The organism is Streptomyces sp. A01 (genome assembly GCF_059026195.1).
Genome location: NZ_JBWLKN010000011.1, coordinates 1 through 57,671 on the forward strand (window position 1 = coordinate 1; position 57,671 = coordinate 57,671).

43 protein-coding genes, 1 tRNA gene and 1 pseudogene (1 of these 45 running past the window's edge) are annotated in these 57,671 nt (G+C 71.5%); 31 read left to right on the forward strand and 14 right to left on the reverse strand.

The window, feature by feature from the left end; genetic code table 11:
- Positions 1-263 precede the first annotated feature (263 nt).
- Positions 264-1,232, reverse strand: coding sequence for a helix-turn-helix transcriptional regulator (locus tag AC5P1B_RS16610; RefSeq protein ID WP_493887950.1), 969 nt, complete (start codon positions 1,230-1,232; stop codon positions 264-266).
- Positions 1,233-1,420: 188 nt separating this feature from the next.
- Between AC5P1B_RS16610 and AC5P1B_RS16615 the strand changes: the two genes are divergently transcribed.
- From AC5P1B_RS16615 to AC5P1B_RS16630, 4 genes are all read left to right on the forward strand, one after another.
- Complete coding sequence (locus AC5P1B_RS16615; protein ID WP_493887951.1) at positions 1,421-2,911, forward strand: MFS transporter; 1,491 nt, start codon at positions 1,421-1,423, stop codon at positions 2,909-2,911.
- A gap of 69 nt (positions 2,912-2,980) precedes the next feature.
- A complete protein-coding gene (locus AC5P1B_RS16620) occupies positions 2,981-3,241 on the forward strand; it encodes a hypothetical protein (protein ID WP_493887952.1) in 261 nt (86 codons plus the stop codon).
- Between the two features lie 3 nt (positions 3,242-3,244).
- Positions 3,245-3,478: a hypothetical protein gene (locus tag AC5P1B_RS16625; RefSeq protein WP_493887953.1), complete on the forward strand. Its 234-nt coding sequence runs from the start codon at positions 3,245-3,247 to the stop codon at positions 3,476-3,478.
- Positions 3,479-3,712: 234 nt separating this feature from the next.
- Positions 3,713-3,785, forward strand: a tRNA-Ala gene (locus AC5P1B_RS16630).
- 305 nt (positions 3,786-4,090) lie between these two features.
- Here AC5P1B_RS16630 and AC5P1B_RS16635 read toward each other — a convergent pair.
- Positions 4,091-5,608, reverse strand: a complete 1,518-nt coding sequence (locus AC5P1B_RS16635; RefSeq protein WP_493887954.1) for an NADH-ubiquinone oxidoreductase-F iron-sulfur binding region domain-containing protein — start codon at positions 5,606-5,608, stop codon at positions 4,091-4,093.
- A gap of 8 nt (positions 5,609-5,616) precedes the next feature.
- Positions 5,617-6,834 (reverse strand): hypothetical protein, encoded by a 1,218-nt coding sequence (locus AC5P1B_RS16640; protein ID WP_493887955.1) that lies wholly within the window; start codon positions 6,832-6,834, stop codon positions 5,617-5,619.
- A gap of 548 nt (positions 6,835-7,382) precedes the next feature.
- Between AC5P1B_RS16640 and leuS the strand changes: the two genes are divergently transcribed.
- The 5 genes from leuS (at position 7,383) to AC5P1B_RS16665 (ending at position 16,972) form a co-directional block, all read left to right on the forward strand.
- Positions 7,383-10,286, forward strand: a complete 2,904-nt coding sequence (gene leuS / locus AC5P1B_RS16645; RefSeq protein WP_493887957.1) for a leucine--tRNA ligase — start codon at positions 7,383-7,385, stop codon at positions 10,284-10,286.
- A gap of 204 nt (positions 10,287-10,490) precedes the next feature.
- Positions 10,491-11,414: a hypothetical protein gene (locus tag AC5P1B_RS16650; RefSeq protein ID WP_493887958.1), complete on the forward strand. Its 924-nt coding sequence runs from the start codon at positions 10,491-10,493 to the stop codon at positions 11,412-11,414.
- A gap of 72 nt (positions 11,415-11,486) precedes the next feature.
- A complete protein-coding gene (locus AC5P1B_RS16655; RefSeq protein WP_493887959.1) occupies positions 11,487-12,332 on the forward strand; it encodes a DegV family protein in 846 nt (281 codons plus the stop codon).
- Positions 12,333-13,124: 792 nt separating this feature from the next.
- The gene (locus tag AC5P1B_RS16660) at positions 13,125-13,898 is read left to right on the forward strand and encodes a ComEA family DNA-binding protein (protein WP_493887960.1); all 774 of its coding nucleotides are present in this window, start codon (positions 13,125-13,127) and stop codon (positions 13,896-13,898) included.
- Positions 13,899-14,077: 179 nt separating this feature from the next.
- The gene (locus AC5P1B_RS16665) at positions 14,078-16,972 is read left to right on the forward strand and encodes a ComEC/Rec2 family competence protein (protein ID WP_493887961.1); all 2,895 of its coding nucleotides are present in this window, start codon (positions 14,078-14,080) and stop codon (positions 16,970-16,972) included.
- Between the two features lie 19 nt (positions 16,973-16,991).
- Here AC5P1B_RS16665 and AC5P1B_RS16670 read toward each other — a convergent pair whose 3' ends face one another.
- The gene (locus AC5P1B_RS16670) at positions 16,992-17,276 is read right to left on the reverse strand and encodes a hypothetical protein (RefSeq protein ID WP_493887962.1); all 285 of its coding nucleotides are present in this window, start codon (positions 17,274-17,276) and stop codon (positions 16,992-16,994) included.
- Between the two features lie 136 nt (positions 17,277-17,412).
- On the opposite strand from AC5P1B_RS16670, the gene holA reads away from it, so the two are divergent.
- Positions 17,413-18,402, forward strand: a complete 990-nt coding sequence (holA, locus tag AC5P1B_RS16675; protein ID WP_493887963.1) for a DNA polymerase III subunit delta — start codon at positions 17,413-17,415, stop codon at positions 18,400-18,402.
- Positions 18,403-18,658: 256 nt separating this feature from the next.
- Here the strand turns inward: holA and AC5P1B_RS16680 are convergent, their stop codons facing one another.
- On the reverse strand, positions 18,659-19,678 hold the full coding sequence (locus tag AC5P1B_RS16680) for a hypothetical protein (protein WP_493887964.1): 1,020 nt from the start codon (positions 19,676-19,678) through the stop codon (positions 18,659-18,661).
- A 593-nt stretch (positions 19,679-20,271) separates the two neighbouring features.
- Positions 20,272-20,538 carry a 30S ribosomal protein S20 gene (gene rpsT, locus AC5P1B_RS16685; RefSeq protein ID WP_493887965.1) on the reverse strand — a complete coding sequence of 89 codons (267 nt, stop codon included), beginning with the start codon at positions 20,536-20,538 and terminating at the stop codon, positions 20,272-20,274.
- Between the two features lie 191 nt (positions 20,539-20,729).
- Between rpsT and lepA the strand changes: the two genes are divergently transcribed.
- A complete protein-coding gene (gene lepA, locus AC5P1B_RS16690) occupies positions 20,730-22,601 on the forward strand; it encodes a translation elongation factor 4 (protein WP_493887966.1) in 1,872 nt (623 codons plus the stop codon).
- A 338-nt stretch (positions 22,602-22,939) separates the two neighbouring features.
- Entirely contained in the window at positions 22,940-24,826 is a 1,887-nt protein-coding gene (locus AC5P1B_RS16695; protein WP_493887967.1) for an AMP-dependent synthetase/ligase, read from the forward strand.
- A 185-nt stretch (positions 24,827-25,011) separates the two neighbouring features.
- Here AC5P1B_RS16695 and AC5P1B_RS16700 read toward each other — a convergent pair whose 3' ends face one another.
- Positions 25,012-25,596 (reverse strand): response regulator, encoded by a 585-nt coding sequence (locus tag AC5P1B_RS16700; RefSeq protein ID WP_493888208.1) that lies wholly within the window; start codon positions 25,594-25,596, stop codon positions 25,012-25,014.
- Positions 25,596-28,808, reverse strand: coding sequence for an ATP-binding protein (locus tag AC5P1B_RS16705; RefSeq protein WP_493887968.1), 3,213 nt, complete (start codon positions 28,806-28,808; stop codon positions 25,596-25,598). Before AC5P1B_RS16705 ends, AC5P1B_RS16700 begins: the two co-directional genes overlap by 1 nt.
- A 523-nt stretch (positions 28,809-29,331) precedes the next feature.
- On the opposite strand from AC5P1B_RS16705, the gene AC5P1B_RS16710 reads away from it, so the two are divergent.
- From AC5P1B_RS16710 to AC5P1B_RS16720, 3 genes and pseudogenes are all read left to right on the forward strand, one after another.
- Positions 29,332-31,473, forward strand: a complete 2,142-nt coding sequence (locus AC5P1B_RS16710) for a SpoIIE family protein phosphatase (RefSeq protein ID WP_493887969.1) — start codon at positions 29,332-29,334, stop codon at positions 31,471-31,473.
- A gap of 171 nt (positions 31,474-31,644) precedes the next feature.
- Positions 31,645-32,877: a radical SAM family heme chaperone HemW gene (gene hemW, locus AC5P1B_RS16715; protein WP_493887970.1), complete on the forward strand. Its 1,233-nt coding sequence runs from the start codon at positions 31,645-31,647 to the stop codon at positions 32,875-32,877.
- Between the two features lie 99 nt (positions 32,878-32,976).
- Positions 32,977-33,532, forward strand: a pseudogene (locus AC5P1B_RS16720) (Uma2 family endonuclease).
- Positions 33,533-33,601: 69 nt separating this feature from the next.
- Here the strand turns inward: AC5P1B_RS16720 and AC5P1B_RS16725 are convergent.
- The gene (locus AC5P1B_RS16725) at positions 33,602-34,429 is read right to left on the reverse strand and encodes a DUF3097 domain-containing protein (RefSeq protein WP_493887971.1); all 828 of its coding nucleotides are present in this window, start codon (positions 34,427-34,429) and stop codon (positions 33,602-33,604) included.
- A gap of 174 nt (positions 34,430-34,603) precedes the next feature.
- On the reverse strand, positions 34,604-35,347 hold the full coding sequence (locus tag AC5P1B_RS16730; protein ID WP_493887972.1) for an MBL fold metallo-hydrolase: 744 nt from the start codon (positions 35,345-35,347) through the stop codon (positions 34,604-34,606).
- 204 nt (positions 35,348-35,551) lie between these two features.
- Between AC5P1B_RS16730 and hrcA the strand changes: the two genes are divergently transcribed.
- The 11 genes from hrcA (at position 35,552) to AC5P1B_RS16785 (ending at position 47,571) form a co-directional block, all read left to right on the forward strand.
- Complete coding sequence (hrcA, locus tag AC5P1B_RS16735) at positions 35,552-36,568, forward strand: heat-inducible transcriptional repressor HrcA (RefSeq protein WP_493887973.1); 1,017 nt, start codon at positions 35,552-35,554, stop codon at positions 36,566-36,568.
- A complete protein-coding gene (gene dnaJ, locus AC5P1B_RS16740) occupies positions 36,569-37,702 on the forward strand; it encodes a molecular chaperone DnaJ (protein WP_493887974.1) in 1,134 nt (377 codons plus the stop codon).
- A gap of 369 nt (positions 37,703-38,071) precedes the next feature.
- Positions 38,072-39,190, forward strand: coding sequence for a nitronate monooxygenase (locus tag AC5P1B_RS16745; RefSeq protein ID WP_493887975.1), 1,119 nt, complete (start codon positions 38,072-38,074; stop codon positions 39,188-39,190).
- Complete coding sequence (locus tag AC5P1B_RS16750; RefSeq protein WP_493887976.1) at positions 39,187-39,930, forward strand: 16S rRNA (uracil(1498)-N(3))-methyltransferase; 744 nt, start codon at positions 39,187-39,189, stop codon at positions 39,928-39,930. The genes AC5P1B_RS16745 and AC5P1B_RS16750 overlap by 4 nt, the downstream gene beginning before the upstream one ends.
- A gap of 219 nt (positions 39,931-40,149) precedes the next feature.
- Positions 40,150-40,800, forward strand: coding sequence for a hypothetical protein (locus AC5P1B_RS16755; protein ID WP_493887977.1), 651 nt, complete (start codon positions 40,150-40,152; stop codon positions 40,798-40,800).
- A 285-nt stretch (positions 40,801-41,085) separates the two neighbouring features.
- Positions 41,086-41,445, forward strand: a complete 360-nt coding sequence (locus tag AC5P1B_RS16760; RefSeq protein ID WP_493887978.1) for a histidine triad nucleotide-binding protein — start codon at positions 41,086-41,088, stop codon at positions 41,443-41,445.
- Positions 41,446-41,450: 5 nt separating this feature from the next.
- Entirely contained in the window at positions 41,451-42,470 is a 1,020-nt protein-coding gene (locus AC5P1B_RS16765; RefSeq protein WP_493887979.1) for a ribonuclease Z, read from the forward strand.
- Between the two features lie 391 nt (positions 42,471-42,861).
- On the forward strand, positions 42,862-44,004 hold the full coding sequence (locus AC5P1B_RS16770) for a carbohydrate kinase family protein (RefSeq protein ID WP_493888210.1): 1,143 nt from the start codon (positions 42,862-42,864) through the stop codon (positions 44,002-44,004).
- A gap of 242 nt (positions 44,005-44,246) precedes the next feature.
- Positions 44,247-45,287, forward strand: a complete 1,041-nt coding sequence (locus AC5P1B_RS16775) for a PhoH family protein (RefSeq protein WP_493887980.1) — start codon at positions 44,247-44,249, stop codon at positions 45,285-45,287.
- Positions 45,288-45,565: 278 nt separating this feature from the next.
- Positions 45,566-46,063, forward strand: a complete 498-nt coding sequence (ybeY, locus tag AC5P1B_RS16780) for an rRNA maturation RNase YbeY (RefSeq protein ID WP_493887981.1) — start codon at positions 45,566-45,568, stop codon at positions 46,061-46,063.
- The gene (locus tag AC5P1B_RS16785) at positions 46,060-47,571 is read left to right on the forward strand and encodes a hemolysin family protein (protein WP_493887982.1); all 1,512 of its coding nucleotides are present in this window, start codon (positions 46,060-46,062) and stop codon (positions 47,569-47,571) included. Before ybeY ends, AC5P1B_RS16785 begins: the two co-directional genes overlap by 4 nt.
- A gap of 113 nt (positions 47,572-47,684) precedes the next feature.
- On the opposite strand, the gene AC5P1B_RS16790 is transcribed toward AC5P1B_RS16785, so the two are convergent.
- Positions 47,685-49,088 (reverse strand): MFS transporter, encoded by a 1,404-nt coding sequence (locus tag AC5P1B_RS16790; RefSeq protein WP_493888212.1) that lies wholly within the window; start codon positions 49,086-49,088, stop codon positions 47,685-47,687.
- Between the two features lie 335 nt (positions 49,089-49,423).
- Here AC5P1B_RS16790 and AC5P1B_RS16795 point away from each other — a divergent pair, with 335 nt between their 5' ends.
- The 4 genes from AC5P1B_RS16795 (at position 49,424) to era (ending at position 52,844) form a co-directional block, all read left to right on the forward strand.
- Positions 49,424-50,245, forward strand: a complete 822-nt coding sequence (locus AC5P1B_RS16795) for a helix-turn-helix transcriptional regulator (RefSeq protein ID WP_493888214.1) — start codon at positions 49,424-49,426, stop codon at positions 50,243-50,245.
- Between the two features lie 131 nt (positions 50,246-50,376).
- Positions 50,377-50,730: a cytidine deaminase-like protein gene (locus AC5P1B_RS16800; RefSeq protein WP_493887983.1), complete on the forward strand. Its 354-nt coding sequence runs from the start codon at positions 50,377-50,379 to the stop codon at positions 50,728-50,730.
- Positions 50,727-51,131 carry a hypothetical protein gene (locus tag AC5P1B_RS16805; RefSeq protein WP_493887984.1) on the forward strand — a complete coding sequence of 135 codons (405 nt, stop codon included), beginning with the start codon at positions 50,727-50,729 and terminating at the stop codon, positions 51,129-51,131. The genes AC5P1B_RS16800 and AC5P1B_RS16805 overlap by 4 nt, the downstream gene beginning before the upstream one ends.
- A 771-nt stretch (positions 51,132-51,902) precedes the next feature.
- The gene (gene era, locus AC5P1B_RS16810; protein ID WP_493887985.1) at positions 51,903-52,844 is read left to right on the forward strand and encodes a GTPase Era; all 942 of its coding nucleotides are present in this window, start codon (positions 51,903-51,905) and stop codon (positions 52,842-52,844) included.
- Positions 52,845-52,880: 36 nt separating this feature from the next.
- Here era and AC5P1B_RS16815 read toward each other — a convergent pair whose 3' ends face one another.
- From AC5P1B_RS16815 to AC5P1B_RS16825, 3 genes are all read right to left on the reverse strand, one after another.
- Positions 52,881-53,714 carry a GNAT family N-acetyltransferase gene (locus tag AC5P1B_RS16815; RefSeq protein ID WP_493887986.1) on the reverse strand — a complete coding sequence of 278 codons (834 nt, stop codon included), beginning with the start codon at positions 53,712-53,714 and terminating at the stop codon, positions 52,881-52,883.
- Positions 53,715-54,050: 336 nt separating this feature from the next.
- Positions 54,051-54,317 (reverse strand): protealysin inhibitor emfourin, encoded by a 267-nt coding sequence (locus tag AC5P1B_RS16820; protein ID WP_493887988.1) that lies wholly within the window; start codon positions 54,315-54,317, stop codon positions 54,051-54,053.
- 338 nt (positions 54,318-54,655) lie between these two features.
- Positions 54,656-55,780, reverse strand: a complete 1,125-nt coding sequence (locus AC5P1B_RS16825; protein ID WP_493887989.1) for a M4 family metallopeptidase — start codon at positions 55,778-55,780, stop codon at positions 54,656-54,658.
- Between the two features lie 300 nt (positions 55,781-56,080).
- Between AC5P1B_RS16825 and leuA the strand changes: the two genes are divergently transcribed.
- On the forward strand, positions 56,081-57,671 hold the 5' portion of the coding sequence (leuA, locus tag AC5P1B_RS16830; protein ID WP_493887991.1) for a 2-isopropylmalate synthase. It continues 203 nt past the right edge of the window; only the first 1,591 of its 1,794 coding nucleotides appear in the window; its start codon is at positions 56,081-56,083; its stop codon lies beyond the right edge, outside the window.

The following is a 57,671-nucleotide window of genomic DNA, read 5'->3' on the forward strand; positions in this document are numbered from 1 at the left end:
AACGATCACCCTCACAACGGGCAACGATCTCCGAACACCCATCCAAACCGCTGATCAGCGGTACTCAAGAACACCCCACGAGTGCGACGGCGGAGTGTGTCTGCGGAAAACGCGGACCGCTCCGCCTTCGTCGTTTCTGCTCGGCCGCGCCTCGGGGTGCCGGGGCTTCGCCACCCGCACCCCCTTCGCGCGGTGCCGGGGTGGACGGCGCAGACCGCTACGCCCTCGTCGTTGTCCACAGTTTCCGGTGATCCCGTCCTCCCTCAGCGGAGGACGGGATCACCGGATATGAGGCCGTGGTCGCGGGCCGCCGCCCGTATCACGGAGACGGGACGGGCATGCTCCGGACAGCCGACCATCGGGTCTTCGAGGCTGCGCAGCTTCGTGACCAGGGCGCGGCTTTCCTCATCGTTGGGCGTGTAGACCACGATGCGCGTCTCCGGGGCGTTCCCGGCGGTGAGCGAGGTCGAGGTCAGCCGTATCTCGCCGACCGAGGCATGCGAGATGACCTTGACGCGATGGCCCGGCGGGGCGACGTCGCAGTGCTCCCACAGCCCCGCGAACCACGGGCTGACCGCCGACAGCCGCCGGATGAACGACTCCCACGCCGGTTCCCCGACATGTCGCCCGTACGCGGATCTGAGCGTCGCGACGAGGATGGGAAGCTCCTCGGCGCGGTTCTGCACGGGGCAGCAGCACTCGGGCCTGGTGAACAGCTGCCACAGCACGTTGCATTCGGGGCCGGGCACGATGTCCACGACCGGGAAGAGGTCGTGATAGGCGGAGTTTCCGCCCAGGATGTCGTATCTGGCGTTGTAGATGACGGCCGGGAGCGGGTCGAGGGCCTGGATGATCCCGAGCAGGTCCGGGCTCACCGAACGCGCGTCGGCCGTCCGCCCGGGCACGTACGGCACTTCCGCGAGGTGGTACAGATGCTCGCGCTCGGTGTGGTCCAGGCGGAGGGTGCGGGCGACCGCGTCGAGCACCTGGACGCTGGCGTTGATGGGGCGGCCCTGTTCCAGCCAGGTGTACCACGTGATGCCCACGCCGGAGAGCTGGGCGACCTCCTCCCGGCGCAGCCCGGGCGTGCGGCGGCGGAAGCCCGGCGCTATCCCGGCTTGCTCGGGTGAGATCCGGCCCCGGCGGTTCCGGAGGAACGCCGCGAGCTCGGCGCGCTTGCGAGGGGAGGCGCCGGCCCTCTCCGACTTCTCCGCGACCGTCGCTTCACTCATGACCCCGCTCCTTTCCCTTCGGACCGCGCCGTCGGCGCCCGCCCCTCGGCACCTGCCGCCGTCCCGTTCAGCCCGTCCGCCACGCCCGCCCCATCTTCGCCGCAGCGGGCGGCCGGAAACAGGTGCTGTCAGTACCAGCATCAAGGGGCTCTCGTTACTGGTATCGGCCTGAGGTCAAGCTCGGCGGTATGCCATCCACGCTTCCCTCAACTCCCGCTCCTCGTAGTAAAGACCACGGCACTGACAGTCCACCCGGCACCAGACCCGGCGAACAGCGACGGGCGGCGCCACGGTCCGGCTGGGTGCTGTTCATCGTGCTGGCCGGGCAGTTCATGGCCTTGCTCGACGTGTTCATCGTCAACGTCGCCGCCCCCACCCTCCGCAGCGACCTGCACGCCTCCGGCGCGGGGCTCCAGCTCGTCATAGCGGGCTACACCATCTCCTACGCCGTGCTGCTGATCACCGGCGCGCGGCTGGGCGCCCGCCTCGGCCACCGGCGGTGCTTCCTGTTGGGGCTCTCCGTCTTCACCGCCGCCTCCCTGGCCTGCGGACTGGCCGCGAACACCGAGCAGCTGATCGCCTTCCGGTTCGTTCAGGGCGCGGGCGCCGCGCTGATGCTGCCCCAGGTACTCAGCCTGATCCAGCGGACGTTCACCGGCTCGTCCAGGGCCCGCGCGCTGGGCGCGTACTCCGCCGTTCTGGCATCCGGCGCCGCCGCCGGGCAGATCGCGGGCGGCGTGCTGGTCCACGCGGACCTGTTCGGCTCCGGCTGGCGCCCGGTGTTCCTGGTGAACGTGCCGATCGGGCTGCTGCTGCTCGTTCTCGGGCCACGGCTGATGCCGCGCGACGAGACGGGTCCCGGGCGGTCGGCCGACCGAGGCCGGCCGCTCGACGTGCCGGGACTGCTGCTGCTCGCCGGCGCGGTGACGCTCTTCACCGTGCCGCTGGTGCTCGGTCAGGAGCAGGGCTGGCCACTGTGGGGGTGGATCGCCCTCGGCGTGAGCGTGCTGCTGGCGGGCACGTTCGCCGCGTACGAGTCGCGGCTCGCCCGGCGCGGTGGCGCTCCGTTGATCGCTCCGCACGTGGTCCGCGCGCCCGGAGTCCCGGTCGCTGTGGCCAGGATCATCCTGGCGATGGCGGTGAACGCGGGATTCCTCTTCGCCATCACGCTCTACGTGCAAGGTGTCCTCGGCTACAGCGCACTGCGCGCCGGGCTGACCTTCGCGCCCACGGCGGTGGCCTTCGGCCTGGTCGGGCTCAACTGGCAGCGGCTGCCCGCCCGCTGGGGGCCCGCGATCGTCCCGGCCGGATTCCTGCTCGCCGCGGCCTCCTTCACCGTCCTCGGCCTGTCACTGCGGGGCGGCGGGGACGCCGGGCCCGGGTTCTATGTGGCACTGGCGGGCATCGGGGCCGGACTCGGGCTCGCGTACAGCCCGGTCCTCACGCGCACACTGGCCGGGGTGCGCCCGCAGGACGCGGCGGACGCCAGTGGGGTGCTGGTGACCTCGGCCCAACTGGGCATGCTGATCGGCGTCGCGGTCTTCGGCGCGGTCTACCTAAACCGCCTGGAGGCGCCGGGTGGGAACCCGTCAGCGAACGCCCTGTGGGCCACCGCGCTGGCGCTGGCGTGCACAGCTTTGTGCGGGGCGGTCACGAGTCTGCTACGACCGCGAAGCTGACCCGTCGGCTCTCCCATGACAGAATCGAATCGCCGCGAGGGGGACGGTGCCGACAGAGAGGGCTGTGCGATGCCGACCAGCATTCTGGAGGAGGTCAACGACCTTCTTGAGATCGCTGAGGCTCAGGGCTATGACTGGCTGCCCGAGTACGCACTGCGCTTCACCTGCCCCGTAGGTCCCGTCGGTACGACCCGGGACGGGACGTGGCTGGAGCACGAAGCCCCGGTTCTCCAGTGCCCGGCCTGTAGTTCCGCCCATGTGGCACAAGTGCTTGGTGACAACGGCGGGATTTCCTACGTGTGCACGGCCTGCGGCCATAGCTGGAGCTGATAGATGGGTGCGCACAGCCGGAAATGCGACTGGTGTGGCAGCGGAACGCCGATTGTCCGTGACATGGAGCCGCTGAACGCCGACTATCAGTACTGGTGCGTGGAGTGCGCGCGGGCGCTGATCATAAAAGGCGACCCCATCGAGACGTACCGCGAGCTTGAGGGCGAGCCGATCTACGGTCGGCTGCTCGACGAGCACTGCACGTTGAAACGGTTCTACTCGTTCGCGAGAGCTTGATCCGCCGACGGCTGAGCGGTGCTGGGCCCGGTCGACCAGGTCGGCCCGGACATACGAGGTCAGGCGGGCCGCGAGGCGCGGGCCGGTCTCTCCCGGCCTTGTGAGTGGCGGCGCCCGCGGTCGAGCGCCGCCACCACCGGGGCGGTCGCCGTCAGCCAATCGATTTGGCAGAAGACCAGGTGGTCCGTGTAATGTAGGCGATGCCGCCGAGGGAAACCCCGGCGGAAACAATCTGGGGCTATAGCTCAGTTGGTAGAGCGCCTGCATGGCATGCAGGAGGTCAGGAGTTCAATTCTCCTTAGCTCCACGAGTACGAGGGCGAACTGTCTCCGCGGAAAACGCGGGCCGGTTCGCCCTCGTCGTTTCTGCTCGGCTGCGTATCGCGTTGCGGGGCTTCGCCACCCGCACCCCCTTCTGAGGGCGCCGGGGTCGGCTGGGCAGGGTGCGCATAAGCGGGGTCAAGGGTCACAGAAGTGAAAGCGGGTCATCCGATAGGGATGGCCCGCTTTCCCGTGTGCGGGGCGCGCTATATGCGCCGCATGGGGCTCCCGTTGTTCCCGTTGTTCTTATTGTTCCTGTTGTTCCCGTTGTGCCGGTTGTTCCCGCGCCCTGTCAGGGGTTGGCGTCCAGGCGCAGGGCGAGTGCGGGGCAGCGGCGTACGGCTTGTCGCGCGCGCTTGTGCAAGTGGTCGGGCACGGGCGTGTCCGCGAGCGAGGGGAAGCCGTCCGAGCTCAGCCGGACCAGCTCCGGCAGGAGCCCGGCACAGAGCCCGTGCCCTTCGCACAGCGTCCAGTCCACGGCGAGCTTTTCGCCCTCGGGCGCGCCCGCGCGTGCCGTGGACGGCAGCGGCAGCACCCCGACCGTCGGCCGGCCGCAGCCGCCGCCCAGCACGTGGGAGGCCAGATCGTCGGTGAAGGTGGCCAGCGCCGTGAGCACGAAGCGGGCCGCGCCGTCCGGGTGCTTGCACGCACCCCGGCCTCGTACTGCCTGCGCCGTCTCGCGAACGGCGTCGAGCGCCGCCCTGCCTCCTCCGCCCACCACGTCGGCCACCGCACCGGCCAGGGTGGGCAGCCCGGAATGGCAGGGGCCGCACTGCCCGGCCGACTCAGCGGCCAGCCAGTGCGCGACACGTACCGTCTCACCCAGCGGGCACACGTCGGCGGAGAGCGGCAGCACCGCGCCCGCGCCCAGCGTCGCGCCACAGGCGGCCAGCCCCTCGTGTGAGGCGAGCGCGGCGTACGCCGTCGCCGGGTCGAGCCATGCGCCGTGGTAGCCGCCGACCAGCACCCCCTGGGGCGCCGGAACGGCCCCGCACCAGCGCAGCAGATACGTCAACGGCACCCCGGCAGGCGTCTCGACCACGACCGGACGTGGCACGGACCCGGACACGGTGAGCAGCAGCGTGCCGTGCTCGGTCGCGGTGCCGCCGGTGCCGTAGCCGGACACGCCGAGCCGGGCGGCGATGGCGAGTTGGGCGAACGTCTCGGTGTTGCCGAGCAGCGTGGGCGTACCGCCGAGGCCGGTGGCTGAGGCGCGCTCCCCGCGCCCCGGCGGCAGAGCGGGGCCGCCGTCGGCGCCGCGCAGCAGCGCTGACGCCTCGCCCGAGACAAGGCGCTCGGGGAGGCGCACCACGCGGGCGCGGACCGGGCTCCCGCGCCGGTCGCCGAGCGCCCGCTCGGCGAGCGCCGCCCGTACGGACGCCTCGGACGACGCCCGCGTCACCCCGATCACCACAGTGCTCGCTCCCAGTGCCTCGGCCGCGAGCACCGCGCCGTCGAGCACCAGATGTGGCGCGCGGCAGAGCAGCACACCGTCCTTGCGGCAAGCGGGTTCGCCCTCGCACCCGTTGACGACGACGGCAGGCGGGAGACCACCGCGCCGCGCCCCGTCCACCACCGCCCGCACCTTGTGCGCGAAGGGGAAACCGGCGCCGCCGCGTCCCCGGAGATTGACGGCGTGAGCGAGCTCGATGAGCTGGGTGGCCGTGAGGGAGGGCAACGAGCCGTGCGTGACCAGGTGCGCCTTGCGGTCAAGCCGCTCCGCCGTGTCGAACCCGGCGGTGAGCCGGGGTGGCCCGAGCGTGAGGACGTCCGGCGTGTCGGGCAGCGGTGCGTCCGTGGAGGCGGTCATCGGGTACCTCACCGAGTCGGGTCGGAGGGCCAGGCGGAGGGCGCTGTTCCTGGCGGCGCGCCTGGGGTGGGCGGTGGAGTGCCGGGCCCGGTACCGGTGTCGGTATCGGTATGGAGGCAGGCGCCCGGGTCGGTGCCGGTGTTGGGGCTCGCGTACGTTCCGGGCGCGGGGTCCGCGCATGGTCCGGTTTCGGGAGCGGGGCCGGTGGTCGCGCACGTTGCGGTGCCGGTGCCGGAGCCCACGTACGTGCCGGGGCCGGGGCCAGGGCCAGGGCCAAGGCGTGGGCCTGGACGTGCGCAGGTTCCGTCGCCGGTTACCGGGCCGGGGCTCGTGCCGATGCCCGCCGCCGTGTCGGTGGGGCCTTGGCGCAGCCGGTGGAGCAGCGCGCCCATGACGGCGGCGAGGCACAGCACATAGGCGCTGACCACCCAACCCGGTGGCGTACGGCCGGACTTCAGCCCGTGCAGGATGGCCGCGCACCACGCCGGGTACGCGCACGCGTGGAGCGCGCGCCAGCGCCACGCTGCCCGGTCATGTCCCGCGAACACGCTGCGCAGAGCGCCCGAAGCCGCCGCGAGCACCGTGAGATACGCGGCGAGCGTCCCGAGGCCGAGCAGTGCCTCGCGGCCCCGGACGCCGGCGCCGAAGGGGACCGTAGCGGCGAGGAGACCGGTGTGCCCCTCGGAGACCTTGATGACGACGTGCAGGAGGAGGAAACCGAGCGCGGCCACCGCGATGGCCCGGTGGACCCCCTGCGCCAGGAGTCGCAGGCGCGGGCTGAGCAGGCGCCGCTCCGCCGCGATGAGGCCCCAGACCACGGTGGCGGTGAGCGCGACGAGCGCGAGGACCCCGCCCGTGACGTCGATAAAGCGACGTAGCCAGCCGCTCGTGGCGAGCGCCAGGCAGCAGCCGAGCACGCCACAGGAGGTGAGCACGCGGACGGTCCCGGGGCGGGCTTCCGCTCCGGGGCGCGAACGGGAGCGCGGGCGTGCGGCGCGGGCGCGGGCCATGGCGCTGCGGACGCGAGGGCCGGGTGCGGCGTACGCGTGCGCGGCGCGCGCGTGGGTGGCGGAGACGGCGTCGTCGGCGGGAGCTGGACGGGAGGCGGGACCGGGTGCGAGCCCCGGCCCCGGCGCGGGCCGGGGGCCGAACCCTGGAGGCTCTGAGTCCGGGGGGACCACGGGGCGGGCGGCGGCGCCATGGGTGCCGGGGGCCAGATCGGGCATGCCGCTCCTGTGGCGCTGACGCATGCGATGCGAAGGCATGCCCGGCACGCTAGGTAGCGGCCGCCGAGGAAGGACGGCCTTCCGGTAACCCGGGCCGGGCACGCCCCAGCGCTGCTAGCGTCGATCGGTCGGGCGCACGGAGAACCAGGCGCCGTACGGAGAACCAGGCGCGCGTCGCACCAGGCGCGCGGAGAATCCGGACGGTCGAGAACCGGACAGCCGAGAACCCGGCGTGCGGAAGGCCGGGTGGGCGCGGGCCGGGACCGGGATCGGGCCCCGGCGCCGGGTGGTGGCCGCCGGGCGTGGCGGCAGCCATCGAGCGGGCCCTTGTACCGCTGCGGTAACCTGACCCCATGCGTGCCGTACGCCTTCTGCTTAGCGAGCCGCGCTGACCCACTCACCCGGTCACAGAATCCGGGTGGCATCGGCGCGGCGTCCCCTCCTGTGCGAGGGGCCTTTTTGTTTCAGGAACAAGAGGGTTCGTTTCAGAAGCAAGAGGGTTCGTTTCCGTACCGCTGGCAGAGACGATCGATGGAGCTTTGAGGACGATGAGCGAGACGTATTCCTCCCCCAGCATTCGGCCGGAGGGCCCCCCGGCCGAGGTGGCCGCCCCGCACCGTTACACGGCGGCGATGGCCGCTGACATCGAGGCGCGCTGGCAGGACTTCTGGGACGCGGACGGCACGTACGAGGCGCCGAACCCGGTGGGTGACCTCGCCGGTGGCGCCGAGCTGGTCGCCAGGCCCAAGAAGATGATCATGGACATGTTCCCGTACCCCTCGGGCGCGGGGCTGCACGTGGGTCACCCGCTGGGCTTCATCGCCACCGACGTCTACGCCCGCTACCAGCGGATGACCGGCTACAACGTCCTGCACGCGCTGGGCTTCGACGCCTTCGGCCTGCCCGCCGAGCAGTACGCCGTGCAGACCGGCACGCACCCCCGGCTGTCCACCGAGGCCAACATCGAGAACATGCGGCGGCAGCTGCGCCGCCTGGGGCTGGGCCACGACCAGCGCCGGTCGATCGAGACGATCGACCCCGAGTACTACAAGTGGACCCAGTGGATCTTCGTACAGATCTTCAACTCCTGGTACGACACCGAGGCGCGGAAGGCCCGCCCGATCGACGAGCTGGTCGAGCAGTTCGCGTCCGGTGAGCGTGCGGTTCCGGACGGCGCCGCCGGGGCCGGGCGGTCGTGGGCGGAACTGTCCGCCGCCGAGCGTGCCGAGGTGCTCAGCGGCTACCGGCTGGCGTACGCCTCCGACGCGCCGGTCAACTGGTGCCCCGGCCTGGGCACGGTGCTGGCCAACGAGGAAGTGACGGCGGACGGCCGCTCCGAGCGCGGCAATTTCCCGGTCTTCAAGGCGAAGCTGCGCCAGTGGAACATGCGGATCACCGCGTACGCCGACCGGCTGCTGGAAGACCTGGACGCGCTGGACTGGCCGGAGGCCATCAAGCTCCAGCAGCGCAACTGGATCGGCCGCAGCGAGGGCGCGCGGGTGGACTTCCCCGTGGCCGACGACAAGGTCACCGTGTTCACGACCCGCCAGGACACGCTGTTCGGCGCGACGTACATGGTGCTGGCGCCCGAGCACGACCTGGTCGAGAAGATCACCCCGGCCGCCTGGCCCGAGGGCACGCACGACGTGTGGACCGGTGGGCACGCGAGCCCGGCCGAGGCGGTCGCCGCGTACCGCAAGCAGGCCGCCTCGAAGTCCGACGTCGAACGGCAGGCCGAGGCCAAGGACAAGACCGGCGTCTTCACCGGCGCGTACGCGACCAACCCGGTCAGCGGCGAGCGCGTCCCCGTCTTCATCGCCGACTACGTGCTGATGGGCTACGGCACCGGCGCGATCATGGCCGTTCCGGCGCACGACAGCCGCGACTTCGCCTTCGCCCGCGCCTTCGAGCTGCCGATGCGCTGCGTGGTCGAGCCGAGCGACGACCGTGGCACCGACCCGAGCACGTGGGACGACTCCTTCGACTCGTACGAGGCGAAGATCGTCAACTCGACCGGCGCCGGCGTCTCGCTGGACGGTCTCGTCGTCACCGACGCCAAGCAGAAGATCACGGACTGGCTGGCCGAGCGCGGGATCGGCGCCGGGACCGTCAACTTCCGGCTGCGGGACTGGCTGTTCAGCCGCCAGCGCTACTGGGGCGAGCCCTTCCCGATCGTCTACGACGAGGACGGCGTCGCGCACGCGCTGCCCGAGTCGATGCTGCCGCTGGAGCTGCCCGAGGTCGACGACTACTCGCCCCGGACCTTCGACGCGGACGACGCGGACACCTCCCCGGAGACCCCGCTGTCCCGCAACGAGGACTGGGTCAACGTCGAACTGGACCTGGGCGACGGCGTCAAGCGCTACCGCCGTGAGACCAACACCATGCCCAACTGGGCTGGTTCGTGCTGGTATGAGCTGCGCTACCTGGACCCGAACAACCGCGAGCGCCTGGTCGACCCCGCCGTCGAGCAGTACTGGATGGGCCCGCGCGAGGGTCAGCCGACCGGCGGCGTCGACCTGTACGTCGGTGGCGCCGAGCATGCCGTGCTGCACCTGCTGTACGCGCGGTTCTGGTCGAAGGTGCTGTTCGACCTGGGCCACATCTCGTCCTCCGAGCCGTTCCACAAGCTCTACAACCAGGGCATGATCCAGGCGTTCGTCTACCGCGACAGCCGGGGCATCGCCGTACCGGCCACCGAGGTGGAGGAGCGCGACGGCGCGTACTTCCACCAGGGCGAAAAGGTAAGCCGGCTGCTCGGCAAGATGGGCAAGTCGCTGAAGAACGCCGTCACGCCGGACGAGATCTGCGGCGAGTACGGCGCCGACACGCTGCGGTTGTACGAGATGGCCATGGGCCCGCTGGACGTGTCCCGGCCGTGGGACACGCGCGCGGTCATCGGCCAGTACCGGCTGCTGCAGCGGCTGTGGCGCAACGTCGTGGACGAGGCGTCCGGCGAGGTCACCGTCGTCGACGCCGAGCCGGACGAGCCGACGCTGCGAGCACTGCACAAGGCGATCGACGGCATCGGCCAGGACCTGGCCCAGCTGCGGTTCAACACGGCGGTCGCCAAGCTCACCGAGCTGAACAACCACCTCACGAAGGTGCCCGACGTGCCGCGTTCGGTGGCCGAGTCGCTGGTGCTGCTCACCGCGCCGCTGGCCCCGCACATCGCCGAGGAGCTGTGGCGCAAGCTGGGCCACGAGACGACGATCGTGCACGAGCCGTTCCCGGTCGCCGACCCGGCGTACGTCCAGGACGAGAGCGTGACCTGCGTCGTCCAGCTCAAGGGCAAGGTCAAGGCCCGCCTTGAGGTCGCTCCTTCGATCTCCGACGACGAACTGGAGCGGCTCGCCCTGGCGGACCCGGCCGTCGTCGCCGCGCTGGGCGGCGCGGGCATCCGCAAGGTGATCGTACGGGCGCCGAAACTGGTCAACATCGTCCCGGCGTAAGCGCGGGCGTGCGCACTACCGCGCGCCGACGGGCGTGCGGACGGCGCGTGACCTGGCGGTTAGTCGCCCTGATGGCCTACGGAGGCCGGTATGGGGGATGACACCTAGGGGCGGATCGCGGGTTCCGGCGGAACCCGCGATCCGCCCGGCCCGTTTACGGTGGGATACGCAGGTTGTTGCCGGACCCTAGACCGCAGGAGCGCGATGGAAGCCGTAGTGGGAATCCTGGCGCTGCTTTTCCTCCTCTTCGTCGCGACCGGTGTCTACGCGACCGTGAAGGTGGTGAAGGCGGCCAAGAGCCGCGTCGACCGCACGGTCACGCAGGCGCGCCGCACGGTGGAGGACACCAGGCTGCGGGCGAAGCAGTACACGCAGTCGGGCGCGGTAGGCGAGATCGCCGAGCTGCGCCTCTCGCTGCGCACGTCGATGCGGGCGACCCGGCAGGCCCTGGAGGCCACCGCCCCTGAGGACGCCTCCCTGACCGAGGCGCTGGCGCTCTTCGAACGGCTCAGTGCGCATGGCCATGAGGTCGATGACGACCTGCGACGGCTGGAGGCCGAGCCCGACCGCGCCCGCGTCGCCGCCCGCCTTCCTGAGCTGCGCAAGCGTACGGAGCGGGTGACGCACTCGGCGGACTCGCTGCGCTGGGCGAGCCAGGACCGGGCCGGACGCTTCGCCGAGGACGACCTCGCCGACCTGGGAAACCAGATCGCGATGGAGGCGAGCGCGCTACGGCACTGGCGCTCGACCCGCGCGGACGGGGCGGACGGACTGAGCGGGCTGGACGGACTGAACGGCCTGGACGGGCCGGATGCTGTGGCGGGGGCGGAGGGCCCGGGCAGTCCGGACGGTGTGCCGCGTACGGACACCGCGAAGCCCGCCGCGCAAGCGAAGCCCGCCGCGCAGGCGGCTCCCGCTGGTCGTACGGAGCCGCCTCGCCCGGCGGGAACCGACCGCCCCGGCATGGCCGGGGCGGCCCAGGCGGAGGCGGAGGCGGCAGAGCAGGGGGCGTCGCCGCGCGCCGGGGAGTCGCAGGAGCCGGGACCGCGCGCCGTCACGGCTGCTGACCCGCGACAGCGAAAGACCTCTTCTTGGCAGAAGGCCACCCGGCCCGAGAGCACCACGTGACAGGACCGAGCGTCATCCGGTCCGAGAACCCCCCGCTATCGATGACAGACGCCCCCCGATAGCCTGCCTGTCATGTCCCGTCATGTCGCGATCATCACCGATTCCACGGCCTACTTGCCGCACCAGGCGATGGAGCGGCATCACATCACCGCCGTGCCGCTGACGGTGGTGCTCGGTGACCAGGCGCTGGAGGAAGGCACCGAGATCTCGGCCCGATCCGTCGCGCAGGCACTGCAAAAACGCACCCCGGTCACCACTTCCCGGCCGAGTCCCGCCGTCTTCGCCGAGGCGTACAGGGCGGCGGCGGAAGCGGGGGCGCGGGGCATCGTGTCACTGCATCTGTCCGCTGAGTTCTCCGGGACGTACGACGCGGCCGTGCTGGCCGCGCGCGAAGCGCCCGTCCCCGTGCGCGTGGTGGACACCGGCATGGTCGCGATGGCGCTCGGCTTCTGCGCCCTGGCCGCGGCTGAGACCGCCGACGCGGGTGGCACGGTGGACGAGGCCGTGGCGGCGGCCGAGAAACGGGCAGCCGGGACATCGGCCTTCTTCTACGTCGACACCCTCGACTACCTGCGACGGGGCGGCCGCATCGGCGCCGCGCAGGCACTGCTGGGCTCCGCGCTGGCAGTGAAGCCGCTGCTGCAACTTGAGGAAGGCCGCATCGAAATGCGGGAGAAGGTGAGGACGGCGTCGAAGGCCATCGCGCGGCTTGAGGAGCTCGCTGTGGAGCGCGCCGGAGTGCGTGAGGTGGACATCGCCGTGCATCATCTCGCGGCGGAGGAGCGGGCGGCGCAACTGGCGGACCGGCTCCGGGAGCGGGTGCCTGGTTTGGTGGAGCTGCACGTCAGCGAGGTGGGAGCGGTGATCGGCGCGCACACGGGCCCGGGGCTGCTGGGGGCTGTGGTGTCACCGCGATAGGGCGGGGGCTTGTGCTCCATGAGGTGAGCGGAGGGGAGCGGGCTTCCCTCGTGTGGGTGACGAAGTTATCCACAACTGGTGAGTTATCCCCGGAAGTTGCGGCCCTTCAGCGAGATCGGCCTGCGGGCTCTACCGTCGGTCGACATGAGATCACGATCACGCAGGGTGACGGCTGGTGCGGGCGTGGATTCGGCGGCGGGTTCGCGTGCGAGGGGGAGTGCGAGGACGGGTTCGCGTGCGGGTTCGCGTGCGCGGGGGAGGGCGGTCGCTGGTACCGGTGCCAGGGGTGGTGCGGGTGCGGATGCTGGGAGCGGTGCTGCTGGTGCGGGAGTGCGCGCGGGGGCCGGGGCGGATGCACGGCCGAAACGGGGGCTGGGCCTGGGGCCACCAGGGGCGAGGCCGGGTCGGGATGGAGGGCCGGGCCGCCTTCACCGTGGCGCCTACCGGTCGGGTACGAGCCGAGTGCGCCAGGGACATGCCCGCGCGGCGGAGAGAGCGGCGGGGCTGCTCTCCGAGACCCACCGTGCACCAGCATGCGACGCTCCCCCCGGTGACGCTTCATTCCGTGACGCTTCATTCCGTGACGCTTCATTCCGTGACGCTCCAACCCGTGACGCTCCAACCCGTGACGCTCCAACCTCGGTTGCTCAGCGGGAGGACACGGCGCGCCGACGGGGCGAGCTGGACGTCGACGGCCACGGCAGCGACGACGGCAGCGACGACGGTGATGGCGATGGCGGACGACGCGGGGAGCGTTGGGGTGCCGCGCTGCGTGAGCGGCTGCCGTTATGGGTGCAACTGCGGTGCGGCGTAGAGCTGAAGACGCTCGCGGCGCTGATGGTGGTCCTGCTCGTAGCTGTCCTCTTCGCCGTCTATCACTTCTGGAGTGGCCGCCCTCAGACCGTCGAGGCCCCCGCTGCCTCCCAGGGGCCGCGTGCGGGTGCGGGCGCGCCGGAGGCGTCGCCTCCGGCGGGCGACGGGACGGGGCCTGCCGCGTCATCGGGCACGCGAACAGGCACAGGAACGGGGACGGGGACGGGGACGGGGACGGACACGAACCGGCTCGTCGTGGTCGATGTCACGGGCAAGGTGCGGGAGCCGGGTGTGCACCGGCTCCCGGCGGGGTCGAGGGTGTCCGACGCGCTCAAGGCGGCGGGCGGCGTCAGGCCAGGCGCCCACGCCGGCGGGCTGAACCGGGCACGCGTTCTGACGGATGGCGAGCAGATCGTGGTCGGGCCGGGTCCGCCGGGAGGTTCCGGTGCGGCGAGCGGGGGTGTCGGCGGAGCCAGCGGCGGAGGCGCGCCCGGAGCCGCTGGACCGGGCACGGGCGCGGGAGCTGGTTCGGGTTCCGCGGCAGGAGCGGCCGCCCCCGGAACGCCAGTCAGCCTCAACTCCGCGACCGCCGAGCAACTCGACACCCTTCCCGGCGTCGGGCCCGTCCTGGCGCAGCACATTCTCGACTACCGCACCGAGCATGGAGGTTTCCGGTCTGTCGATGAGCTTCTTGAGGTGAACGGCATCGGCGACCGGCGCTTCGCCGATCTTCAACCGCTAGTCCAGCCATGACCAGCCCGGCCGACCGGGAAGGGGGCCGCCGGGAACAGGCGCGGGGTGGAGGGCCGGGGCGGAGCCACCTTCACGGGCACGCGACGGTGGACTCGTCGCGCGGGTCGGCCGACTCGCATCAGCGGGAAGAACGGGAAGAACGGGAAGAACGGGGGCAGGGGGGCTCGACGGATCTACGGTTGATCCCGCCCGCGCTCGCCGCATGGCTGGCCGCCGCCCTCGCGCTGACGGCCTCGCCCACGCTGATCACGGTGTGCGCTGCCGTGGGCGTCGTCGGAGCAGCTGGCCTGCTGTTCGCGGTGTGGGCGGGCCGGGGCCGCGATGAGCCAGGGACGGCCGCGCTGAGGGCTGGCACGCGAGAGCCCGCCGCGCCACAGGGGGCCGCCCCTTCGGTCACCGCCGGGCGGCGGTGGGCGGCGCCACGTCGCTGTAAGACGTGGGCGGGGCTGGCGTCTTCGGCCGCGACCGCCGTGCTCTGCGCCGTGGCGGCGGCGAGCGTGGCTGGACTGCACGCTGCCGACGTGCACCGAGGACCGGTCCCCGAGCTGGCGGATCGCCGCGCCGAGGCCACCGTGGATCTCACGGTCACCAGCGACCCGCGCCGCACCAGGCCCAAGGTGCGCGGGGCGGCGCCCGCCCCACCGGCCATCGTGATGGATGCCGTCGCCACCCGGGTGAGCACCGCTGGTGGGGCGACGACCCGCACGCGCACCCCGGTCCTGGTGGTCGTCGGGCTGCGAGGGCCGGACGACCCCGAGTCCGAGCCGGATTCCGACCTTCAGCCCCAGCCGGACTCCGATTCCAAGCCTCAGCCCCAGCCGGGCTCCGATTCCGCCCTCCAGCTCCAGCCGGACTCCGATTCCGAGTCGGAGCCCGAGTCGGGGCCCGAGCACAAGTCCGGGTATCGGCCCGAGCCCACGCCTGGGGCCGAGCCCACGCCCGGGGCCGAGCCCACGCCCGGGAACGGGGTTGGGGCTGGTGCCGGAGCCGGGTCGCTGCCCCGGCGCCCGGCAGCCCGGGTTGAGCGCCCTGCTTCCTGGCTTGGGCTATTGCCCTCGGCCCGGCTGCGGGTGCGGGCGCGGCTGGCTCCGCCGCTGTACGACGGTGACCGGATCGCTGCGGCGCTCCGGGTCGAGGGTGACGCGCCGCCCCAGGTGCTCCGCGGGCCATCCAGCGTTCAGAGGATGGCCGGGCGGCTGCGCGCTGGGCTGCGTACGGCCTCCGACGGGCTGAGCCCGGATGCCCGGGCGCTGCTGCCCGGCCTGGTGGTCGGAGACACCTCACGGGTTCCGGCTGACCTGGATGAGGCGTTCCGGGCAACCGATATGACGCATTTGCTGGCCGTGTCCGGCAGCAACCTCTCGATCGTGCTCGCGCTGTTGGTCGGGCCGCCGCATCTCGCCGTGCGCGCCGAGCGGCGCGGGCTCGCCGCCCGGTTCGGCGCGCCACTGCGTCTGACCGCCTTGCTCGGTGGTGTGCTGACGCTCGCGTTCGTCATCGTGTGCCGTCCTGACCCGAGCGTGCTGCGCGCCGCCGCCTGCGGGCTGATCACGCTGCTCGCCATCGGCACTGGCCGCCGTCGTACTCTGCTGCCAGCGCTCGCCGCCGCCGTGATCGCGCTGCTGCTGTACGACCCGTGGCTGGCCCGCAGTTACGGCTTCGCGCTCTCCGTCCTGGCCACGGGGTCCCTGCTGACCCTCGCCCCGCGCTGGAGCGCTGCGCTGCGCCGCCACCGGGTGCCGCCCCGGCTGGCCGAAGTTCTGGCGGCCGCCGCGGCGGCGCAGGCGGTGTGCGCGCCGGTGGTGGCGGTGCTGGCCGCCCGGGTGAGCCTTGTGGCGATTCCGTGCAATCTCCTGGCGGAGTTGGCGGTGGCGCCTGCCACCGTTCTCGGCTTCGCCGCCCTTGCCCTCGCCCTCTTCGCACTCCCGGTCGCCAAGGCCCTGACATGGTGCGCTTCGTGGCCTGTTGAGTGGATGGCCTCCGTGGCGCGTACGGGGGCCGGTCTGCCGGGTGCGGGGGTGGACTGGCCTGACGGCTGGGGCGGCGGGCTGCTGCTGGCCGCGTTGACGGCCGCCGTCGTGTGCGGGGCGCGCCGTGCTCTGCGGCATCCGTGGCTGTGTGTGGCCTGTGCGCTTTTGCTGCTGGTCGCGGTCGTCCGCCCGGCGCCGCTGGTCCGCGTCATCACGGGCTGGCCGCCGCCTGGTTGGCGGATGGTCGCCTGCGACGTGGGGCAGGGAGACGCGCTGGTGCTCGCCGCGGGGGATGGTGCGGCCGTCGTCGTGGACACCGGGCCTGATCCGGGCGCGGTGGACCGCTGTCTGCGCACACTGGGCGTGACCCGGGTGCCGTTGCTGGTGCTGACCCACTTCCACGCCGATCACGTGGCCGGGCTGCCAGGCGTGCTGCGTGGCCGGGCGGTCGGCGCGATCGAGACGACGAGTCTGGCGGAGCCGCCGGGGCAGGTGGCTTTCGTGCACAGAGCGGCGGAGGAAGCGGGGGTCGGTCGCGTCGTGGCGATGCCGGGGGAGCGGCGCCGGACGGGCGGCCTGTCGTGGGAGGTGCTGTGGCCCCCGTCCCTCACTGGGCCTGGGGACTCCCGGCCTGGCGCCCGGCCCGCGGCGAACGCTGGGCGCCCCGGCGGTTCGGTGGCCGCCGGGGGAGCGAACGACGCGAGCGTCACCCTGCTCGTCCGTACGGCGGGGCTGTCGCTGCTGCTCCTTGGTGATCTTGAGCCGCCCGCTCAGGCCGCCCTGCTCGCGGCTCATCCGGACCTCGGGCCGGTCGATGTCGTGAAGGTCGCCCACCATGGCTCCGCCTACCAGGACCCGAGGCTGCCGCGCCGGCTCGCGCCTCGTCTGGCGCTCATTTCCTGTGGGGCGGACAACCCGTACGGACATCCGGCTCCGCGTACGGTCGCCGCCTTCCGGGGGAGCGGTGCCACCGTGCTGCGGACTGATACGGACGGCTCGATCGCGGTCACCGGAGGTGCGGGAAGTGCCCAAGGCGCCGGAGACGATCCGGACCTGAGCTTCGCGACGCAGCGTGGAAGGGGGCCACCGCGGGGCATGCGATGAGGTGCTGGTCAGGCACTGGTCAGAGGTCCGCCTCGCGCCAGCCGTCATATTCGGCGGCGAAGTCGTCCAGCGCCGCGGCCTCCAGCCGTGCCGCCGGGTCCTCGATGACCACGAGCCACTGTGCGTCCTCGGCGTCGTCCTCTCCGGCCAGCGCCTCCCGTACGAGCTGCGGCTCCTCGGCCAGGCCGAAGCGGTCGACGACCTCCTCCGCCGCGTCCTCGGCGGCATCGCGGTCGGGAAGGACCAGCAGATGCCGGATCGCGGGTTCCTGGGCTTCGTCGGGACGAGGACGTGCGCTGCTCACCAGCCCATTGTGCGTGACCGCCCACGGGCGCGGTGGGCGGGGCCGCCGGTAGCGGCGCCGGGCGACCGGGGGGCGGAAGCCGGGGGCCGGGCATCGGGCGTCGGAGTGTCAGTGGCGCGTGGGATGCTGTGCAGCGATGGCCAAGAAGATGACGACTGACGATCCGCTCGCCCCTGTGACGCTCGCCGTGGGCCAGGAGGATCTGCTGCTCGACCGCGCGGTTCAGCAGGTCGTGGCGGCGGCGCGCGTCGCCGACCCCGACACCGATGTGCGCGACCTCACCTCGGACGCGTTGCAGCCCGGCACGCTCGCCGAGCTGACCAGCCCGTCGCTCTTCGCCGAGCGCAAGGTCGTGGTGGTCCGCTCCGCGCAGGACCTCTCCGCCGACACGATCAAGGACATCAAGGCGTATCTCGCCGCTCCCGCCGAGGAGATCACCCTCGTCCTGCTGCACGCCGGAGGAGCCAAGGGCAAGGGGCTGCTCGACGCCGCCCGTAAGGCAGGGGCCCGCGAGGTCGCCTGCCCCAAGATGACGAAGCCGGCCGACCGGCTCGCCTTCGTGCGGTCGGAGTTCCGCGCCATCGGCCGCTCCGCCACCCCCGAGGCGTGCCAGGCGCTGGTTGACTCCATCGGCAGCGACCTGCGCGAACTCGCGAGCGCGTGCACGCAGCTCACCGCCGACGTGGAAGGCACCATCGACGAGGCGATCGTCGCCCGGTACTACACGGGCCGGGCCGAGGCGTCGAGCTTCACCGTCGCCGACCGCGCCGTAGAGGGGCGTGCGGCCGAAGCGCTGGAGGCGCTGCGCTGGGCCATGTCCACCGGCGTCGCACCCCTGCTGATCACGAGCGCGCTGGCGCAGGGCGTGCGGTCGATCGGCAAGCTGGCCTCAGCGCCCCGCGGGGCGCGCCCCGGCGATCTGGCGCGCGAGCTGGGCATGCCGCCCTGGAAGATCGACCGGGTGCGCCAGCAGATGCGCGGCTGGTCGGCCGACGGTGTCGCGGTCGCGCTGCGCGCGGTAGCTGACGCCGATGCCGGGGTCAAGGGCGGTGGGGACGATCCGGAGTACGCGTTGGAGAAGGCCGTCGTCGCTGTGGCCCGAGCCGCCCGCGCCGGCCGTTCGTAGACTCACCGCGCCCCGCACCGCCCGCGCCGACCGCTCGTAGACTCACCGCGCCCCGACCGCGCGCCTGCCGGGCGGCACCCCCTGCCCGGCCTCGCACCGGCCCGAGCCCTGTCGCTTTCGCCGCTCGCCCAACAGGCCAGCGGGCCAGCAGGCCACCGGCCCGAGCTTCCCTGGACCCATGGGGGCCAAGGCCGGGGAGCGGCGCGGTGGTCCGCGCCGCTGCCTGAGGCCGTCTGCCGCCGCGCCGGACCGCGCGCTACTTCTTCATCTTGGCCATCGTCGCCGTCGCGCTCTTCTTCAGCATGGCGCCGACTTCGGCGTTCTTCGGCGGGGTCACGCTGGAGCTGCTGGAGAGGTAGTTGGACCACGTGGTCTGGTACGTCATCCAGCCTTCGCGCACGCCGAGGATGACGTAGCTGCCGTCGTCTTTGCCGTCGTTGTCCTTCTGGGTCACCAGGAACGCCTCATCGCCGATGCCCGAGACCGGCTTGACCTGGTAGCTGTACGAGGAGCCCTTCTGGTTCTTGTAAGCCAGGTACTGGGCTTCGAACTCCGGCCCCGGGTCGGACTTCTTGTGCAGCGAGGCCGAGGTGGAGAGCCAGGTCGACGCGTAGTCGGAGGAGGTCGTCCCCTCCGCCTCCAGGTCGGTGCTGCACTGCATGGAGTCGAGCGACTCGTGCTCGCTGCCGCTGTGCGTCGGGTTCTTGCTGTCGCCGGTGGGGGTCTCCTTCTTGAAGCCCGCCTCCTCGAACGGCGAGTAGTCGGTGGCCGAGCAGAGATCGCTGGTGTACGCGTAACCGGCGAGGTCGGCCTTGGGGTCCTCGTCTCCGCTGAGGCCGCCGGTGGCGAAGAGTCCACCCGCCCACAGGGCCGAGGCGACCACGGCGCCGCCTGCCGCCCACAGCCAACCGCGGCCCTTCGTCGCGCCGGGCGGGACAGGAGCCCCGGCCATGCCGGGTGCGTAGCCGACCGGCGGCTGGCCGGGATACTGCCCAGGCGGTGTCTGCCCGGGCGGTGCCTGTCCGGGCGCGTGCTGCGCCGCGACCTGGTCGGACGGTGGTGACGTGGCGGGCACGCCACCCGGGAGCGTGGGCTGCGCCGCCTGTGCGGACTGCCCGGCACCCGGAGCCGCCGGAGGCGGATACGCGTAGGGGTTGGGGGCCGACGGGCCCTGCTGGCCGGGCGGCTGCGCGCCGGGCTGCTGGGGCGGTACGTGGCCGTACGGGTTCGGCTGCGACTGCGCGTACGGGTTGGGCTGGTCCCCCGAATTCGACATGGCGTGCAGATTACCCGAGACAGTTCGAAGCTTTCCCGCCGTCCTGTGACCCGAGACATCACCGAGACACCACCGAGACCCGTCCACTCTCCTACCGCGAGACCCGTCCACTGTCCTCCCGCGCGACCGGTCCGCTGTCCTCCCGCCCGCGAGGGGCCGCAGGCGCCCGGTCCGCCCCCGCGTCGTCCGCGCCCCGCCCCCGCGTCGTCCGCACCCCGCCCCCGGGTCGTCCGCCCCGCGTCTGTCCGGCCCGGGTGATGCGGGCCGGGTGCTCCGGGACAGCGCGAAGGCCCCGCTGCGTCCTGGGGAACGGACGTATGCGGGGCCTTCGTCGGAAATCCGCGAGCTAAGCACGCCACACCCGCGTGGCGAACGCAGGCCGTGTGTGGCGTGATGCCGCTGGGCTGACCTCGGGGTATTCCCCGTTGGGCCGGCCAGTCGGCTGCCGGTCGGCGCGGGAGAGAGGGTCCGCGGAATCCGTACCAGCGTGGAAACGAAGCTCGGTCATGCACCGTGCGACGGCGGGGCGGATGTCGCCCGCGTCACATACGGCTCGCGGTCAGTCCAGTAGCCGACCGCTGGTGAGGCTTGGGTCAGGCGCTGAGGCCCGAGACCTGTGCTGCCAGCGCCGACTTCTTGTTGGCGGCGGCGTTCTTGTGGATGACGCCCTTGCTGGCGGCCTTGTCGAGCTTCTTGGACGCCTCGCGGGCGGCGATGGTGGCCTTTTCGAGGTCACCGGTGGCCACGGCCTCACGGGTCTTGCGGATCGCGGTGCGGAGCGAGGACTTGACGGCCTTGTTGCGCAGGCGCGCCTTCTCGTTCGTCTTGTTCCGCTTGATCTGGGACTTGATGTTCGCCACGAAAGAGCCTCTACGGGTTCGTTGGATTTCGATGAGCGCCTCGTGCCTGAGAGGGCACGAAGCACAGTTATCCAGGTTACCAGCAGGCGGTGTGGCCTCCCAAACCGGACTGCGGCCGCCAGTCATGGGACGATGGGCGGGACTGTCCCTGAGTCCCGCCTAGCCGCGTTCAATCACCGAATGGACCCTGCGTGCCCGCGACACCTACCAATGTGCCGGAGCCGAGCCGTACCGACCCGGCTCTTGTCCGTAACTTCTGCATCATCGCGCACATCGACCACGGCAAGTCCACACTCGCCGACCGGATGCTCCAGCTGACGGGCGTGGTGGACCAGCGGCAGATGCGTGCGCAGTATCTCGACCGCATGGACATCGAGCGTGAGCGCGGCATCACGATCAAGTCGCAGGCGGTCCGGTTGCCCTGGGCGCCCAACGAGGGTGACCAGCAGGGCACCACGCATGTGCTCAACATGATCGACACCCCCGGGCACGTCGACTTCACCTACGAGGTGTCCCGGTCGCTCGCCGCCTGCGAGGGCTGCGTCCTCCTCGTGGACGCGGCCCAGGGCATCGAGGCTCAGACTCTCGCCAACCTGTACCTGGCGATGGAGAACGACCTCACGATCATTCCCGTCCTGAACAAGATCGATCTGCCCGCCGCGCAGCCCGAGAAGTTCGCCGCCGAGCTGGCGCACCTCATCGGCTGCGACCCCTCCGAGGTGCTCAAGGTCTCAGCGAAGACCGGCGAGGGCGTGGCCGAGCTGCTCGACCGGGTGGTCCGCATGGTCCCGCCGCCGGTCGGCGTCAAGGACGCCCCGGCCCGCGCGATGATCTTCGACTCGGTGTACGACTCGTACCGCGGCGTCGTCACCTACGTCCGTGTCATAGACGGCCAGCTGTCCAAGCGCGAGCGCATCCGGATGATGTCCACCGGCGCCACCCACGAGCTGTTGGAGATCGGCGTCTCATCGCCTGAGATGAAGGTCGCCGACGGGCTCGGGGTCGGTGAGGTCGGCTATCTGATCACCGGTGTGAAGGACGTCAGGCAGTCCAAGGTCGGTGACACGATCACGTCCTTCACCAAGGGCGCCACGGAGGCGCTGGGCGGCTACAAGGACCCCAAGCCGATGGTGTTCTCCGGCCTGTATCCGCTGGACGGCTCTGACTACCCGGAGCTGCGCGAGGCGCTGGACAAGCTCCAGCTCAACGACGCCGCGCTGGTGTACGAGCCGGAGACGTCGGCGGCTCTCGGCTTCGGCTTCCGGGTCGGCTTCCTGGGTCTGCTGCACCTGGACGTGATCAGGGAGCGCCTGGAGCGCGAGTTCGGCCTCGACCTGATCGCGACCGCTCCCAACGTGGTCTACCGCGTGGAGATGGAGGACGGCTCGGAGCACGTCGTCACCAACCCGAGCGAGTTCCCGACCGGCAAGATCGACGAGGTGCACGAGCCGGTCGTACGGGCCACCGTGCTCGCGCCCAGCGAGTTCATCGGCGCGATCATGGAGCTGTGCCAGTCCCGCCGCGGCGCGCTGCTCGGCATGGACTACCTCTCCGAGGACCGGGTGGAACTGCGCTACACCCTGCCGCTCGCCGAGATCGTCTTCGACTTCTTCGACCAGCTGAAGTCCAAGACCCGTGGCTACGCCTCGCTCGACTACGAGACCACCGGGGAGCAGACCGCCGATCTGGTCAAGGTCGACATCCTGCTGCACGGCGACAAGGTGGACGCCTTCTCGGCGATCACGCACAAGGACAAGGCGTACGCGTACGGTGTGCGGCTCGTCGCGAAGCTGCGTGAGCTGATCCCACGGCAGAACTTCGAGGTGCCGATCCAGGCGGCCATCGGCAGCCGGGTCATCGCCCGTGAGACGGTGCGCGCGATCCGTAAGGACGTGCTCGCCAAGTGCTACGGCGGCGACATCTCCCGTAAGCGCAAGCTGCTGGAGAAGCAGAAGGAAGGCAAGAAGCGGATGAAGATGGTCGGCAGCGTCGAGGTGCCGCAGGAGGCCTTCATCGCGGTGCTCTCCTCCGACTCCGACGGCGAGACCAAGGCCAAGAAGTAGGCCGCGCGGCGGCACGGGCGGCGCCGGCGGGCGCGGCGGCGCCGTCGGCGTGCGGCGCGGTACGGCGGAAGCGGCGCCTCCCGTTCGCCGGCGTCCTCGCTTCCGCAGCTGTTGCCAGTGGGGCGGGGAAGCCGGGGAACGGCCTGTGAGCTGCCGTTGGGCCCGTAGCGCCGCCGCGCTGCGGGCCCAACGCATGTAACGGCCAACTATCTCGGATATCACTGTTTCAACAAGGCGGCCGTAGCCCCTTACGCGTCGGGGCGACGCCCTCTACTCTGATCTCTACTCGTAGGTTACTCACGAGTCACTAATGCTGTAGGCGGGCCCCGGAGGATGCCGTGACCGACTCCCAATCCCTGCTCGACAACCGGCCGCCGTCCCTGGCCGCCCTTTTCCTTGAGCGGGTCGAGGCGACGCCAGCGGCCGAGGCGTACCGCTATCCCGTTCCCGCCGCCTCCGGTGAGGGGCCCGACGACTGGCGGTCGCTGACCTGGGGCGAGTCCGCCACTCGTGTCTTCGCCATCGCGGCCGGTCTCATCGACCTCGGCGTGGTGGCCGAGGAGCGGGTCGCGCTGGCCGCGGCCACCCGGGTCGAGTGGATCTTCGCCGACCTCGCCGTGCTCTGCGCCGGAGCGGCGACCACCACCGTCTACCCGTCCACCAACGACGACGAGACGGCGTTCATCCTCTCCGACTCCGGCAGCCGGGTCCTGATCGCCGAGGACGCCGAGCAGCTGCGCAAGGCCCGCGCCTGCCGTGGCGACCTGCCCGCACTCGCCCACGTCGTGGTGATCAACGAGGAAGACGCGGTCGCGGCGGAAGGCGACCCCGAGGGCTGGGTGCTCTCGCTGGCCGAGCTGGAGCGGCGCGGCGCCGCGTATCTCGACAAGAAACCGGACAGTGTGCGGGACCGGGTGCGGGCCCTGCGCGCCGACCAGCTGGCCACGCTCATCTACACCTCGGGCACCACCGGCCGTCCCAAGGGTGTCCGGCTGCCGCACGACGCGTGGTCCTACATGGCGCGCGCGATCGAGAGCATCGACCTCCTCGCCGCCGATGACGTGCAGTATCTGTGGCTGCCGCTCGCGCACGTCTTCGGCAAGGTGCTCGTCGCCGGTCAGATCGCCGTCGGGCACACCACCGCGGTCGACGGCCGGATCGACAAGATCATCGAGAATCTCCCGGTGGTCAGGCCGACCTACATGGCGGCCGTCCCGCGGATCTTCGAGAAGGTCTACAACGGCGTCGCCTCCAAGGCGCGCGAAGGCGGCGGGGCCAAGTACAAGATCTTCCTGTGGGCGGCGGAAGTGGCCCGTGAGTACGCGAAGGTCTCCCAGGACAACTTCCGGCGTACCGGCACGACCAGCGTGCCGTTCGGGCTGCGCACCAAGCACGGCATCGCCGACAAGCTCGTCTACGCCAAGCTGCGCGACGCGTTCGGCGGCAGGCTCCGCGCGTGCGTCTCCGGTTCGGCCGCGCTCGCTCCCGACATCGGCTACTTCTTCGCGGGCGCCGGGATCAACATCCTGGAGGGCTACGGGCTCACCGAGTCCAGCGCCGCCAGCTTCGTCAACACCCATGACTACCGCACCGGCACGGTCGGCAAGGCGCTGCCCGGCCTGGAGGTGCGCATCGCGGACGACGGCGAGATCATGCTGCGCGGCCCGGGCATCATGCAGGGTTACCACGGACTGCCGGAGAAGACCGCTGAGGTGCTGGAGGCGGACGGCTGGTTCCACACCGGCGACATCGGCGAGCTGTCCCCGGACGGCTTCCTGCGCATCACCGACCGCAAGAAGGACCTGATCAAGACGTCGGGCGGCAAGTACATCGCACCGGCTGAGGTCGAGGGCCAGTTCAAGGCGGTCTGCCCGTTCGTGTCCAACATCCTGGTGCACGGCGCCGACCGGAACTTCTGCACGGCGCTCATCGCGCTCGACGAGCCGACCCTCATGGAGTGGGCGAAGGATCACGGCCTGGAGGGCAAGTCCTACGCCGAGGTGGTCTCCGCCAAGGAGACCGAGGAACTGATCGAGGGCTACGTCAAGCGCCTCAACGAGGGGCTCCAGCGCTGGCAGACGGTCAAGAAGTTTCGGCTGCTGCCACGCGACCTGGACGTTGAGCACGGTGAGCTGACGCCGAGCCTGAAGCTCAAGCGGCCCGTCGTGGAGCGGGAGTACGGGGCGCTCATCGAGGAGATGTACGCGGGCTCGCGCGAGGCGTAGCGCCCGGGGCCGCGCGCCCGGGTTGGCCGCGCGCCTCCCCGGGAACGGCCCGACCACGCGAGGGGGCCGGGGTGGCGAGGCCACCCCGGCCGCTGCCGTTCCCGGCCCCGCCGCCGTTCCCGCCGACCGGTATCGGCGGCCGCGGACGCGGAGCCGCAGTACGGGGCGCCGCCCCCCGCGGGCGCTCAGGCCAGGAGCTCTTCCAGGCTCTGCTCCATGCGCGCCACCCGGCGGCCCAGCTCCCGCACATCGCTCACGTTGCTGCGCGTCAGCTGGTTCTCGATCGCGGACAGCCGCTCCACCAAGTCCTTGAACCGCTCCTGGTCACGCAGCAGCAGACGCTGCAACTGCCGGTTCTTGCGGTGCAGATCGAGGAAGACATTGACCTTGGCGCGCAGCACCCACGGGTCGAACGGCTTGGTCAGGTAGTCCGCGGCCCCCGTCGCGTAACCCCGGAAGGCATAACCGGAGTCGGGGTCGGTGCCGGTCAGGAAGATGATAGGTACGTCCTTGGTCTGGTCGAGCCGTTTGATGTTGGCCGCGGTCTCGAAGCCGTCCATGCCCGGCATCAGCACGTCGAGCAGCACGACGGCGAACTCCTGACGGAGCAGCGCCTTCATGGCCTCCTCGCCCGATCTGGCGCGCACCAGCGGCTCACCCAGCGAGCTGAGCACGGCCTCCAGCGCTATCAGGTTGTCCTCCATGTCGTCCACGAGGAGGATGCTGGCCTTCTGGGTGGTCGTGGTCGTCGTCGCGGTGGTGGTTGACATCATGAGGGCCTCGTTGTGCTGTCAGGAGCAGCCTCGGGCGCTAGCAGGCCGAGAATCACGGTGAGCAGCAGGTCGATATCGACGGGCTTGGGGACGTACTCGGAGGCCCCGCAAGCGATCGACTTCTCCCGGTCGCCCGGCATCGCCTTCGCTGTCAGCGCGATGACGGGGCGGTTGGCGTGGCGGGGGTCCCGCCGGATGCGCCGGATCGTCTCGTAGCCGTCGAGTTCGGGCATCATCACGTCCATCAGGACGAGATCGACGTCCGGGTTCTTGGTGAGTGCCTCGATGCCTTCGAGGCCGTTCTCCGCGTACAGCACGGTCATGCCCACCCTTCCCAGGACATGGGTGAGGGCGAAGACGTTGCGGATGTCGTCGTCGACGACGAGCACCCGGCGGCCCGGCAGCACCTCGGCGGCGCGTCCGGTGCGCCAGCGGGCGAGCTGGTCGGGCTCCTGAGTGATGGCCGACTTCTCGACCACGTGGTGTTCGGTGAGCTCCGCGCTGGTTTCGCGTTCGGGATCGGCCTCGCCGGGCTCGCCGGGCCGGGACCGCGGCACGTACAGGGTGAAGGTGCTGCCGCGGCCTGGTTCGCTCTCGGCGCTGATCCGGCCGCCGAGCAGTCCCGCGATCTCCCGGCTGATGGACAGGCCGAGTCCGGTGCCGCCGTACTTGCGGTTCGTCGTGCCGTCGGCCTGCTGGAACGCCTCGAAGACCACGGCGAGCTTGTCCGGGGGGATGCCGATGCCGGTGTCGGTGACGGCGAAGGCCACGAGGTCCCCGTGCTCGGGAGGGCCGGTGCGGACGCGGTTGACGCGGAGTTCGACGCGGCCCGCGTTGGTGAACTTCACCGCGTTGGACAGCAGGTTGCGCAGCACCTGCTGAATGCGCTGTTCGTCGGAGTAGATCGAACGCGGCACGTTCTCGCCGACGGCGATGTCGAAGGCCAGGCCCCGGTCGATGGCGATCGGGCGGAAGGTGTCGTGGACGTAGTCGAGCAGCTTGACCAGTGGCAGCTTCTTGGGGCGGACGTCCATCCGGCCCGCCTCGATCTTGGACAGGTCGAGAATGTCGTTGATCAGCTGGAGCAGGTCGGAGCCCGAACGGTGAATGGTCGCCGCGAACTGCACCTCTTCCTCACTCAGGTGCTGGTCGGCGTTGTCGGCGAGCAGCCGGGCGAGGATCAGCAGCGAGTTGAGCGGCGTACGCAACTCGTGCGACATGTTCGCCAGGAACTCCGACTTGTACTGCGAGGCCGCCGACAGCAGCGCCGCCTTCACCTCCAGCTCGTCGTTCGAGCGGCGCAGCTCGGCCTGCTGCCGCTGAAGCTCGTCCGAGCGCTCCTGGAGCTGCTGGGCGAGCCGCTGGGACTCGCTCAGCAAGGATTCCGTCCGGGAGTTGGCGATGATGGTGTTCATCGCGACGCCGATGGTGGTGCCGAACTGGTCGAAGAACGTGAGGTGCACATCGGAGAAGCGGTAGAAGGAGGCGAGTTCGACGACGCCGAGCAGCTGGTCCTCGAACATGATCGGGATGATCACGATGCTGGCGGGAGCCGCCTCGCCGAGCCCGGAGTTGATGGTGATGTATCCCGGCGGGGCCTCCTCGATGAGGATGCGCTTCTTCTCCAGCGCCGCCTGCCGTACGAGTCCGTGGCCGGGCATGCCCGGGGTGTCCACGGTCGCGCCCGCCGCCGCTCCGTAGCCCGCGATGAACGCCAGGCCGCGCGTCGCCGACGACAGGGCGCGGTCGCCCGACCTGCCACCGCTGGCGTCGGCGCCCGTCTCGGCGAGGAAGAACGCGCCGTACTGGGCGTTCACCAACGGGGTCAGCTCGCGCAGGATCAGGTCGGCGACCTCCATCAGGTCGCGATGGCCCTGCATGAGGGAGGCGAGACGGGCGAGGTTGGACTCCAGCCAGTCCTTGGCCCGGGTGGTCTCGCGCAGGTTGGACACCATCAGGTTGATGTTGTCCTTCAGCTCGGCGACCTCGCCCCGGGTCTCGACGGTGATGGCCCTGGTCAGGTCTCCGGCGGCGACGGCCGAGGTGACCTCGGCGATGGCCCGCACCTGGGTGGTCAGGTTCGAGGCGAGCTCGTTGACGTTGGTCGTCAGGCTCTTCCACGTACCGAAGACGCCCTCGACCCGGGCCTGGCCGCCCAGCTGCCCCTCGCTGCCCACCTCGCGGGCGACGCGGGTCACCTCGGAGGCGAACGAGGACAGCGTGTCCACCATGGTGTTGATGGTGGTCTTCAGCTCCAGGATCTCGCCGCGCGCCGTCACGTCGATCTTCTTGGACAGGTCGCCCTGCGCCACCGCGGTCGCGACCTGCGCGATGTTCCGGACCTGACTGGTGAGGTTGTCGGCCATGAAGTTGACGTTCTCCGTGAGGTCTTTCCAGACTCCGGAGGCGCCTCTGACCTGGGCTCGGCCGCCCAGCTGGCCCTCGGTGCCCACCTCGCGGGCCACCCGCGTCACCTCGTCGGCGAAGCCCGACAGCTGAGCGACCATCGTGTTGACGGTCATCTTCAGTTCCAGCAGTTCGCCGGTCGCCTCGACCGTCACCTGCCGGGTCAGGTCGCCGCGCGCCACCGCCGTCGTCACCAGGGCGATGTCCCGCACCTGGGCGGTGAGCCTGGCGGCCATGGTGTTGACCGCCTCCGTCGTGTCGCGCCAGTTGCCCTGGAGGCCCTGCACCTTGGCGCGCCCGCCGAGCCGCCCCTCGGTGCCGACCTCGCGGGCCACCCGGGTGACCTCGCCGGTGAACAGGGAGAGCTGGTCGACCGTGCGGTTCACGGCACGGCCCAGACGCCGCAGGTCGCCCCGTAACTGCCGGGTGCCGTCGTGGAGATCGACCCGCTGCGACAGATCCCCGCTCGCCACCGCGTCCAGCACCCGGGTGGCGTTGGTCGCCGGAATGGCCAGTGCGTCAAGGAGCGAATTGGCCGCGTGCACGTTCGTCGCCCATGACCCCTGACCAGGGCTGGAGGTCAGGCGCTCGTCGAGCCGCCCGTGCCGTACGACCTCACGGCGCACGCGGGTGAGCTCCTCGCTGAAGTGCTGGCTGCGCGCCGCGAGCCGGTTCAGGGCGGCGTTCAGCTCAGCCGTCAGTCCCTCGGGCGGCTCGGCGGGATCGGCGATCCGCACGTTGAACTCACCGTCACCCAGTGCGGCGAGCGCTGCGAGCAGCGGCCGCAGCTCGGAGACCCGCACCCAATCGCCTTCCGATGGGGGAATCGCCCCCGGTGGGGGGATCGAGGCGAGGTTGGGCGCGGTTGTGGCCGTACGTGTCGTATCCATGCTCATGGCGGCCCACTTACGTCACTCGGTGCATATGGGCGCGGTCAGTCTGTCACGCTGTCGGGGTCGGAATCGGCGCTATGCCGGAACTGATCAGGAGCCGCAGGGTCCGGGCGGTATTTTCCGTCCGGCAGAGCGGTGAGGGAAATGCGCCCGGCGCTGACGATCAGCGCGGACGCGAGCACGGGAAGGAACCCCCGTGGGAGCAAGCAGGAACGTAAGAGTCAACTCGGGCATGGAGGTGAGCCCGGGTGCGCAACCGGACGTGGGCGTGGACATGGGGTCTGGCGCGATGGTGGCCGCGAGCCGTGGCATGGGTGTAGTAGCTCGGACGGGCGCGCGCAGGGGGCTGAGCGCCGGCAGCGCGCCCCCGCGCCCCGGTGCGCGGGCAGGAGGCGCCGAGCACGACTGCCGCACCAGCCTCCCGGGGAACCTGATGGCCGCCTCCGCCGGGCGCCAGTTCGTCCGCGCCGCCCTCGCCGACTGGACGGCGCTCGGCCTGCCGGGCACCGAGCTGATGACCGAGCAGCCGGCCGACGACGCCGTGCTGTTGGTGAGCGAGCTCGTCACCAACGCCGTCGTGCACGCGGGTACCGGCGTGGAACTGCGCTGCGAGCTGGAACCCGCCGGTTCCGACATGGCGAACCCGGCGCTCTACGTCGAGGTGACCGACCATCACCCGACCCGCGTGCTGAGGGGGCAGCCTGTCACCACGGGCACCCAGTCAGCCTCCGAGCACAGGCCGGACGGCGGAGGCGACGGAGGCCCGAGAGGAAGCGCGGGCCATCTCGACGGGGCCGGCACCACGGGAACGTCACAGGACGTCAGCCTCGGAGGCGAGCGCGGCGGCAGCGGCCTGCGGCTGGTCGCCACCATCGCCGAGTCATGGGGAACGATTTACCGAAGAACCAGCAAGTCCGTATGGTTCCGGCTGCCCCTCGGCGCGCTCTCCCACGCTTCCGAGAACGCCCCAGCCGAGCCGTCGGACGACGCGTTGCCCCACCCATCAGGCCAGGGCCGCGGCACCCCGCGCGAAGCAACCGAATGCGAGGTGACCGAAGCAGGCGTCACCGAAGCAGGCGTCACCAGAGCAGACGTCACTGAGGCTGCGGGCACCGACGAAGACGCGGGCAAGCTCGCCCTCCAGCGCGACCTGCGCGTCACGGAGATCCTGGCGCCCGCCCCGCTCCGCGTGGCCCTCCGCCGCTGCGCGCCCGACTGGGTCAGCCACGGCGCGCTGTCCTTCCTCGCAGAGGCGTCCGACCTGCTGGCCGGGCAGTTCGACGAGGACAAGGTCGCCTCCCTCACCGGGCAGCTGCTCGTCCCCAGGCTCGCCGACTGGTGCGCGGTGTGGCTGGAGACCGGGGACGCGCGCCCACGGCTGGCCCGGGTCTGGCACGCGAGCGAGACCCGCATGGCGGAGCTGCGCAGCCTGGTCGAGAAGCACCCGCCCCGGATGCCCGCCGCCGTGCAGGGCCGCGCCATCGCGTGGCCGTGGCCCAGCGCCCCGTCCGCGTACGGCCCCGGCGGCGCGGCGCTCGCCTGCCGCCTGGTCGCGGGCGGCCGCGAGGTGGGCACCCTGCTGCTCGGCCGCAGCGGGCTAACCCGCATCCCGGACGAGGTCGTCGGCCTCATCGAGGACTTCGCGCGCCGGGTCGCCCTCGCGCTCGCCTCCGCCCGCCAGTACACCCGGCAGGCGACGATCAGCGAGGTGCTCCAGCGCGGACTGCTGCCGAGCGCGCTCGCCGAGATCCCCGGGATGCGGACGGCCGTCGTCTACGAACCGACCGGCGGCACCTGCGCGGGTGGCGACTTCTACGACGTCTTCCCCGCCGGGGACGGCCGCTGGTGCTTCGCGCTCGGCGATGTGTGCGGCAACGGCCCCGAGGCGGCCGTCGTGACCGGCCTGGCCCGCCCGGTGCTGCGGCTCCTCGCCCGGGAGGGGTACGGCGTCGCCGAGGTCCTCGACCGGCTCAACCGCACCCTCGCCGAGAAGGCCGTGGAGGCGGCGGCGGCGGCCGTCGCGGGCGAGGGCCCTGGCGAGTCCCGCTTCCTGTCCCTGCTGTACGGGGAGCTGGTCCCGTACGGGAACGAGCCGCGCGGACCGGGTGCGAGCGCCCCGGCGGACACCCCGGCGGACACTTCATCGGACACCTCCGGCGCGGGCGCCCCGGCGGACGCGTCCGGGGCGGACGACGAGGCGGCGACGGGCGGCGCCGTGCGCTGCACCCTGGCGAGCGCCGGGCATCCGCTGCCCCTGCTGCTGCGGCCCGACGGCGAGGTGGTGGTCCGCGCGGTCCCGCAGCTGCTGCTGGGAGTCATGGACGAGGTGCGGTACGAGAGCGAGAGCTTCGACCTGCTGCCGGGCGACTCCCTGGTGTGTGTCACGGACGGCGTCACGGAGCGCAAGTCCGGGACCATGCAGTTCGACGACGACGGCGGTCTGGCGAGGGCGCTCGCCGCGTGCGGAGGGCTGAGCGCCGAGGACATCGCCCAGCGGGTACGCCGCGCCGTCCACGCCTTCGCCGCCTCACCGCCCAACGACGACCTGGCCATGCTGGTGCTCCAGGCCCGCTAGAGCGCTGCCGCGCTGGGCCGCCGCTCGCTGCCCGGCGCCCCGTCACGCCCGGCGTGCGGCCCGGCGCCCTCCCGCCCGTGCGCCCCCAGCCCTGGGGCCCTCCCCAGCTCAGCCCTGGGCGCGCCGGTTCGTGGCCAGGAGCTCCGGCCGCGATGGCGGAGAATGGGACGTATGCCTTCCGTACTGCCCGATGGTGAGCCCATGCCCGATGACGGGGCGCTGCCCGGTCACGCCCTGGAGGGCGCGGGGACCCGGCCCCTCGGGTTCTACCTGCACGTTCCGTACTGCGCGACCCGCTGCGGATACTGCGACTTCAACACCTACACCACCAGCGAGCTGCGCGGCTCCGGCGGTGCGCTCGCCTCCCGGGACAACTACGCCGACATGGTCGTGGAGGAGATACGCCTGGCCCGCAAGGTGCTCGGGGACGACCCACGCCAGGTCGAGACGGTCTTCGTCGGCGGCGGCACCCCGACCCTGCTCGCCGCGCGCGACCTGGGGCGGATGCTCGCCGCCATCCGCGACGAGTTCGGCCTGGCGCCCGGCGCGGAGATCACCACCGAGGCGAACCCGGAGTCCGTCGACCAGCGCTACCTCGCCGAACTGCGCGAAGGCGGCTTCAACCGGGTCTCGCTCGGCATGCAGAGCGCCCGGCAGCACGTTCTGAAGGTGCTCGACCGCACCCACACCCCGGGCCGCCCAGAGCGCTGCGTCGCCCAGGCGCGTGCCGCGGGCTTCGAGCACGTCAACCTCGACCTGATCTACGGAACGCCGGGGGAGAGCGACGCGGACTGGCGGGCCAGCCTGGACGCGGCCCTGGGCGCCGAGCCGAACCACGTGTCGGCGTACGCGCTGATCGTTGAGGAGGGGACCCAGCTCGCCCGGCGCATCCGGCGCGGCGAGGTCCCGATGACCGACGACGACGTGCACGCGGACCGGTACCTGATCACCGAGGAGACGCTGTCAGGCGCGGGTTTCCGCTGGTACGAGGTCTCGAACTGGGCGACGACCGAAGCGAGCCGCTGCCGCCACAACGAGCTGTACTGGCGGGGCGCGGACTGGTGGGGCGCGGGGCCCGGCGCGCACAGCCACGTGGGCGGCGTGCGGTGGTGGAACGTGAAGCACCCCGGCGCGTACGCGCAGGCGCTCACCGAGGGCCGTTCCCCCGGCGCGGGCCGCGAGATCCTGGCCCCCGAGGACCGGCGCGTCGAACGCATCCTGCTTGAGCTGCGACTGTCCGACGGCTGCCCGCTCGACCTCCTCGCCCCGGCGGGCCTGGCAGCCTCGCGCCGCGCCCTGACGGACGGCCTGCTGGAGCCCGCCCCGTACGAGGCGGGCCGCGCCGTGCTGACGCTGCGCGGACGGCTGCTGGCGGACGCGGTGGTCAGGGATCTGGTGGACTGATCACTCGCGGGAGTGAATGCCCACGTTCGCGCTGACCCCGCGCCTACGCTGTTCCTGGGCTGCCACTAAAGAACGCGGCGGATGTGGAGGGCCACGGAGATGACCGCTGTGGATGATCACCGGATGACTGAGCTCTTCGAGAACCTGGAGGTTCCCGAGGGCGTCAAGGTGGAGCTCCTCAGGGGAGAAATCGTGATGGTGGCCGGACCGGATCTGGTCCATAACCTGATCGTGCAGGCCGTGCAGGACGAGATCCCGCGCGATCGCTGGCACCGGCTGCAGACGCAGGACATCGCGATCCCGGGTGAGGTCAGCGAGCCGCAGCCGGATCTCGTGGGTCATGGAACAGGGGGCGTTCGACGGCCCCGGTCGCCTGGTTCCGGCGCCTGCGGTCACCCTGGTCCTGGAAGTGGTCTCGAAGGCCAGCGCCCACCGGGACTACAGGCTCAAGCGCTCGGTCTACGCGGCGGGAGGCGTGCCCGCGTGTCTGATCGCCGACCCGTTCACCGCGGCATGCGTCCTGCTCACCGAGCCCGTCGGTGCAGGAGAAGAGGCCGACTACCAGGTCGAGCGCACGGTCAAGTTCGGTGATCCGGTGCCGGTCGACGTGCTGGGCATCTCGCTCGACACCAGTGGATTCCGGACCCTCGGCTGAGACGACGAAGCCGCGAGTCCCCGGCTGCCGTGCCCGGTCGGCCGGTCGGCCGGTCAACTGATCAGCCGGTCAGCCGGGTTGCGTGACAAAGTCGATCAGTTCCTCCACCCGGCCCAGCAGTGCCGGTTCCAGGTCCCGGTAAGAGCGCACCGAGCCCAGGACGCGCTGCCAGGCGGCGCCCGTGTTCTGCGGCCAGCCCAGGGAGCGGCACACGCCCGTCTTCCAGTCCTGGCCGCGCGGGACGGACGGCCAGGCCGGGATGCCGACCGAGGAGGGCTTCACCGCCTCCCAGACGTCGATGTAGGGGTGGCCGACGACGAGGGTGTCGGGATTGGTGACCTCCGCCGCGATCCGGGATTCCTTCGAGCCGGGAACCAGATGGTCGACCAGGACGCCGAGGCGGGCGTCAGGGCCGGGCGAGAAGGAGCGGACGATGGCGGGAAGGTCGTCGATGCCCTCCAGGTACTCCACGACGACCCCCTCGATGCGCAGGTCGTCGCCCCATACGCGTTCCACCAGTTCCGCGTCGTGGCGGCCCTCGACGTAGATGCGCCCGGCGCGGGCGACCCTCGCGCGCGCCCCCGGCACGGCGAGTGAGCCGGAGGCCGTACGGGCCGGTGCCGCCTGCCGGGGCTGCGTGCTCGGTCGTACGAGGGTGACGGGGCGGCCCTCCAGCAGGAAGCCGCCCGGCAGCAGGGGGAAGACCCGGTGCTTGCCGAAGCGGTCCTCCAGCGTGACGGTCGGGCCTTCGGCGGTCTTCTCGCAGCGGATCACCGCGCCGCAGAAGCCCGAGGTGACCTCTTCCACCACCAGGTCCGCCTCGGCCGCGACCTCGGGGGCGGGCTTCGACTTCTTCCACGGCGGGGTCAGATCGGGCCCGTAGTGTCTGCTGCGCATGGGCCAGACGATAGCTTCCGGGCAGTCGCCGCGGGCCCGCGGCCACGTCGTTCACCATGAGCTCCCCGCGCCGGCGGCCCCGCGGGGAAGGCCCGGCGAGCCCCCACGCGCACCGCCCGGACGCATGCGCTCCCGCGTACGCACTCACGCCGTACACATCCGCGCCGTACGCGCTCACACCGTCCCGAAGCGCTCGGCGAGTGCGTCGCGCTGCGCACGAACGAAGGCCGCGTCAACGACCGCCCCGTGCCCCGGCACATAGACCGCGTCCTCCCCGCCCAGCGCGAGCAGCCGGTCCAGCGCGGCCGGCCACTGGCTGGGGACGGCGTCCGGGCCCGCCTGCGGCGCGCCGGACTCCTCCACCAGGTCGCCGCAGAAGACCACCTCGGGCGGTCCTTGGACCAGTACGGCGAGGTCGTGCCCGGTGTGCCCGGGGCCGACGTTGGCCAGCAGGACCTGACGGCCACCGAGGTCGAGGGTGAGTTCGCCGCAGACCGAGTGCTGGGGGCAGACGAGAAGGTCGGTGGCCTCAGCCGCCGCGTCCGGCTCGACACCCTCCCGTACCGCCTCCTCGCGCAGCGCGTCCCGCTCCCGTGGCAGCAGCGCCGCGAGTCCGGCCGCCCCGTAGACCTGGACACCGGCGAAGGCGGCGGTGCCGAGGACATGGTCGAAGTGCGGGTGGGTCAGGGCCACGTGCGTGGTGCGGCGGCCGAAGAGGGCGTGGACCTGGCGCCGGATCTCGGCGCCCTCACGGAGCGTGGCCCCGGTGTCCACGACGAGCACGCCCTCGGGGCCGGCGATGGCCCCGGCCGTCGCGTCCCAGCCCGGCAGCCGTCGCCGGGCGACACCGGGCGCGAGCTGTTCCCAACCGTGCCGGTCGTCACCGTGCCGGTCGTCGGCTTCCGCACTGCTCTCCATACGGAGACGCTAGCTCGGGCTCCGGCCCCCCGCCCGGTCGGGCGGCAGGGCCGATTCCCGGCCGCTCGCGCCGTACAGACCGGGGCCGCCCTTGCCCCGATGGCGGCAGCCCGCCGTACACTGGCCCAGGGGATTTGGCACTCGGGACGGGTGAGTGCCAGGAAAAGTCCCCTGATACACGGTTTGGACTGGGAGGTGTGCGCGATGCTCAGCGAACGCAGACTTGAAGTGCTGCGCGCCATCGTCCAGGACTATGTCGGCACGGAGGAGCCCGTGGGCTCCAAGGCGCTCACCGAGCGGCACCACCTGGGCGTCTCCCCGGCTACCGTGCGTAACGACATGGCGGCGCTGGAGGATGAAGGATTCATCGCCCAGCCGCACACGAGCGCGGGCCGTATCCCCACGGACAAGGGCTACCGGCTCTTTGTGGACAAGCTCGCCGGTGTGAAGCCGCTGTCGTCGCCCGAGCGTCGCGCGATCCAGAACTTCCTGGACGGCGCGGTCGACCTGGACGACGTGGTGGGGCGCACGGTGCGGCTGCTGGCGCAGCTGACCCGGCAGGTCGCCGTCGTGCAGTATCCGTCGCTGACCCGCTCCACGGTGCGTCATGTCGAGCTGCTCTCGCTCGCCCCGGCACGCGTCATGCTCGTGTTGATCACCGATACCGGTCGCGTGGAACAGCGGATGGTGGACTGCCCGGCGCCGTTCGGTGAGACCTCGCTCGCCGACCTGCGGGCGCGGCTGAACAGCCGGGTCGTGGGGCGGCGGTTCTCTGACGTGCCGCAGCTGGTGCAGGACCTGCCGGAGTCGTTCGAGCAGGAGGACCGTGGCGCGGTCTCGACGGTGCTCGCCACCTTGCTGGAAACACTGGTCGAGGAGACGGAGGAGCGGCTGATGATCGGCGGCACCTCCAACCTGACCCGGTTCGGACACGACTTCCCCGTCATGATTCGTCCGGTGCTTGAGGCGCTGGAGGAGCAGGTCGTGCTGCTCAAGCTGCTAGGCGAGGCGAAGGATTCGGGCATGACCGTACGAATCGGTCATGAGAATGCTCACGAGGGCCTGAACTCCACATCCGTCGTCGCTGTCGGCTACGGTTCGGGCGACGAGGCAGTCGCAAAACTCGGCGTGGTCGGACCGACCCGCATGGACTACCCCGGAACGATGGGAGCGGTACGCGCAGTGGCACGTTACGTCGGACAGATCCTGGCGGAGTCGTAAGTGGCGACGGACTACTACGCCGTCCTGGGCGTGCGGCGCGATGCCTCGCAGGACGAGATCAAGAAGGCGTTCCGCAGGCTCGCACGCGAGCTGCACCCGGACGTCAACCCGGACCCGAAGACCCAAGAGCGGTTCAAGGAGATCAACGCCGCCTACGAGGTCTTGTCGGACCCGCAGAAGAAGCAGGTCTACGACCTCGGTGGCGACCCGCTGTCCAACGCGGGCGGTGGCGGCCAGGGCGGCTTCGGCGCCGGCTTCGGCAACTTCTCCGACATCATGGACGCCTTCTTCGGCACCGCGTCGCAGCGTGGACCGCGCTCGCGTACGCGGCGCGGCCAGGACGCCATGATCCGGCTCGACATCGAGCTGGACGAGGCGGCGTTCGGCACCACGAAGGAGATCCAGGTCGACACGGCCATCGTGTGCACGACCTGCACCGGCGAAGGCGCCGCGCCAGGCACCTCGGCGCAGACCTGTGACATGTGCCGTGGACGGGGAGAGGTCTCGCAGGTCACGCGGTCCTTCCTCGGCCAGGTGATGACGTCGCGGCCCTGCCCCCAGTGCCAGGGCTTCGGCACCGTGGTCCCCACCCCGTGCCCGGAGTGCGCGGGCGACGGGCGCGTACGGTCCCGCCGTACGCTCACCGTCAAGATCCCCGCAGGTGTGGACAACGGCACCCGCATCCAGCTCGCAGGCGAGGGCGAGGTCGGGCCCGGCGGCGGCCCGGCCGGCGACCTCTACGTGGAGATCCACGAGGCGCCGCACGCGGTCTTCCAGCGCCGGGGCGACGACCTGCACTGCACGGTCACCATTCCGATGACGGCGGCGTCGCTCGGCACGAAGGTGCCGCTGGAGACGCTCGACGGCGTGGAGGAGATCGACATCCGCCCGGGCACGCAGTCCGGCCAGTCGGTCCCGCTGCACCAGCGCGGCGTCACCCACCTGCGCGGCGGCGGCCGGGGCCAGCTGATCGTGCACGTCGAGGTACTGACGCCGAGCAAGCTCGACCCGGAGCAGGAAGAGCTGATGCGACGGCTCGCCAAGCTCCGCGGCGAGGAGCGGCCCACCGGCGAGTTCAAGCCGGGGCAGCAGGGGCTGTTCTCGCGGCTGAAGGATGCGTTCAACGGTCGCTGAGGCGTGGTGGTCTGCTGTTGGTCGCTGAGCTGTGGCTTGTGGGGCTCTGGTGTGTTCCGGCCGGGGGTTCGGGGGGTGTCCCCCGGGGGTTGGGGTAAGCCGGGGCAGCAGGGGTTGTTCTCGCGGCTGAAGGATGCGTTCAACGGTCGCTGAGGTATGGCCTGCGGCCGGGTTCAGCGGCTGCTGAAGTCATGCGCGTACCAGACGGTGCGGCGCCCTGTGCGCCGCACCGTTCGCGTGCGGGCGCATGGGTGCGGTGTGCCCGGCCGGGCACGGGCGAAAGGCCGCTGGGCGCGGTCGGCGGGCACCCGGCGACTGGGCGTACTGGGGGGTTACCTGTTGGCGCGACGGCCGTGACACGATGTCGCCATGTCCTCCGCGCTGACCGATCTCTACCGGTATCCGATCGTGCAGGCCCCCATGGCGGGTGGCGCCTCGCGTCCGCAGCTCGCCGCCGCCGTCAGTGCGGCCGGGGGGCTCGGCTTCCTCGCCGCCGGCTACAAGACGCCGGAGGCCATGTACGAAGAGATCAAGCATCTTCGCGGGCAGAGTGACCTGCCGTTCGGCGTCAACCTGTTCATGCCGCAGCCCGCCACGGTCGACTGGTCCGCCATCGCCGTCTACCGCGAGCAGCTCGCGGGCGAGGCCGCGTGGTACGAGACTCCGCTGGGCGACCCGGACGTCGGCTCCGACGACGCCTACGACGCGAAGCTCGCGATTCTGCTGGACGATCCGGTGCCGGTGGTCTCCTTCGCCCTCGGCTGTCCGTCCCGCGCGGTCTGTGACGCGCTCGCCAAGGTCGGTACGCGGACCATCGTGACGGTGACCTCGGCCGACGAGGCGCGCGCCGCACAGGCGGCGGGCGCCGACGCCGTGTGCGCGCAGGGCATCGAGGCGGGCGGCCACCAGAGCACGCACCGGGACGACCCGCACGCGGATGGTCCGGGCGCCGGGCTGGGACTGCTCTCCCTCATCGAGCAGGTGCGGCAGGCGGTGGCGCTGCCGGTGGTCGCCGCCGGTGGGCTGATGACCGGTGCGCAGATCGCCGCCGTGCTGGCGGCGGGCGCGAGCGCGGCCCAGCTCGGCACCGCGTTCCTCGTGTGCCCCGAGTCGGGCGCGAACGCCCTGCACAAGCGGGCCATGACCGACACGGTCTTCACCCGCACCGAGCTGACCAGGGCCTTTTCCGGGCGCCCGGCGCGCGGCCTGGTCAACAGGTTCATGCGCGAGCACGGCCCGTACGCTCCGGCCGCCTATCCCCAGCTGCACCACATCACCTCAGGGCTGCGGAAGGCGGCGGCAAAGGTCGGCGACCCGCAGGGCATGGCGCTGTGGGCGGGGCAAGGCCACCGGCTGGCCCGGGAGATGCCCGCCGGACAGCTGGTCGACGTGCTGGTCGCCGAACTCTCCACCGCGCGTGACGCGCTGGCCGCCGGTACGTGGCCGTCCCCGACCCACCAGCGTCAGGTCGGCGGAGGCGGCGCGTGACCGCCCCCGTCTTCGTCACCGACTCGCTGGCCGGTGCGGCCGTGGGCGGGACCGTCACACTGGGCGGGGCTGAGGGACGGCACGCCGTCTCCGTGCGGAGGCTGCGGGTCGGCGAGGACGTCGTACTGACCGATGGCGCGGGCAGCGGCGCGTACGGCACGGTGGCCGCCGTCGAGGGCAAGGATCAGCTGACGGTCGAGGTGGCCGGGTTGCGCGCCGAGGCCGAGCCGGTGCCCCGGATCACCGTCGTCCAGGCGCTGCCCAAGGGGGACCGCGGCGAACTGGCCGTGGAGACCATGACCGAGACCGGCGTGGACGTCGTCGTGCCGTGGTCCGCGGCGCGTTGTGTCACCCAGTGGCGGGGCGAGCGGGGTCTGAAGTCACTGGGCAAGTGGCGGGCGACGGCCCGCGAGGCGGGAAAGCAGTCCCGCAGGCTGCGCTTCCCCGAGGTCGCGGACGCGATGACCACCCGGCAGGTCGCCGGGCTGCTGGCGGGAGCCGCCTTCGCGGGCGTCCTGCACGAGGAGGGAAGCGAACCGCTGGCCGTCGCCGACCTGCCGGCGTCGGGCGAGATCGTGCTGGTCGTCGGTCCCGAAGGGGGCGTATCCCCCGAGGAGTTGGCGGCGTTCGCCGAGGCGGGCGCCAAGCCGTACCGGCTGGGCCCGACCGTCCTGCGCACCTCAACGGCGGGCACCGCGGCCACCGCACTGCTGCTGGGACGCACCGGCCGCTGGAACTGACCGACTGACCAGCTGGCCGGACGGCTGACCAACCGACCGGCCAAGTGACGTACCGACCAACTGGCCAGTCCGAGGGGCCATCCGTGGGGCAGCGGGCGAACAGGCGAGTGGCCGACACCGCACTTCCGGCCCCTGGCCGCCCATGGCACTCTGCTGTCCATGGGGGCTTCGAGTCGAATGCGAAGGCGACGAGCGCTCCTCGCGGTAAGCGCCGCAGGCGTGGCAGTCGTCACGCTGTCGGCGTGTGATCCGGTGGAGGATGGGCTCAGCGCGTCCATGGTGGCCGTGACCACCGACAAGGTGGGCACCCGTGCCCTGGAGCGGGGCGGGATCGACGTGCGCTGGATGGCCTGCACGGCGAAGGTGCGAGGTCAGCGCGACGACGGTTCCTCACCCTCGGCGAAGTCCCGGTCCAGCGGACGCGCGGACGTCAACTGCACCGGCAAGGCCGCGGGCGACCGGGAACTCTCGATCAAGGGCACCGTCACCTTCGTCCGCGAGAACCGCTGCGTACGCGGGAACCTGACCGGCAGGATCGAGGGCCGGGTGGTCTTCGAGGCGGGCCTCATCGGTGACTGCGGCGCCGAACGCCCCGCGCACCGCCCCACGCAGCGTCCGACCAGGAGCCACCAGCCGACGGCGCAGCCGCCGACCACAGCGCAGCCCAGGCCGACGGTGACCGCCACGGTCACCCCCACCCCCAGCCCGCGTCCGCCATCGACGCCACCGGTCACCGTGACGGTCACCGCGCCACCGCCCCGGCCCACCCCCGACCCGACGCCGAGCTGCGACTGCGACGACGGCGGAGGAAACGGAGACCACGGCCGCGGGGACGGCGGCCCGCACGCGACCCAGGCCGGGAGCAAGTAATCCGGCCGGGCGTAAGTGAGCTGGGGTGGGGCGTAACTGACGGCTCGGCACGCGTGCGGTGCCATGCGCGCGGCACCACGCGTTCGTGTCGCGGTCGCGGACGCGGGTGCGGACGCGTGGATGTGCGGGTGCGCGCGAGGCGTGAGCCGTCTGGCGGAGGCGCGCGCGTCAACGCCGCACTACGGAGTGCGTCGTGGCGGGAGGGAGTGAGGAGTCTCGCTGTGCGGACCGCTAGCATGCGACGTACCGAACGGACGTAGGACGTCGCAAAGGAGATGCGGGGCAATGGCGGGAGAACCGCAGGCGGACTGCCTGTTCTGCAAGATCGTGGCGGGGGATGTCCCGGCCACCGTGGTGCATGACTCCGCGACAACCATTGCCTTCCGGGACATAAACCCGCAGGCGCCCACGCATGTCCTCGTCATCCCCAAGGCGCACTACCCGGACGCCGCTTCGCTCGCCGTCGCCGAGCCGCAGATCGCCGCCGATGTGCTGCGCGCGGCGGGTGAGGTCGCCGCCGCCGAGAAGGTCGAAGGCGGTGGCTACCGCATCGTCTTCAACACCGGCTCGGGGGCGGGTCAGACCGTCTTCCACGCACACGCCCACGTCCTCGGCGGACGCGGCCTCAACTGGCCCCCCGGGTAAGTCAGTTGTCCGTACGCGAACTGGTCGTCCTGGGCACGGCGAGCCAGGTGCCGACCCGGCACCGCAACCACAATGGCTACCTGCTGCGCTGGGACGGCCAGGGAATCCTCTTCGACCCGGGCGAGGGCACCCAGCGGCAGATGCTGCGGGCGGGTGTCGCGGCGCACGACCTCAACCGGATCTGCGTCACCCACTTCCACGGTGACCATTCGCTCGGTCTGGCCGGGGTCATCCAGCGGATCAACCTCGACCAGGTGCCGCATCAGATCACGGCCCACTACCCGGCCAGCGGTCAGCACTTCTTCGAGCGGCTGCGGTACGCGACGGCTTACCGCGAGACGGTACGGCTGGTCGAAGAGCCGGTCAGCGGCGAAGGCGGAACGCTCACCAGCGGCGGCGCCGAGACCGGCACGCACGGACCCCCCACCGGCGACACCACCGGCACCACCGACAGCACCGGCGCCGCAGGCACCACCAGCGTCCCGATCAGCCCCAGCCCCTACACGCTGAGCGCCCGGCGGCTCTCGCATCCCGTCGAGTCGTACGGCTACCGCCTGGTCGAGCCGGACGGCCGTCGCATGCTGCCGGAGCGGCTGGTGGAGCGGGGTGTCACCGGCCCGCTCGTCGGCACGCTGCAACGGGAGGGCGCCGTGACGGTGGAGGGCCGCACGGTCACCCTGGAAGAGGTGAGCGAGGTGCGGCGCGGGCAGCGCTTCGCCTTCGTCATGGACACCCGGCTGTGCGAGGGGGTGCGCGCCCTGGCCGACGGGTGCGACCAGCTCGTCATCGAGTCGACGTTCCTCGACGAGGACGAACGGCTGGCGCGCGACCACGGCCATCTCACCGCCGGGCAGGCGGCCCGCGTCGCCGCTGAGGCGGGCGTGCGGCAGCTGGTCCTCACGCACTTCTCGCAGCGCTACGGCGACCCGGTCGAATTCGAGCGCCAGGCCCGGGCGGCGGGGTTCGAGGGCGAACTCACCGTCGCCCGTGACCTGATGCGGGTCCCGGTACCGAAGCGGCGCTGACGTACCTGAGCGACGCTGACGTACCTGAGCGACGCTGACGTACCGAAGCGGCGCTGACGTACGGCCAGCGCGGCGCCTCGCATCCTCACCCGCCTCCCACCGCCGCCCCGTGGGCCCCGAGCCCGACCGGAGCCCGCCCCTGCGCCGTCACAACCCCGCCGCCACGCCATCGCGGTGCAGCCGAGGAGGGCCCGACCGGCGATCGTGCACACTGGCCGCACCGGTAACGGGCACTCGCGACGGAGAGAAGTACGGCACAGTACGGCGTACGGCCAGGGAGCACACCGTGACACGACGAGACGGAGACCACAGGGCGTCCACGCCCGAGTACGCGGAGCTTTCCGGGCCGGCTGAGCCCGCCGGGCCCGCTGAGTTCGCCGGGCACCGCCCGGTGGCGGGGCTCGCGGCGAACACCGCGCTCGATCCGCTCGCCGCCGTCCGTGAGCGAGGCGACCCGGACTGCGACGTGTATCTGACCGGGCCCGTCTTCCTCGACATCATCTTCACCGGGCTCGACTCCGCGCCCGTACGCGGCACCGAGTCCTGGGCGCGCGGGATGGGCTCAAGCCCCGGTGGCGTCGCCAACATGGCCACAGCGCTCGCCAGGCTCGGCCTGCGCACCTCCGTCGCCGCGGCGTTCGGTGACGACATGTACGGCGACTACTGCCGTGACGCCCTCGACCGGGGCGAGGGCATCGACCTGTCGCTGTCCCGTACGGTCCCCGGCTGGCACTCTCCGGTCACCGTCTCCATGGCGTACGAGGGTGAGCGCACGATGGTGTCGCACGGCCACGAGGCGCCACCGACCCGGTCCGCTTCGCCGGTGGACGGGGCGTTCGACGGCGAGCCCGCGCCGGAGTGCCCGCCTCCAGCGCGTGCCTGCGTCGCCTCCCTGGTGCCAGGCAGCAGCGAGGAGTGGGTCGGGAACGCGGCCCGCCGGGGCAGCCGGGTCTTCGCCGACGTCGGCTGGGACGACACCGGTCGCTGGGACCCGGCCGACCTCGCCGGGCTTGAGCACTGCGAGGCGTTCCTCCCCAACGCGGCGGAGGCGATGCGCTACACCCGCACCGACTGCCCGCGTGCGGCCGCGCACGCGCTCGCCGAGAAGGTGCCGCTCGCCGTGGTCACGCTGGGTGCGGAGGGCGCGTACGCGGTGGACGCCCGTACCGGCGAGAGCGCCGAGGTGCCCGCCATCGCCGTCGAGGCCCTGGACCCGACCGGCGCTGGGGACGTCTTCGTCGCCGGGTTCATCACGGGCACCCTGGCCGACTGGCCGCTCGCCGACCGGCTCGCGTTCGCCGGGTTGACCGCCGCGCTGTCCGTACAGGAGTTCGGCGGGTCGCTGTCGGCGCCCGGCTGGGTGGAGATCGCCGCGTGGTGGCAGCACGTGCGCGCCTTCGACGACCAGAGCCTGGTCGCCGGGCACGGCAGCGCCCTGCGCCGCTACGCCTTCCTGGACGGGCTCCTGCCCCCGGCCCAGCGTGCCTGGCCGCTGCGCCGGGCGGTTCCGACGATCGGTTTCCGCCAGCCCTGACGGGGCTGGGACGGGGCCTTGACGGGAGCGTTGTGGCGGAGGTCCGTGGGGAGCGGGGGCCGGGGCGGCCGAGCCGGGGGCTCCGGGGCGGCCGGGTCCGGGGTGGCTGGGGCGGCCGGTGCCGCAGGGGCCCGGCAGCGCGTCCCGAAAACCGCTCGGGCCTTGTCAGTGGCCCGTCGTACGCTGGTATCCCAAGGTTGTCGACCACGGAAAGAGGGATGAGCAGGCCCCAGAGCCGGCCCATGACTCAGACACCCACAGCCCAGAACCCCGCGCAGGGGCAGGCCCGCGCTCACTTCACCGTCCCGGCCAAGCACCCGATGGTCATGGTCCTGGGGTCCGGCGACTCACTGCTGCGCGTGATCGAGGATTCGTTCCCGGCGACGGACATCCACGTCCGGGGCAACCAGATCAGCGCGGTCGGCGATCAGCGTGAAGTCGCACTGATCCAGCGCCTGTTCGACGAGATGATGCTGGTGCTCCGCACCGGTCAACCGATGACGGAGGATGCGGTGGAGCGTTCGATCGCCATGCTGCGTACGGCTGAAAACGGCGGGGGCGAGGCCGCCGAGACGCCCGCCGAGGTGCTCACACAGAACATCCTCTCCAACCGTGGCCGCACAATCCGGCCCAAGACCCTCAACCAGAAGCGCTATGTCGACGCCATCGACAAGCACACGGTGGTCTTCGGGATCGGCCCCGCCGGCACCGGCAAGACGTACCTGGCCATGGCGAAGGCGGTCCAGGCCCTGCAGTCCAAGCAGGTCACGCGGATCATCCTGACCCGTCCCGCGGTCGAGGCCGGAGAGCGCCTCGGCTTCCTGCCCGGCACGCTCTACGAGAAGATCGACCCGTATCTGCGGCCGCTCTACGACGCGCTGCACGACATGCTTGACCCGGACTCCATCCCGCGCCTGATGGCCGCGGGCACGATCGAGGTGGCCCCGCTCGCGTACATGCGCGGCCGGACGCTCAACGACGCCTTCATCATTCTCGACGAGGCGCAGAACACGAACCCCGAGCAGATGAAGATGTTCCTCACCCGCCTCGGCTTCGATTCCAAGATCGTGATCACGGGAGACGTCACCCAGATCGACCTGCCGGGTGGCACCAAGAGCGGTCTGCGCCAGGTGCAGGACATTCTCGACGGCGTGGACGATGTCCACTTCTCCCGGCTCACCAGCACGGATGTCGTCCGGCACAAGCTCGTCGGCCGTATTGTCGACGCGTACGAGGTCTACGACAACCGAACGGGCAACCGCACCAACGGGCAGTCGCACTGACAGGCACGCGCACTGACAGGCCCTCGCACTGACACGTACGCGCACTCACGGGTACTCGCACCACTTGCCCGGCCCACCCCATGACCCACATGACCCCCATGACCAGCTCTGCCACAGAGCGGTCGCATGAAAGAGCAAGTCGCACCAAGGACGGGTCCCAGCGAGGACGCGTCCTGCCAAGGACCAGCCGCACGGGGCGTGCGGCCGCTGTAACCAGCGGCCGTACGCACCGGTGGTCGCACTCACCGGCAACGGTATCGGGAGAAGTCACCAGCACCATGGCGATCGACGTCAACAACGAATCCGGCACGGACATCGACGAGCGGGCGGTCCTCGACGTCGCGCGCTACGCCCTGGCCCGGATGCGTATCCACCCGCTTTCCGAGCTTTCGGTCATCGTCGTCGACGCCGACGCCATGGAGCAGCTGCACATCCAGTGGATGGACCTGCCCGGCCCGACGGACGTGATGTCCTTCCCGATGGACGAGCTGCGGCCGCCGGGCAAGGACGACGACGAGCCGCCGCAGGGGCTCCTCGGCGACATCGTGCTGTGCCCCGAGGTCGCGAAGAAGCAGGGTGAGGAGGCTCCCACCCAGCACTCGATGGACGAGGAGCTGCAGCTCCTGACCGTGCACGGCTGTCTCCACCTGCTCGGATACGACCATGAGGAGCCGGACGAGCGAGCCGAGATGTTCGGCTTGCAGAAGGCGATCATCGACGGCTGGCGCGCCGAGAACGGCGTGGAGGGCCCGTCCCCGGCCCCCACCACCCGATGAGTGCCCCACTGATCACCGCGGCGGTCCTCCTGGTCGTCGTCGCCTGGCTGGCCGCCTGCGCCGAGGCCGGACTGGCCCGCACCACCCGCTTCCGCGCCGAAGAAGCGGTGCGCTCGGGGCGGCGCGGCAGCGCCAAGCTGATGGCCGTCGCCGAGGACCCCACGCGCTATCTCAATGTGGCGCTGCTGGTCCGGGTCGCCTGCGAGGTGGCGGCGGGCGCCATCGTCACGTACGCCTGCGTCCGGCAGTTCGACGAGACCTGGGAGGCGCTGGCCATCTCCATCGGCGTCATGGTCCTCGTCTCCTACGTCGCGGTCGGGGTCTCCCCGCGCACCATCGGCCGCCAGCACCCGCGCAACACCGCCACGGCCGCCGCGTACGCACTCCTGCCGCTCGATCGGATCATGGGCCCCATCCCGCAGCTGCTGATCCTCCTGGGCAACGCGCTCACCCCCGGCAAGGGCTTCCGCAAGGGCCCCTTCGCCTCCGAGGCCGAGCTGCGCGCGATGGTGGACCTGGCGGAGCAGGAGTCGCTGATCGAGGACGACGAGCGCCGCATGGTGCACTCGGTCTTCGAGCTCGGTGACACCCTGGTCCGCGAGGTCATGGTGCCCCGTACGGACCTGGTCGCCATCGAGCGCTTCAAGACCATCCGGCAGGCGCTCACTCTCGCGCTGCGCTCCGGCTTCTCCCGCATCCCCGTGACCGGCGAGAACGAGGACGACGTCGTCGGCATCGTCTACCTCAAGGACCTCGCGCGGAAGACCCACATCAACCGGGACGCCGAGTCCGAGCTGGTCTCCACCGCCATGCGGTCGGCGACGTTCGTGCCCGACACGAAGAACGCGGGCGACCTGCTGCGGGAGATGCAGCAGGAGCGCAACCATGTCGCCGTCGTCATCGACGAGTACGGCGGCACGGCCGGGATCGTCACCATCGAGGACATCCTTGAGGAGATCGTCGGTGAGATCACCGACGAGTACGACAGGGAGCTGCCGCCCGTCGAGGACCTGGGCGACGACCGGTACCGCGTGACGGCCCGGCTCGACATCGGCACCCTCGGTGAGCTGTACGGCATGGACCTGGACGACGAGGACGTCGAGACGGTCGGCGGCCTGCTCGCCAAGTTCCTCGGCCGGGTGCCCATCGCCGGCGCCGTGGCCGAGGTGGACCTGACCGAGGACAGTACCGACCCGCGGCTGACCGCCCTGCGCCTGACGGCCGAGTCGCCCACGGGCCGCCGCAACCGCATCGTCACGGTGCTGGTCGAGCCGGTCCGCGCGGGCGACCCGGAGCAGCGGCAGCCCGAGGAGCCGGAGCCGCGCGAACCGGGGCACCGGCGTGACGCGCAGAAGATCCGGGACTCCGGAAGGACGCGGGAGTCGGCGAAGGCGCGCGAGAGGCGCGAGGCCTCGCAGGCGCGCGAGGTGGCGAAGTCGCGAGAGGCCGCGGCGCACGACGTCGACGAGGCGGAGGCCCCGGACGAACGGCCCGGGTCCGAGCGCTAGCGGGCGACAGCTGGCGCCGCTGCCCCGGCCGGTCCGGCGTCGCCGCCGGACCGGCCGTCCACCGCGGGCCAGCCCGCCGTGCCGGGCGTCCGCTGTGCCGGGCGTCCGCCGTGTCATGCCCGGCGCGTACGGCTCCGGCCGCCGCGGCCCAGTCCGAAGGCGACCAGTACGGCCATCACAGCGACGACGGCGGCGTCCACCCCGAGGCCCAGCTTGATACCGCCCAGTGTGGCTTCGGCCAGCGTGTCGCCACCGTCCCGCAGCGCGGCGACGTGCGCCGAGGCGAGCGCGCTCAGCATCGGGATGCCGATGGTGATGCCGATCTGCTGCGAGCTGGTGACCAGGCCGGTCGCCAGGCCCTGCTCGTTGTCCGGCAGCCCGGACGTGGCCGTCACGCCGTACGCGATGATCACCCACAGGTGGCCGAGGCTCGCCACACTCACCCCGACCAGTGCCAGCCAGGCGCCGGAATCCACGCCGAGTCCGAGCAGCGACGCGGTGCAGGCGGCTTGCAGCAGCATGCCGCCGACCAGCGTGTTACGGGCTCCGAAGCGGCCGATCACCTTGGGCGCCGCGATACCGGCGGCGGCCGAGACGACACCCTGCACACCGAAGATCAGGCCGGTCTGGAACGCCGAAAGCCGCAGTACCTCCTGGAGGTAGAGAGTCAGCAGGAAGACGACCGAGCTCATCATCGAGAAGGTGATCAGCCCGGCCAGGTTGCCCCAGGCCACGTTGCGGCGGCGGAGCATGGGCAGGGACACCAGCGGTTCGGCGGCTCGCGACTCGACGACGACGAACGCGACGAGCAGGGCCGCTCCCGCGGCCAGTGACACCAGGACGTCCGCGGAGCCGAAGCCCTCTTCGGCCGCGGTGGACAAGCCGTAGATCAGGGCGAGCAGACCACCGGTGACGGTCACGGCACCGGGCACATCGACCTTCGGCCGCCGCGGGTGGCGGGACTCGGTCAGCAGCGTGGGAGCCGCGGCCAGCACGACCACTCCGGCGAGGGCGAGCAGCCCCATGGTGGAGCGCCAGCCGAGGGTGTCCGTCATGACACCGCCCAGCACCATGCCGATGGTGAAGCCCAGCGACAGCAGGGTGCCGCTGATACCCAGCGCGCGCTCGCGCTGCGGGCCCTCGGGGAAGGTGGTGGTGAGCAGCGACATGCCGGTCGGCACGATGACCGCCGCGCCGAGTCCCTGGAGCGCCCGTCCGGCGAGGAAGGCCGCCGGGTTCCAGGCGAGAGCCGCCAGCACGGAGGCCGCCGCGAACAACGCGAGGCCGGTCAGGAACAGCTTGCGGCGCCCGTAGAGGTCGGCTATCCGGCCGAAGAGCAGCAGGAATCCCCCGGAGGGCAGTGCGAAGGCGGTGACGGCCCACTGGAGGTCGGCCTGGCCCATGCCGAGGTCCTTGCCGAGTACGGGCAGGGCCACGTTCAGGATCGAGAAGTCGAGCGCCACGATGAACTGCGCGGCGCAGAGGACGAAGAGGATCAGCTTGGCGCGCGTGGTCATCCGCTCGGCGGCGGGACCGGGACCGGGAGCGGAGCCGGAGCTGGAGCCGGGGCCAGAGCCGGACGGTGAGGCGGACGGGGAGGGGGCGCCGGGCTGGGCGGTGCGGCCCGTTCCGGATTTTGTGCCGGGGACGGCGGGGGAGTCGATTGCCATGCCACGTAGCCTCGGCTGGGCCGCGTGATCGTGGGGAGCGGGAGATTATCCTGTTGGCTCCACCACCAGCCAGCACCGTCAGACAGGGGGAGACCGTGAGCAGTCCCGCCGAGACCGCGCCGAACAGCACCTCGCAGGCTCGGCCCAAGCCACGCCGCCGTCAGGAGCTGCGTGACTTTCTCATGAGCCGCAGGGCCCGGGTCAGCCCGGCCGACGCGGGGCTTCCGGACGGCGGCGCCCGGCGCCGTACGCCCGGGCTGCGCCGCGAGGAGGTCGCCGTACTCGCCGGGGTGGGCGCCTCCTGGTACCAGTGGCTTGAGCAGGGGCGGGACATCACCGTCTCCCCGCAGGTGCTGGACGCCGTGGCGCGCGTACTCAAGCTGGGCAGCACCGAGCGGCGCCATCTGTACGTGCTGGCCGGGCTCAATCCGCCGTTGCCCGAGTCCGAGCACGACGAGGGCTATCTGTGCGAGGGCCTGAAGCGGCTGATCGACGGTTGGATGCCGTACCCCGCGCACATCATGGACGCGTATCTCAACACCGTCGCCTACAACGACTCGGCGTCCCTCGTCATGGGCTTCCGGCCGGATCAGGTCCAGAACTGCCTGATCACCTTCTTCACCGACCCGGTGTACCGGGCGCGGGCCGTCAACTGGGAGCGGAACGCCTCCTGGGTCGTGGCCCAGTTCCGGACCAGCGTCACCGAACGGCCCGACGACGAGGGCTTCCAGGCGATCGTCGACGAGCTCTCCGAGGTGAGCCCGGAGTTCGTCGAGCTGTGGAAGCGCCGGGATGTGCAGCCGGGCGGACAACTGGTGAAGGAGCTGGAGCACCCGCTGGTCGGGGCGCTCTTCTTCGAGAGCACGCAGCTGCGCGTACCGGCCCGGCCCGATCTGACGATCGTGATGCACAACCCCCTCCCGGACACGGACACCGCCGCGAAGGTGGAGTGGCTGAACTCTCCGGCCGGGCGACGCGGCGGGATGTACTCGATCGCCGGATGAGCCGTCGGGCCGGGTCGGCCGGGCACGGTTCACCGGCCGCCTGCCTGCTCGTCTGGCCGTCTGGCCGTCTGGCCGACCCAGGCGGTCGCCCGGTCCGCTGGTCGATCAAGGTTCCGCTTATCCTCGTCCGTATGAGCGACGTGACCCCGCTGGACCCGGAAGACCGCAAGATCATTACGCTCGCCCGCTCCGCGCGAGCGCGCAACGGCGTCCCCGAGGGTGCGGCCGTCCGTGATGAGACGGGGCGCACCTACGTCGCCGGGACCGTCGCCCTCGACTCGCTGAAGCTCAGCGCGCTGCGTACCGCCGTCGCGATGGCCGTCGCCAGCGGCGCCACCTCCCTGGAGGCCGCCGCCATCGTCAGCGAGGTGGAGGCCGTGTCCGACGAGGACCGCGCCGCCGTACGCGACCTGGGCGGCGCTGAGACCCCGGTGCTGCTCGCCGGCCCGGACGGCACACTCCGGGCGACGGTTTCCGCCGGATGAGCACCACCCAGCCGTCCCGGCGTACGGAACCGGCCCGGGCCGGTGGGGGACTCGCGGGCTGGGCGCTGCTGGTCTGCGGCACGATCTTGCTGGTGAGCGTCCCGGTGGATGCCGCCCTGGGTGACGGCTTCGAGTGGTCCACCCTCGCGTGGACGCTCATCGTGCTCCCCGAGGGCGTACGCCGGGTACTGACCAGCCGGGGCGAGGTCCGGCTCGCCGAGCGGCTGCGGCCTGTCGCGAGGGCCGGAATGATCACGGCCGCCGTCCTGTGCTGGACGGGGCTGATCGTGGGCTGGTCACGGAACGAGGGCACCGACTGGCTCGTCCTGTCGGCGACGGTTTCGCTGACGCTGGCGGGTGCGGTGTGGCTGGTCACCAGGGTGACCCGCGGTCGGCGGTAGTGCCCGCCGCCCCGCCAGCTCCTGCCGGGGGCTGGTCCCGTACGCGCGCGGTGCTGCGGGTGCTCGCCTGTACCTGAGCTGTCCTCAATCGCCGGACGGGCTTGATGGGCAGGCGCACGCCCGCCTGGTGGTGGCGGTCGGGTGTGACGTGCGGCGATGGTCCCCGCCGGTTTCTGATTTGTCCTCAATCGCCGGACGGGCTTGATAGCCAGGCGCACGTCTGCCTGGTGGTGCGCTCGGATATGACCTGCGGCGATCGCCCCACCCGTTCCTGATTCGCCCTCAAACGCCGGACGGGCTTGTTTCAACAGCCCGTCCGGCGTTTGAGGACACGTTGTGGCCGGTCAAGGCCGCCGTCCCCACGGTGTTGGTTGAGCAAGAGGTGGCCCGTCCGGCGCTTGCGGACACGTTTCGGCCGGCGAGGCCGGGCTACCCCACGGTGCTGGTTCAGCAAGAAAGAGCCCGTCCGGCGTTTGAGGACAGTGGTTACGGCCGGTAGAGGCCGCCACCTGTCGGTGTTGAGGTCCCGCCCAAAAGCCCGTCCGGCGATTGAGGACACCGGTTCGGCCCGTCAGGGCCGTCGCCCGCGTCGGGCTGTCCGCCGACAGCCAGGTTCGGATCGGCGAGGCACTCCGTGCCTTCGTGCCCGAGGGGCCGCGAGCACTGCTCCGCTGATCACACCGGGTGGCGGGCGCGGCCCGCCCGCCGTCTGGGTGGCTGCCGGGCCGCCACTTGGTCGGCGCCGCCGCGCCGATCGGGGAGAATGACCGCATGAGCGCTCGTACCCCCTCCTCCGAGGCCCCCCATCGCGCGGGCTTCGCCTGTTTCGTCGGTCGTCCCAATGCGGGCAAGTCCACCCTCACGAACGCTCTGGTCGGCACGAAGGTGGCCATCACCTCCAGCCGGCCGCAGACCACCCGGCACACGGTGCGCGGCATCGTGCACCGCCCCGAAGCGCAGCTCGTCCTCGTGGACACCCCGGGCCTGCACAAGCCGCGCACGCTGCTCGGCGAGCGGCTGAACGATGTCGTGCGGACCACCTGGGCCGAGGTCGACGTCATCGGCTTCTGCCTGCCCGCCGACCAGAAGCTCGGCCCAGGCGACCGCTTCATCGCCGCCGAGCTGGCCGGGATCAAGAGGACTCCCAAGATCGCGGTGGTCACGAAGACCGACCTCGTGGACTCCAAGCAGCTCGCCGAGCAGCTGATCGCTGTCGAGCAGCTCGGCCGTGACCTCGGCTTCGAATGGGCCGAGATCGTTCCGGTCTCCGCGGTCGGCGACCAGCAGGTCAGTCTCCTCGCCGACCTGCTCGTCCCGCTGCTGCCTGAGAGCCCGCCGCTCTACCCGGAGGGCGACCTCACCGACGAGCCCGAGCAGGTCATGGTCGCCGAGCTGATCCGCGAGGCGGCGCTCGAAGGCGTACGTGACGAACTCCCGCACTCCATCGCCGTCGTGGTCGAGGAGATGATCCCTCGCGAGGACCGTCCCGAGAGCAAGCCGCTCCTCGACATCCACGCCAACGTCTACATCGAGCGGCCCAGCCAGAAGGGCATCGTCATCGGCCCGAAGGGCGCCCGGCTCAAGGCGGTCGGGGTGAAGTCGCGCAAGCACATCGAGGCGCTGCTCGGCACCCCCGTGTTCCTCGACCTGCACGTCAAGGTCGCCAAGGACTGGCAGCGGGACCCGAAGCAGCTGCGCAAGCTCGGTTTCTGAGCCCCGCGACGCCTCCTGCCCCGCCGCCTGCGCGGGTTATTCGCCGGGCTCGGCGATGAGCGCGGTGCCGACGCGTACGAATCCGATCCGGCTGTACATCCGGGCCACGTCGGCGTCGTCGGCGGACAGGAAGACGGTCCGTACGCCGCGGGTGCGGGCCTGGGAGGCGAGCGCGGCGGTGACGGCGAGCGCGAGGCCGCGGCGGCGGGCGGCGGGCAGCGTCCCGACGCCGACGACCTCGCCGACGTCCCCGACCGCGTTGCGCTGTCCCGCGCACAAGGTCAGCCCGCTGGCGTCATCGACGGCCACAGCGATGGCCGTCAGCTCCGCGCGGATACGGTCCGCCGCGACGCGCACCGCGGCCTCCGTGCCGTGCTCCGGCATCGCCGCCGCCAGCTCCGCCAGGCCCGCGGTGCCGACCCGCGTGCCGGGCTCGGCGAAGGCGAGATGCGGGACGGTCAGCGCGCTGGGCAACGCGGGGTCGGCCGGGCCTGCCATGCGTACGGTCACGCCGTCGGCGCGGTGGCGCACGATCGGAAGCAAGGTGTCCGGCGGCAGCACCATCAGCGGGTGCTCGCGGACGACCAGGCCGGACCGCTCGGTGGCGGCCCGTAGCGCCGGACAGTTCTCGGCGACCCACTCGAAGCTCTCCGGGATGCCGAGCTCACGTTGCCTGGCCCGGACCCCGTCCACATCGCTGGAGTCCACCGGGCCGGTCCACGCCAGTGCCGGGCGGGCGTGGAACGGCCAGCCCTCCCCTTCTCGTATGAAGAGCGTGAGCGGTCCGAAGTCCTCGGCGCGGGCGCTCTGGCGCGGGACCGCGTCGTAGAACCGCTCAAGGCGGTCCAGCGTGGCATGGTGAGAGGTCATTGGGGAATCCAACCAACTCACCGTGGTGCGGGCTATGGGTTTTCCCACGGGCGGAAATCACGCTACGGCCTTTCCCGTCACGGCCGTTGGCCGCTCGCGTCCGCACGCCCGCTTTCGCGCCTGCTCGCGCCCCCGCTCCTCCGCCCGCTCGCGCGCCCGCGTCTGACGCGGTGCGCGCTGCGGCGCCCGCTGCCGGGCGGGCCAGGAGCTGTCCGGCGGAGGAGTGTGCCCCGTCAGGGCGCGGGGAACTGCGCGACCGCCACGACGCACCCGCGGTCTGCGACGCACGGCCAGGAGCTCTCCCCAGCATGATCCGCCGGACACGGCTCAGTACGCCTAGGCGCCTTCCTTGAGGACCGTGGTGATCAGCTCGCGCTGGGCGTCGGTGAGGTGGGGGTCGGCGCAGCGGAGCATGCGGCCGTCCACATCGATCTGATAGGAGAAGCCGTCCGGCACTCCTGCCTGCTGCTCCTCGCAGCCCTCGCAGAGCGCGGTCTGGGCCAGGCTCTGAAGGTGGGCGGCGTCGGGTCGGCCACCGATGTCCAGTTGCGCCTGGCGTGTGATTCCGGCGAATCCGCCGGTCCGGGTGACTGTAATCCGCATGGTTCATCTCTACCGGGCCGACGGGCGATCCGGCTACCGCGACCGACCGCGAGGGGGCGAACCCCGGCCACGACGCGCGGCGCGGACCACCGCCGTGACCACCGCGTCCGCGGGAGGCGCGGCCCGCCGTCCGCAAGGCCGGCGGGGGCCGGAGCGCGACGGCAGCGGGGCCGGAGCACGGCCGGATGGCCTCCGGCCTGGGACCGCGCGGGGCGGGGGACTCCCCGGGCGGCCCCAGGCGCGCTGAGGCAGCCCCCGGCCCGCAGGACCGCCACACACGGTGCCCAACTGGCGCGAATCACCCCGAACCGCGAGAGGCCGCGCCGGGCCGTCCCGCGTCACTCGCCGGTGGGGACGCCCACCTGGGACCACGCCTTGAGCAGCGCCTGCTGTTCCTCTCCCTCGCCGAACCGCGCGGTGGACGCGGCGACGGTGAGCCGCGCGAAGTCGGCGAACTGGGCGTCGGAGGCGAGTTCGCCACCGGTCAGCACGTCGTACCAGAGCTGTCCGGCGCGCTCCCACGCGTTGCCGCCGAGCGACTTGGCCACCAGGTAGAAGGCGTGGTTGGGGATGCCGGAGTTGATATGCACCCCGCCGTTGTCCTGGCTTGTGTCGACGTAGTCGTCCATCGTCGCGGGCTGCGGGTCCTTGCCCAGCACGTCGTCGTCGTACGCGGTGCCCGGAGCCTTCATCGAGCGCAGCGCCTCCCCGGTCACGCGCTCCGCCAGCAGTCCGGCCCCGATCAGCCAGTCGGCCTGGTCGGAGGTCTGCCCAAGGGCGTACTGCTTGATCAGCGAGCCGAAGACGTCGGACATCGACTCGTTCAGGGCACCCGACTGGCCGAAGTACTCAAGGTTGGCGCTGTACTGCGTGACGCCGTGGGTGAGCTCGTGGCCGATGACGTCGACCGGGATGGTGAAGTCCAGGAAGATCTCGCGGTCCCCGTCGCCGAACACCATGCGTTCGCCGTCCCAGAACGCGTTGCCGTAGTCCTTGCCGTAGTGGACGGTCGCGTCGAGCGGCAGCCCGTTGTTGTCGATGGAGCGGCGGTCGTAGACCTTGAGGAACAGGTCGAAGGTCGCGCCGAGCCCCGCGTAGGCACGGTTGACGGTGGCGTCCTTGCCTGCCTTGTCACCCTCGGCCCGCACCTTCTTCCCGGGCAGTTCCTCGCGGTTCTTCGCGTCGCAGATGGTGCGCTGGGGCTTGTCCGACGCCGTGCGCTCCGTCGCGGGAGTGAAGCCGCGGACGGTGGTGATCCGGCGCCGGGTCCGCTGCGCCGCGTCCTGCTGCAGGGTGCGGCGGGCGGGTTCGTAGAGCGCGGGGTCCTCGGCCCTGGCCAGTTTGTCGAGCACATGCGGCGGGACGATGGTGCAGAAGACACCGGAGTGAACACGGTGCCGGGCGGGGGCGGTGGCCGCTCTGGCGGCGCGGGGCAGGGGCGTGAAATCGGGTGTGGCGTCCATGGGTCGCAATGTGGCACTGGGCAAGGGGCCTGTCACTGCTCGCCGTCATGATTACTGACATCGAGTGGTTGTACGTGGTTTATGCATAGGTGCCGCCGCGTCCCGCATAGTGATACGCGACACGGCATTCTCGCGTCGCTCGGTTAGGCTGTTGGGCATCATGCGTTTCGGGCTGCTTCTTCTTAGCTGCCGCGGCGAGGGCCTGTAGTCGTAGGCCGACCCCCTCCCCGCGGAGTTCGGTGCTGCGGTGATCCCGCCCCGTCGGCCGTCCCCAGCGGATACACGAGGAGCCCCGACCACATGTCGAACCGCATGCCGAACACCGAGAACGCCAGCCCCGGGAATTCCGTCGGGCGGCCCACGCCCGTCACGGCGACGACCGTCACCCAGCGCCCCTCCGGGATGCCCATCCACCGGTACGGCGCGTACGAGGCCGTGGACATCCCCGACCGGACCTGGCCCGACAACCGCATCACCGTGGCCCCGCGCTGGCTGTCCACCGACCTGCGCGACGGCAACCAGGCGCTGATCGACCCCATGTCCCCCGCGCGCAAGCGTGAGATGTTCGACCTGCTGGTCCGCATGGGCTACAAGGAGATCGAGGTCGGCTTCCCGTCCTCCGGTCAGACCGATTTCGACTTCGTACGCTCCATCATCAAGGACGGTGCGATCCCCGAGGACGTGACGATCTCCGTCCTCACCCAGGGCCGCGAGGAGCTGATCGAGCGGACCGTGGAGTCGCTGCGCGGCGCTCACCGCGCGACCGTGCACCTGTACAACGCCACAGCGCCCGTCTTCCGCCGGGTCGTCTTCCGGGGCAGCCGGGAGCAGGTCAAGCAGATCGCCGTGGACGGCACCCGGCTGGTCGTGGAGTACGCCGAGAAGATCCTGGGCGACGAGACCACCTTCGGCTACCAGTACAGCCCGGAGATCTTCACCGACACCGAGCTGGACTTCGCCCTGGAGGTCTGCGAAGGCGTCATGGACGTCTGGCAACCGGAGGCCGGGCGCGAGATCATCCTGAACCTGCCCGCCACGGTGGAGCGCTCCACGCCGAGCACCCACGCCGACCGCTTCGAGTGGATGTCGCGCAACCTCTCCCGCCGCGAGTTCATCTGCCTGTCCACGCACCCGCACAACGACCGCGGCACCGCCGTCGCCGCCGCCGAGCTGGCGGTCATGGCGGGAGCCGACCGGGTCGAGGGCTGCCTGTTCGGCCAGGGCGAGCGCACCGGCAATGTGGACCTGGTCACCCTCGGCATGAACCTGTTCAGCCAGGGCGTCGACCCGCAGATCGACTTCTCGCAGATCGACGAGGTCCGCAGGACCGCCGAGTACTGCAACCAGATGGAGATCCACCCGCGCCACCCCTATGCGGGCGACCTGGTCTACACCGCCTTCTCCGGCTCCCACCAGGACGCCATCAAGAAGGGCTTCGAGGCCATGGAGAGCGAGGCGGCCGCCCAGGGCAAGCCGGTGGAGGCCATGGAGTGGGCGGTGCCGTATCTGCCGATCGACCCCAAGGACGTCGGCCGTTCCTACGAAGCGGTCATCCGGGTGAACTCGCAGTCCGGCAAGGGCGGGATCTCCTACGTCCTGAAGAACGACCACAAGCTGGATCTGCCGCGTCGGATGCAGATCGAGTTCTCGAAGACCATCCAGACCAAGACCGACACCGAGGGCGGCGAGGTCACCCCGGCCCAGATCTGGACCGTCTTCCAGGACGAGTACCTGCCGACCGAGGCCAACCCCTGGGGCCGCATCCGGCTGCGTACCGGCCAGACCACGACGGACAAGAACGGCACGGACACGCTCACCGTCGAGGCGGTCGTGGACGGCGTCGAGACGGTGCTGACCGGCACCGGCAACGGCCCGATCTCCGCGTTCTTCG

What these genes read in the sequence shown, in the direction of transcription:
- holA (WP_493887963.1), top strand. Translation starts at nt 17,413, where the DNA reads ATGGCCAAGAAGATGACGACTGACGATCCGCTCGCCCCTGTGACGCTC.
- AC5P1B_RS16610 (WP_493887950.1), bottom strand. Translation starts at nt 1,232, where the DNA reads ATGAGTGAAGCGACGGTCGCGGAGAAGTCGGAGAGGGCCGGCGCCTCC.
- AC5P1B_RS16820 (WP_493887988.1), bottom strand. Translation starts at nt 54,317, where the DNA reads ATGCGGATTACAGTCACCCGGACCGGCGGATTCGCCGGAATCACACGC.
- AC5P1B_RS16625 (WP_493887953.1), top strand. Translation starts at nt 3,245, where the DNA reads ATGGGTGCGCACAGCCGGAAATGCGACTGGTGTGGCAGCGGAACGCCG.
- AC5P1B_RS16815 (WP_493887986.1), bottom strand. Translation starts at nt 53,714, where the DNA reads ATGACCTCTCACCATGCCACGCTGGACCGCCTTGAGCGGTTCTACGAC.
- AC5P1B_RS16640 (WP_493887955.1), bottom strand. Translation starts at nt 6,834, where the DNA reads ATGCCCGATCTGGCCCCCGGCACCCATGGCGCCGCCGCCCGCCCCGTG.
- AC5P1B_RS16745 (WP_493887975.1), top strand. Translation starts at nt 38,072, where the DNA reads ATGTCCTCCGCGCTGACCGATCTCTACCGGTATCCGATCGTGCAGGCC.
- AC5P1B_RS16795 (WP_493888214.1), top strand. Translation starts at nt 49,424, where the DNA reads ATGAGCCGCAGGGCCCGGGTCAGCCCGGCCGACGCGGGGCTTCCGGAC.
- AC5P1B_RS16775 (WP_493887980.1), top strand. Translation starts at nt 44,247, where the DNA reads ATGACTCAGACACCCACAGCCCAGAACCCCGCGCAGGGGCAGGCCCGC.
- AC5P1B_RS16655 (WP_493887959.1), top strand. Translation starts at nt 11,487, where the DNA reads ATGTCCCGTCATGTCGCGATCATCACCGATTCCACGGCCTACTTGCCG.
- AC5P1B_RS16650 (WP_493887958.1), top strand. Translation starts at nt 10,491, where the DNA reads ATGGAAGCCGTAGTGGGAATCCTGGCGCTGCTTTTCCTCCTCTTCGTC.
- leuS (WP_493887957.1), top strand. Translation starts at nt 7,383, where the DNA reads ATGAGCGAGACGTATTCCTCCCCCAGCATTCGGCCGGAGGGCCCCCCG.
- AC5P1B_RS16680 (WP_493887964.1), bottom strand. Translation starts at nt 19,678, where the DNA reads ATGTCGAATTCGGGGGACCAGCCCAACCCGTACGCGCAGTCGCAGCCG.
- AC5P1B_RS16700 (WP_493888208.1), bottom strand. Translation starts at nt 25,596, where the DNA reads ATGTCAACCACCACCGCGACGACGACCACGACCACCCAGAAGGCCAGC.
- hemW (WP_493887970.1), top strand. Translation starts at nt 31,645, where the DNA reads ATGCCTTCCGTACTGCCCGATGGTGAGCCCATGCCCGATGACGGGGCG.
- AC5P1B_RS16760 (WP_493887978.1), top strand. Translation starts at nt 41,086, where the DNA reads ATGGCGGGAGAACCGCAGGCGGACTGCCTGTTCTGCAAGATCGTGGCG.
- AC5P1B_RS16805 (WP_493887984.1), top strand. Translation starts at nt 50,727, where the DNA reads ATGAGCACCACCCAGCCGTCCCGGCGTACGGAACCGGCCCGGGCCGGT.
- AC5P1B_RS16790 (WP_493888212.1), bottom strand. Translation starts at nt 49,088, where the DNA reads ATGACCACGCGCGCCAAGCTGATCCTCTTCGTCCTCTGCGCCGCGCAG.
- AC5P1B_RS16825 (WP_493887989.1), bottom strand. Translation starts at nt 55,780, where the DNA reads ATGGACGCCACACCCGATTTCACGCCCCTGCCCCGCGCCGCCAGAGCG.
- era (WP_493887985.1), top strand. Translation starts at nt 51,903, where the DNA reads ATGAGCGCTCGTACCCCCTCCTCCGAGGCCCCCCATCGCGCGGGCTTC.
- AC5P1B_RS16785 (WP_493887982.1), top strand. Translation starts at nt 46,060, where the DNA reads ATGAGTGCCCCACTGATCACCGCGGCGGTCCTCCTGGTCGTCGTCGCC.
- AC5P1B_RS16635 (WP_493887954.1), bottom strand. Translation starts at nt 5,608, where the DNA reads ATGACCGCCTCCACGGACGCACCGCTGCCCGACACGCCGGACGTCCTC.
- AC5P1B_RS16710 (WP_493887969.1), top strand. Translation starts at nt 29,332, where the DNA reads ATGGCCGCCTCCGCCGGGCGCCAGTTCGTCCGCGCCGCCCTCGCCGAC.
- AC5P1B_RS16800 (WP_493887983.1), top strand. Translation starts at nt 50,377, where the DNA reads ATGAGCGACGTGACCCCGCTGGACCCGGAAGACCGCAAGATCATTACG.
- hrcA (WP_493887973.1), top strand. Translation starts at nt 35,552, where the DNA reads ATGCTCAGCGAACGCAGACTTGAAGTGCTGCGCGCCATCGTCCAGGAC.
- AC5P1B_RS16730 (WP_493887972.1), bottom strand. Translation starts at nt 35,347, where the DNA reads ATGGAGAGCAGTGCGGAAGCCGACGACCGGCACGGTGACGACCGGCAC.
- AC5P1B_RS16620 (WP_493887952.1), top strand. Translation starts at nt 2,981, where the DNA reads ATGCCGACCAGCATTCTGGAGGAGGTCAACGACCTTCTTGAGATCGCT.
- AC5P1B_RS16725 (WP_493887971.1), bottom strand. Translation starts at nt 34,429, where the DNA reads ATGCGCAGCAGACACTACGGGCCCGATCTGACCCCGCCGTGGAAGAAG.
- ybeY (WP_493887981.1), top strand. Translation starts at nt 45,566, where the DNA reads ATGGCGATCGACGTCAACAACGAATCCGGCACGGACATCGACGAGCGG.
- AC5P1B_RS16615 (WP_493887951.1), top strand. Translation starts at nt 1,421, where the DNA reads ATGCCATCCACGCTTCCCTCAACTCCCGCTCCTCGTAGTAAAGACCAC.